Annotated in this window: 47 protein-coding genes and 2 pseudogenes (1 of these 49 running past the window's edge); 39 read left to right on the top strand and 10 right to left on the bottom strand. The window is 70.3% G+C overall.

Annotation, left to right across the window (positions count from 1 at the left end; translation table 11 throughout):
• From IF67_RS45345 to IF67_RS0132590, 3 genes and pseudogenes are all read left to right on the top strand, one after another.
• Positions 1-238: pseudogene (locus IF67_RS45345) on the top strand (ABC transporter ATP-binding protein); the annotation flags it as partial.
• On the top strand, positions 198-1,061 hold the full coding sequence (locus IF67_RS0132585; protein ID WP_030991825.1) for an ABC transporter permease: 864 nt from the start codon (positions 198-200) through the stop codon (positions 1,059-1,061). The pseudogene IF67_RS45345 and the gene IF67_RS0132585, both read left to right, overlap by 41 nt.
• A 482-nt stretch (positions 1,062-1,543) precedes the next feature.
• Entirely contained in the window at positions 1,544-2,932 is a 1,389-nt protein-coding gene (locus IF67_RS0132590; RefSeq protein ID WP_234341476.1) for a DUF2079 domain-containing protein, read from the top strand.
• A 71-nt stretch (positions 2,933-3,003) separates the two neighbouring features.
• Here IF67_RS0132590 and IF67_RS0132595 read toward each other — a convergent pair whose 3' ends face one another.
• Complete coding sequence (locus tag IF67_RS0132595) at positions 3,004-3,231, bottom strand: hypothetical protein (RefSeq protein ID WP_030991828.1); 228 nt, start codon at positions 3,229-3,231, stop codon at positions 3,004-3,006.
• Between the two features lie 306 nt (positions 3,232-3,537).
• On the opposite strand from IF67_RS0132595, the gene IF67_RS0132600 reads away from it, so the two are divergent.
• From IF67_RS0132600 to IF67_RS0132630, 7 genes are all read left to right on the top strand, one after another.
• Positions 3,538-3,915: a hypothetical protein gene (locus tag IF67_RS0132600; protein WP_030991829.1), complete on the top strand. Its 378-nt coding sequence runs from the start codon at positions 3,538-3,540 to the stop codon at positions 3,913-3,915.
• 887 nt (positions 3,916-4,802) lie between these two features.
• Positions 4,803-5,570, top strand: coding sequence for an iron-containing redox enzyme family protein (locus IF67_RS0132605; protein WP_030991831.1), 768 nt, complete (start codon positions 4,803-4,805; stop codon positions 5,568-5,570).
• A 24-nt stretch (positions 5,571-5,594) separates the two neighbouring features.
• Positions 5,595-6,875: a pyridoxal phosphate-dependent aminotransferase gene (locus IF67_RS0132610; protein WP_030991832.1), complete on the top strand. Its 1,281-nt coding sequence runs from the start codon at positions 5,595-5,597 to the stop codon at positions 6,873-6,875.
• A gap of 13 nt (positions 6,876-6,888) precedes the next feature.
• A complete protein-coding gene (locus IF67_RS0132615) occupies positions 6,889-8,667 on the top strand; it encodes an FAD/NAD(P)-binding protein (RefSeq protein ID WP_078889769.1) in 1,779 nt (592 codons plus the stop codon).
• A gap of 3 nt (positions 8,668-8,670) precedes the next feature.
• Entirely contained in the window at positions 8,671-9,198 is a 528-nt protein-coding gene (locus IF67_RS0132620) for a cupin domain-containing protein (RefSeq protein ID WP_030991834.1), read from the top strand.
• The gene (locus IF67_RS0132625) at positions 9,195-9,965 is read left to right on the top strand and encodes a sulfite exporter TauE/SafE family protein (RefSeq protein WP_199812816.1); all 771 of its coding nucleotides are present in this window, start codon (positions 9,195-9,197) and stop codon (positions 9,963-9,965) included. The genes IF67_RS0132620 and IF67_RS0132625 overlap by 4 nt, the downstream gene beginning before the upstream one ends.
• Before the next feature lie 32 nt (positions 9,966-9,997).
• Entirely contained in the window at positions 9,998-10,585 is a 588-nt protein-coding gene (locus IF67_RS0132630) for an O-methyltransferase (protein WP_030991837.1), read from the top strand.
• A gap of 101 nt (positions 10,586-10,686) precedes the next feature.
• Here IF67_RS0132630 and IF67_RS0132635 read toward each other — a convergent pair whose 3' ends face one another.
• Complete coding sequence (locus IF67_RS0132635; RefSeq protein WP_030991838.1) at positions 10,687-11,844, bottom strand: magnesium and cobalt transport protein CorA; 1,158 nt, start codon at positions 11,842-11,844, stop codon at positions 10,687-10,689.
• Positions 11,845-12,065: 221 nt separating this feature from the next.
• On the opposite strand from IF67_RS0132635, the gene IF67_RS0132640 reads away from it, so the two are divergent.
• The 10 genes from IF67_RS0132640 (at position 12,066) to IF67_RS0132685 (ending at position 25,296) form a co-directional block, all read left to right on the top strand.
• The gene (locus IF67_RS0132640) at positions 12,066-12,455 is read left to right on the top strand and encodes a cell division protein SepF (protein WP_030991839.1); all 390 of its coding nucleotides are present in this window, start codon (positions 12,066-12,068) and stop codon (positions 12,453-12,455) included.
• 55 nt (positions 12,456-12,510) lie between these two features.
• Complete coding sequence (locus IF67_RS0132645) at positions 12,511-14,007, top strand: hypothetical protein (RefSeq protein WP_030991840.1); 1,497 nt, start codon at positions 12,511-12,513, stop codon at positions 14,005-14,007.
• Positions 14,004-14,363, top strand: coding sequence for a nucleotide pyrophosphohydrolase (locus IF67_RS0132650; protein WP_030991842.1), 360 nt, complete (start codon positions 14,004-14,006; stop codon positions 14,361-14,363). The genes IF67_RS0132645 and IF67_RS0132650 overlap by 4 nt, the downstream gene beginning before the upstream one ends.
• Before the next feature lie 348 nt (positions 14,364-14,711).
• Entirely contained in the window at positions 14,712-15,167 is a 456-nt protein-coding gene (locus IF67_RS0132655) for a DUF6099 family protein (RefSeq protein ID WP_030991844.1), read from the top strand.
• 240 nt (positions 15,168-15,407) lie between these two features.
• On the top strand, positions 15,408-16,331 hold the full coding sequence (locus IF67_RS0132660; protein ID WP_030991846.1) for an LLM class F420-dependent oxidoreductase: 924 nt from the start codon (positions 15,408-15,410) through the stop codon (positions 16,329-16,331).
• 115 nt (positions 16,332-16,446) lie between these two features.
• Entirely contained in the window at positions 16,447-18,153 is a 1,707-nt protein-coding gene (locus tag IF67_RS0132665; protein ID WP_078889770.1) for a 3' terminal RNA ribose 2'-O-methyltransferase Hen1, read from the top strand.
• Positions 18,150-21,017, top strand: coding sequence for a polynucleotide kinase-phosphatase (locus IF67_RS0132670; RefSeq protein ID WP_030991848.1), 2,868 nt, complete (start codon positions 18,150-18,152; stop codon positions 21,015-21,017). The genes IF67_RS0132665 and IF67_RS0132670 overlap by 4 nt, the downstream gene beginning before the upstream one ends.
• Positions 21,018-21,120: 103 nt before the next feature.
• Positions 21,121-22,356, top strand: a complete 1,236-nt coding sequence (locus tag IF67_RS0132675; protein WP_030991849.1) for an arginine deiminase — start codon at positions 21,121-21,123, stop codon at positions 22,354-22,356.
• 171 nt (positions 22,357-22,527) lie between these two features.
• Positions 22,528-23,532, top strand: coding sequence for an ornithine carbamoyltransferase (argF, locus tag IF67_RS0132680; protein WP_030991850.1), 1,005 nt, complete (start codon positions 22,528-22,530; stop codon positions 23,530-23,532).
• Positions 23,533-23,754: 222 nt separating this feature from the next.
• Positions 23,755-25,296: an amino acid permease gene (locus IF67_RS0132685; RefSeq protein WP_051818841.1), complete on the top strand. Its 1,542-nt coding sequence runs from the start codon at positions 23,755-23,757 to the stop codon at positions 25,294-25,296.
• Here IF67_RS0132685 and IF67_RS43350 read toward each other — a convergent pair.
• Positions 25,259-25,375 (bottom strand): annotated as a pseudogene (locus IF67_RS43350) (ATP-binding protein); the annotation flags it as partial. The gene IF67_RS0132685 and the pseudogene IF67_RS43350 overlap by 38 nt on opposite strands.
• Positions 25,376-26,510: 1,135 nt before the next feature.
• Between IF67_RS43350 and IF67_RS0132695 the strand changes: the two are divergent.
• Together IF67_RS0132695 and IF67_RS0132700 are read left to right on the top strand one after the other, a co-directional pair.
• Positions 26,511-27,338 (top strand): enoyl-CoA hydratase family protein, encoded by an 828-nt coding sequence (locus tag IF67_RS0132695; protein WP_030076824.1) that lies wholly within the window; start codon positions 26,511-26,513, stop codon positions 27,336-27,338.
• 2 nt (positions 27,339-27,340) lie between these two features.
• On the top strand, positions 27,341-29,668 hold the full coding sequence (locus IF67_RS0132700; protein WP_030991855.1) for a bifunctional salicylyl-CoA 5-hydroxylase/oxidoreductase: 2,328 nt from the start codon (positions 27,341-27,343) through the stop codon (positions 29,666-29,668).
• A 189-nt stretch (positions 29,669-29,857) separates the two neighbouring features.
• Here IF67_RS0132700 and IF67_RS0132705 read toward each other — a convergent pair whose 3' ends face one another.
• Positions 29,858-30,829, bottom strand: coding sequence for a ScbA/BarX family gamma-butyrolactone biosynthesis protein (locus IF67_RS0132705; RefSeq protein WP_030991856.1), 972 nt, complete (start codon positions 30,827-30,829; stop codon positions 29,858-29,860).
• A 148-nt stretch (positions 30,830-30,977) separates the two neighbouring features.
• Positions 30,978-31,574 (bottom strand): ScbR family autoregulator-binding transcription factor, encoded by a 597-nt coding sequence (locus IF67_RS0132710; protein ID WP_234341478.1) that lies wholly within the window; start codon positions 31,572-31,574, stop codon positions 30,978-30,980.
• A gap of 226 nt (positions 31,575-31,800) precedes the next feature.
• Here IF67_RS0132710 and IF67_RS0132715 point away from each other — a divergent pair, with 226 nt between their 5' ends.
• Positions 31,801-32,829, top strand: coding sequence for an MDR family NADP-dependent oxidoreductase (locus IF67_RS0132715; RefSeq protein WP_030991858.1), 1,029 nt, complete (start codon positions 31,801-31,803; stop codon positions 32,827-32,829).
• Positions 32,830-32,882: 53 nt separating this feature from the next.
• Here IF67_RS0132715 and IF67_RS0132720 read toward each other — a convergent pair whose 3' ends face one another.
• On the bottom strand, positions 32,883-33,518 hold the full coding sequence (locus IF67_RS0132720) for a TetR/AcrR family transcriptional regulator (RefSeq protein ID WP_030991866.1): 636 nt from the start codon (positions 33,516-33,518) through the stop codon (positions 32,883-32,885).
• Positions 33,519-33,970: 452 nt separating this feature from the next.
• Between IF67_RS0132720 and IF67_RS0132725 the strand changes: the two genes are divergently transcribed.
• Positions 33,971-34,735, top strand: a complete 765-nt coding sequence (locus tag IF67_RS0132725) for an HAD family hydrolase (RefSeq protein WP_051818845.1) — start codon at positions 33,971-33,973, stop codon at positions 34,733-34,735.
• Between the two features lie 16 nt (positions 34,736-34,751).
• Here IF67_RS0132725 and IF67_RS0132730 read toward each other — a convergent pair whose 3' ends face one another.
• Positions 34,752-35,603 carry a PaaX family transcriptional regulator C-terminal domain-containing protein gene (locus IF67_RS0132730; RefSeq protein ID WP_030991878.1) on the bottom strand — a complete coding sequence of 284 codons (852 nt, stop codon included), beginning with the start codon at positions 35,601-35,603 and terminating at the stop codon, positions 34,752-34,754.
• A 4-nt stretch (positions 35,604-35,607) separates the two neighbouring features.
• Positions 35,608-37,215: an AMP-binding protein gene (locus IF67_RS0132735; protein WP_030991880.1), complete on the bottom strand. Its 1,608-nt coding sequence runs from the start codon at positions 37,213-37,215 to the stop codon at positions 35,608-35,610.
• Between the two features lie 256 nt (positions 37,216-37,471).
• Here IF67_RS0132735 and IF67_RS0132740 point away from each other — a divergent pair, with 256 nt between their 5' ends.
• Positions 37,472-38,605 (top strand): acyl-CoA dehydrogenase family protein, encoded by a 1,134-nt coding sequence (locus IF67_RS0132740; protein ID WP_030991882.1) that lies wholly within the window; start codon positions 37,472-37,474, stop codon positions 38,603-38,605.
• Between the two features lie 31 nt (positions 38,606-38,636).
• Here the strand turns inward: IF67_RS0132740 and IF67_RS0132745 are convergent, their stop codons facing one another.
• The gene (locus IF67_RS0132745) at positions 38,637-39,134 is read right to left on the bottom strand and encodes a hypothetical protein (protein WP_030991883.1); all 498 of its coding nucleotides are present in this window, start codon (positions 39,132-39,134) and stop codon (positions 38,637-38,639) included.
• Between the two features lie 221 nt (positions 39,135-39,355).
• Between IF67_RS0132745 and IF67_RS0132750 the strand changes: the two genes are divergently transcribed.
• The 7 genes from IF67_RS0132750 to IF67_RS0132775 all read left to right on the top strand — a co-directional run bounded on the left by IF67_RS0132750 (position 39,356) and on the right by IF67_RS0132775 (position 45,817).
• On the top strand, positions 39,356-40,156 hold the full coding sequence (locus tag IF67_RS0132750) for a VOC family protein (protein ID WP_030991890.1): 801 nt from the start codon (positions 39,356-39,358) through the stop codon (positions 40,154-40,156).
• 170 nt (positions 40,157-40,326) lie between these two features.
• Positions 40,327-40,734, top strand: a complete 408-nt coding sequence (locus IF67_RS0132755) for a hypothetical protein (protein ID WP_030991892.1) — start codon at positions 40,327-40,329, stop codon at positions 40,732-40,734.
• A 4-nt stretch (positions 40,735-40,738) separates the two neighbouring features.
• Positions 40,739-42,367 (top strand): caspase, EACC1-associated type, encoded by a 1,629-nt coding sequence (locus tag IF67_RS0132760; protein WP_030991895.1) that lies wholly within the window; start codon positions 40,739-40,741, stop codon positions 42,365-42,367.
• Between the two features lie 81 nt (positions 42,368-42,448).
• Complete coding sequence (locus tag IF67_RS45355; protein ID WP_234341479.1) at positions 42,449-42,727, top strand: hypothetical protein; 279 nt, start codon at positions 42,449-42,451, stop codon at positions 42,725-42,727.
• Between the two features lie 6 nt (positions 42,728-42,733).
• Positions 42,734-42,958 (top strand): response regulator transcription factor, encoded by a 225-nt coding sequence (locus IF67_RS45360; RefSeq protein ID WP_234341480.1) that lies wholly within the window; start codon positions 42,734-42,736, stop codon positions 42,956-42,958.
• A gap of 76 nt (positions 42,959-43,034) precedes the next feature.
• The gene (locus IF67_RS0132770) at positions 43,035-43,697 is read left to right on the top strand and encodes a DUF4255 domain-containing protein (protein WP_030991897.1); all 663 of its coding nucleotides are present in this window, start codon (positions 43,035-43,037) and stop codon (positions 43,695-43,697) included.
• Between the two features lie 65 nt (positions 43,698-43,762).
• Entirely contained in the window at positions 43,763-45,817 is a 2,055-nt protein-coding gene (locus IF67_RS0132775; RefSeq protein ID WP_051818865.1) for an AAA family ATPase, read from the top strand.
• Positions 45,818-46,028: 211 nt separating this feature from the next.
• Here the strand turns inward: IF67_RS0132775 and IF67_RS0132780 are convergent, their stop codons facing one another.
• Positions 46,029-47,393 carry a hypothetical protein gene (locus IF67_RS0132780; protein ID WP_158713199.1) on the bottom strand — a complete coding sequence of 455 codons (1,365 nt, stop codon included), beginning with the start codon at positions 47,391-47,393 and terminating at the stop codon, positions 46,029-46,031.
• 543 nt (positions 47,394-47,936) lie between these two features.
• On the opposite strand from IF67_RS0132780, the gene IF67_RS45365 reads away from it, so the two are divergent.
• The 7 genes from IF67_RS45365 to IF67_RS0132825 all read left to right on the top strand — a co-directional run.
• On the top strand, positions 47,937-49,997 hold the full coding sequence (locus IF67_RS45365) for a DUF4157 domain-containing protein (RefSeq protein ID WP_051818849.1): 2,061 nt from the start codon (positions 47,937-47,939) through the stop codon (positions 49,995-49,997).
• A gap of 77 nt (positions 49,998-50,074) precedes the next feature.
• Complete coding sequence (locus IF67_RS0132790) at positions 50,075-51,652, top strand: phage tail sheath subtilisin-like domain-containing protein (RefSeq protein WP_030991907.1); 1,578 nt, start codon at positions 50,075-50,077, stop codon at positions 51,650-51,652.
• Between the two features lie 104 nt (positions 51,653-51,756).
• Entirely contained in the window at positions 51,757-52,200 is a 444-nt protein-coding gene (locus tag IF67_RS0132795; protein WP_018087540.1) for a phage tail protein, read from the top strand.
• A 71-nt stretch (positions 52,201-52,271) separates the two neighbouring features.
• Entirely contained in the window at positions 52,272-52,685 is a 414-nt protein-coding gene (locus IF67_RS0132800; protein WP_107050340.1) for a hypothetical protein, read from the top strand.
• Positions 52,682-52,840, top strand: a complete 159-nt coding sequence (locus IF67_RS44455) for a DUF6760 family protein (RefSeq protein WP_199812817.1) — start codon at positions 52,682-52,684, stop codon at positions 52,838-52,840. Before IF67_RS0132800 ends, IF67_RS44455 begins: the two co-directional genes overlap by 4 nt.
• A 3,704-nt stretch (positions 52,841-56,544) precedes the next feature.
• Complete coding sequence (locus IF67_RS0132820) at positions 56,545-56,982, top strand: phage tail protein (protein ID WP_030991913.1); 438 nt, start codon at positions 56,545-56,547, stop codon at positions 56,980-56,982.
• Position 56,983: 1 nt separating this feature from the next.
• Positions 56,984-57,671: the 5' portion of a LysM peptidoglycan-binding domain-containing protein gene (locus tag IF67_RS0132825; protein ID WP_234341481.1), read on the top strand. It continues 107 nt past the right edge of the window; the window shows 688 of its 795 coding nt (coding positions 1-688); the start codon lies at positions 56,984-56,986; its stop codon lies off the right edge, out of view.

A 57,671-nucleotide genomic window follows, 5' to 3' on the forward strand; every position in this document is an offset into this window, starting at 1 on the left:
CCCGCCCCCGGCCCCCGGCACCTCAGCCACCCCCACCCCCGAACAGGCTGCCGCCCCCTCATCGGCCTCCTCCCTCTCCACCTCCTCCTCTCCCTCATCGGCCCCATCGCCCTCGTCCGACGCCGTGCCGACGCTGGAGGACGTTTTCCGGGACGTCGCGGGCAGCGGCCTGGACGAGCAGTCAGGAGACTTCCGCGATGTCCGAAGTACCCGCCGCACCGCAAACCGAGTCGGCTGACCCGGCCACCGGCCCCGGCCGGCTGGACCTGCTGCTGGTTCCGCCGCGCGCCCGCACCGGCTGGCGGGTGCTGCCCGCCAGAGTCGTCGCGATGTGCGTGGTCGAACTGCAAAAGCTGCGCCACGACCGGACCGAGCTCTACACCCGCGCCGTCCAGCCCGCCCTGTGGCTCCTGGTCTTCGGCGAGACCTTCACCCGTATCAAGGCCATCCCGACCGGCGGCACCCCGTACATCGACTATCTGGCGCCCGGCATCATCGCCCAGTCGGCCATGTTCATCGCGATCTTCTACGGCATCATGATCATCTGGGAACGGGACGCCGGCATCCTCACCAAGCTGCTCGTCACGCCGACTCCGCGCTCCGCCCTGATCACCGGCAAGGCCTTCGCCTCCGGGGTGAAAGCGCTGATCCAGGCCGTCGTGGTGATCGTCATCGCCGCGCTGCTCGGCGTGGCCATGACCTGGAACCCGCTACGGCTGCTCGGTGTCGGCGTCGCCGTGATCCTCGGCTCGGCCTTCTTCTCCTGTCTGTCCATGACGATCGCCGGGATCGTGCTCACCCGCGACCGCCTGATGGGCATCGGCCAGGCCATCACCATGCCGCTCTTCTTCGCCTCCAACGCGCTCTACCCGGTGGCGATCATGCCCGGCTGGCTCCAGACGGTCAGCAGGATCAACCCCCTGAGCTACCAGGTCGATGCCCTCCGCGGCCTTCTCCTGGGCACCCACGCCCATCTGGCCATGGACTTCACCGTCCTGGCGGTGGCCGCCGCACTGGGCATCGTCGCGGCCTCCTCACTCCTGGGCCGCCTCGCCCGCTGACACCACGTCACCCCGGACGCGGCACACCACCCCCGTTCTGACTACGCACGGATAAGCGCGCACTGTCGTCGTCTCTGGGAACTCGCCTTCCAGGAACTCACCTTCCAGGACCCGGCGTTACACTCACGCGGGATGTGTTCCTGCGGTCGTATCGCCGTCCGGACAGGCAGAGGCGGGAGTGAATTCTGCCGCTATCCGGCCCGTATCCGGCCCGAAGTCACGGAAGGCCGTCGGAAGGTCTGTCTGCCCGGCCGCCTTCCGTCTCTCCGCCGGAGCAGTACAGCGTATTGATTTTTCCGAGTCACGAGTCGATGACGGTTGGTGCGAAAGTGGAAACGGTGGAGCGGATACGGGGAACGTGGTTCAACCGAATACCCTCGGACCGCCACGTATCGGATTTTGGTGCCGCGTTCAGGAAGCGCCTGCCTGGCCCACGAGCCATGGGCTGGACCCTGACCGCGGTATTTTTTGTGGTGTACACCGTGGTGTCCGTTCTTCGGAACGACCGCATGCTCAACGCCGGGTACGACCTGGGAATATTCGAGCAGGCGATCCGTGCCTATGCGCACGGCCAGGCTCCGATCGTGGAGCTCAAGGGCCCGGGTTTCCATCTTCTCGGAGACCACTTCCACCCCATCCTGGCGCTCATCGCCCCCGTTTACCGAATCCTCCCCAGTGCCGTCACGCTGCTCGTGGTGCAGGCCGCGCTGATGGCGCTGGCCTGTTTCCCGCTCACCCGCTGGGCGCACCGGGCTGTCGGACCGCTCACCGGCCTGGCGGTGGGCTGCGGTCTGGGCGCTTCGTGGGGCCTCGCCGCGGGAGTTACCAAGGACTTCCATGAAATCTGTTTCGCGGTACCGCTACTCGCTTTCAGCGTCACCGCGCTCGGTCAGCGGCGCTGGTGGGCGGCGACCGCCTGGGCGCTCCCGCTGCTTTTGGTGAAAGAGGACCTCGGGCTCACCCTTGCCGCAATCGGTGGCTATATCGCCTGGCAGGGACTACGCGAACGGCGTCAACACCCCACGGCGCGGCGAAGATTCCCGGTCCTGCTCGGCATCGTGGTCGCTCTCCTCGGCGTGTTGGGCACGGCGGTGGAGATTCTCGTTCTGCTGCCCGCCATGAATCCCCGCGGTGGCTTCGACTACTGGCATCAAATGCCGGGTGAGGCATCGCCGTCCGGCAGCCTCGCCGGCCTCGCCTCCGCCGGGTTGCACCTGCTCTGGCCGCCGATGAAATGGCTGCTGCTGTTCATGCTGGCCGCACCCACCGCATTCTTCGGCCTGCGTTCCCCGCTGACGCTGCTGTGCGTGCCCACCCTCGCGTGGCGGCTGCTGGCCGGCAACGAGCACTACTGGCAGCCGAATTTCCATTACAACGCGATCCTGATGCCGATCGTATTCGCCGGGCTCATCGATGTGCTCCACCGACGGCCGGATGTGGCGCCGCCCCGTAGACGCCGAAAGATCCTGGCGTTCTCCGCCGCCTTCACCGCGGTCACGGCCGCGGTCTATCCGCTCCACGACCTGGTCCTCCCGTCGGCCTGGCGGACCCCGGCCCACGTCCGCACGGCGGAGCGCCTGCTGGCCCGTATTCCCGACGGGGACACCGTCGCCTCCTCGAACCGGCTGGCCCCGATGCTGACCGGACGTGCCACCGTCAGCCTGGTCTGTTTCGGCACCGGCCCCGACCCCGCCGCACCGACCGCCCTCCCCGCCGATCCGCCGCGCTGGGTGGTCTCGGACCGCCACGATCCGACCGTCAAAACCCCCTGCCCGGTGGACCGGACCCACCGCATGCTGCGTCTCTACCGCGCCCACGGATACGTCCAGGTCGCCGAGGAGGACGGCATCACCCTTCTGCGCAGGCCGTAACGTCCGCGCCGGCTCTTTCCTGGTCGCTACGGGCACGCCCGGCCGGCGCGGCGGGCCGCCGGAAACCGCCCTCACCCACGCTTCTTGACCCAGGCAACCAGCGCCGCGAACCCCAGACACAGACCGACGACCGCCTTCGCCGCCAGCCTTGCCGACAGCCACCCGAACCCGGGGGTCCACCAGCCGACCCACCAGGCCACGCTCAACACCAGGACACCGGCCAGCAGTACACCGCACACGAACAGCCCGGCCCGGACGGCCTGACGGCTACGCCACTCGTTCTTCTCCCCCTCGCTCATGCGCCCGACTGTATGGGGGTCGTCACCGCATCCACGCTGCTCATGGAGCACGCGGCGACAACCTGCCAACGTGCCGTCCAGCCCCCTGATGGGGCGACGTCCCCTTAGGGGCACTGCCGCCTGGCGACCACCCGGTTACCACAGGCCCAGTCTCTTCGGCTCCCGATTTCGGTCCAGACCGAATAGATGGTGCGGTCCCGGCATCCCGGGCAAACTGCCTGACGCGACGGCGGTACAGCCCCTCGCGCCGCATACGGCCGGGGTCTGCACGGCACGTCACGCCACCGGATCACTAGGGGGAACACCATGCGAAAGTTCACCAAGGCCGCCGCCGCTCTGGCGCTTGCTGCCGGCGCCCTGACCACGGTCAGCGCCACCAGCGCCAACGCGGCCCAGGCCGCGGGCAGTCTGCACGGCTGCCCGTCCGGCGCCGTCTGCGTCTACCCGCAGAACGCCGGCTGGAACGGCGACCGCCCGTCGCTCGCCTTCTACAGCTACGGCGCCCACAACCTCAACAACCAGGTCGGGCAGCACTACGTCCTGAACAACCAGACCGGGGGCGCGACGGCTCGCACCTGCACGGGCTACAACGGCACGGGGGACTGCCAGGGCTACCTCCAGCCCGGCTACTACGTGGACAAGAACCTGACGCCGATCAACTCGATCCTCCTCGTCCGGCCGTAGTAACAGCCGGACACCGCACTACGGTCACTCGGGCCGGCCCCTGTCAGGGGTCCGGCCCGAGCGGCGTTTCACCTGCGGGGAAGCCGCCCCGACGCCGATGGGAGGGAAGCGAGGGTCGGGAAGGTGCGGTCCCGCTGGGGCTCTCACGGTGCGAACGCCGTACCCCCAACCGAGAGCTGATCTCTCGGGTCCGGACTGCCTACTTCAAGCCGACTATGACTTCCGGTCATGCAGGACCGGTGACCCACGGAGTTCGCCGTCATGTCATGACCCTGTACCCGGCGCTCCGGGGTCTCAGAGGGCGGTTCTTCCCGGGGCAGCACTGCCCCAGCCGCCACTGCCGCACCATCGGGGTCATCCGTTAACCCCGGACCGACGTTCCCGGCCGAGTGACTAAACCGTGACCATGGGTAGTGTTCCGGCTCTCGACAAGTGGCCGGTAAAGACTGTCCCCGAATCAACCTTTAGGCAATCATGGAGCACGACCGAACGCCGGGGTGGTCATCGTGGCTCACCTGGAGAGTGGCTATACGTTCAGCGATGCATCTGCCTTCATCGGGGGAGAGGCCTGTAGGTTTCTTCGGTCCTGTCCGATTCCGGGTCTCATCCTTTTCTCGACGCAGTGCGGTGCGCGGGGAGAGTGAGTGACCTTCTCTCGGCCGCGGGTTGAGAACAGCTTCCCGTGGGCCCGAACGATTCTCGTCGTACGAGGTGGATGATTCGCGGGAGAGCTCTCGCATTTTTCGGCAGGGCCGCCACGATGGCTCGTGAATAGTGATCAAGCGCAATCGAAGGCGTCGTAAGGCATCTATCCAGTGGATCGGTGCGTCAATTTTGACCATCTTATTGACCACGATCCACACCTGTGTGAACTGGGGTGAAGCAAGATGACGACAATCACGGCAACTGCACTTCACGATCAAGTCGCGTCGCTCATGGACGAGCTGGACCGGCACCCGGTCTACGACAACGAGTACTTCACGTTCCTGAAGAACTCGCCATGGAACAGCGCCACCTACGACTTCCACCGGGCGAACTTCTTCCAGCGCACCGAGGGCACGGTCAAGGGCATCGCCCACGTGTGCGCCCAGGCGGCAGCCAACGACGATCGGGACACGCTCGTCCTGTTCTCCTTCATCCTCAACGAGGAGGCCGGGAACGGCGAGGCCGCCCATTGCCATGAGGTGTTGATGGAAAACGCCCACAACTTACATGGCAAGGCCGAGTTCGGCCTGGCGCCGTTACTCGTGAAGGACGCGCGCAACAGCGACCTGGTCATCCCGGAGACGTTCGCCTACCGCGAGCGCACCCGGGAGCTGCTGGGGGCCAACTACCACCGCATGCTGGGCGTCGCGATGGCCCTGGAGTCCCACGCCGACAGGATGCTACAGGTCTGCCGTACGGCGTTCCGCAACAGCAACAACAAGCAGCCGGAATCCGAGTTCGTCAACAACGTCGAGATCTACTTCAACGTCCACGTCGGCGATGAGGGCGTCGAGGAACGCCATGCCGCCGACGCGAAGAAGTGCGTCCAGAACAACTGCCGCACCGACGCCGACGTCGCCGAGATCGCGTACGGCGCGAGCGAGACGCTGAAGATACAACAGGAAATGTGGAACGCGATGCACAAGGCCGTCCGCGAGTTGAATTCCTAGCGGGGAGAGGTGACTCGGCCGACCGTGCAGAAGAATCGTGGCATATCCGATGCCGTTCTGAGCATTCCAGAATCGGTGACTCACGGAACCGCGGCGAAGATCGTCGCGCTCAACAAGGTGCTCCCCGAGGACGACCAGATCATCGACCTCAGCATTGGCGCGCTGGACACGCCGACCGATCCCCGGATCGACCGAGGTGTGACCGAGTTCGTGGAGAAGCAGTCCGGCACGATTCATGCCTTTGCGCCCATCAAAGGGTTTCCGTTCCTGTTGGAGTCCGTGGCCGCGCGAGTGGCTCGCCTCCACGGAATTGCGTATGACCCGGACCGTGAAATCATGGTCACGCCGGGCGGTGTGAAGGGTTCGATTTCGGTAATCTTCCATGCCTTGCTGAACCCGGGCGATGAAGTCGTGATCCCCGTGCCCAACTGGCCGCACTACTCGGACATGGTGCGGCTGCACGAAGCCATCCCGAAGACCGTCCTGGTCACGGCGCAGGACGGCCTTACGGCGCCGGCTCTTGAGGGTGCGCTCTCGGAGCGAACCAAGATTGTCGTGCTCGGCGACTGCATCAACCCGACGGGTAAGGTCTATTCGACCGAGGAATTGTCGGCGCTGGCCGAGGTCGTCGCCCGGCACAATGCGCGGCGCGAGTCACGCGGCGAGAGCCCGGTCTACGTCCTGTTCGACTCTCCCTACGAGGCCCATATCGTGGGGGCCCGCGCCAAGACATTTGCCGCCCTCGACGTTCCGCTCGCCGACGGCAGCCGCTGCTCCATGCGGCCGTGGACGCTGTCAGTGACCGGACCGGGCAAGACGTACGGCATGCACGGCGATCGGATCGGTTACCTCTGCGGTCCGCCGGACATCGTGGACGCGGCGGCGCGCGCACAGGTCAACCTCACCTCGTTCGCGTCCACTTACGGGCAGATCGCGACGCACGTCGCCTTGCAGCCGGAAATGGATGAGGTGGCGGCCGCCAGGGCGAAGGCCGCACGCACCAATCTCCAGACCATGCTGCGCGAGCTCGAAGCCGTCCCCTCGTTGAAGATCAGCCCTGCCCAAGGGGGCTACTTCCTCTTCGTCGACTTTTCGAGCTACGCCGACGCCTACCAGAAGCAGGGCTACAGCAAGGCCGATCAGTTTCTGCTGGACGAGGCGAAGGTCGCCACGATCTGTGGCAGCCATTTCGCGGAGGGCCACTTCCTGGATCACCTCGTGCGGATCAACTGCGGCCGGACGGGTGCGCTCGTGAGCAAGGCCGGCATACGTATCAGGCGCGCCCTCACACGCTTGGAGTCCTGACCTGAATGCCAAGATGAGGGGAAGCGTCACCTACTGCATCATCGGCACAGGTTTCGCAGGCACCTGCGCGTTGTGGCATGTGGTGCAACGACTCACGGATCCGCGCCGTAGGCCCTCGCTCTCCCCCTCGGCTGTCACGATCGTCACGGTGGAGCGGGGGCCGGTGAACGGGCCGGGATATCCCTACGCGAAAGACAACGTCCAGCTTGCGCATCGGTGCAACAACGAGGCGAGCACGATGGGGATCCATGGCAATGATTTCGTCGACTGGCTGGCCGAGAGCAAACCATGGCTCATCAGGGATCATCCGGAGCTCGTCCTGGAGACCCACCCCGGAATCGATCTCGGCGAATGGCGGCCCGACAACGGCGAGTTCTATCCGCGTGCGTTGTTCGGCCGGTACCTCGAAAAGCGGTTCCAGGAGGCCGTCGAGCGGGCTCGTGCGCATGGCATCGACACTCAGCAGTACGTGCGCCACGAGGCCGTCGACGGCTGCGCAACGGAGCAGGGTTTCGCCCTCTCCCTCCGTAGCCTCGATACCGACCACGAGTTCACCGTGGACGGGATCGACCGCGTCCTGCTGAGCACCGGGCACTGGCAGTCCAAGGCGACCGACCCGCTTTCCGGAGAGAGCGGATACCTCACGTCGCCCTATCCACCGGACACGGTGAAAGCCGCCGTCGCCGAACGCATCCGGTCGCGACGCGCACGCGGCGAGCGGCCCCGTGTGTTCGTTCAGGGGATGGGCCCGAGCGGCATCGACGCAATCATGACCTTGTGCGGTGACGGCCGGTTCACGTACACCGACGACGGTCACATCGCGTCGTACCAGCCGGCGGCGCAGGCCGGCGAAGAGCCGTTGCACATCGTCGCCGGATCGCGCTGCGGGTTCTTCTCTCCCGTTCGGGGTCCGCTCGCACCGTACGAGCCGCACCATCTCACGGAGGAGCGCCTCGCGGAGATCCGGCGCGATCACCAAGGGCATCTGAAGATCGAGCGCATTCTGGAGCTCTTGGACAAGGACCTGCGCCGGGCAACTGCGGGGGCAGTGGGCTGGAACGACATCAAAAACCCCCGCTATCACTCCGCCAAGGAAAAACTCGCGAGCGATCTCCGGGACTCGTACACCGGAAACCTCGTCTACACCATTGCCCTGAAAGCGCGGAGGATGCGCTTCTACAACCAGCTCGAACCGTCTGACAAGGCTACGTACGACCGTCTGCTCGACACCCACTTCATTCGGACGGCCGTGCCGATGCCCTCTGCAAACGCGGAAAAGCTCCTCGCTTTGATGGACGCCGGAATATTGACGACCGTCAAGCAGGGCTATGACGCGCCGCACACAGCAGTGGGGCAGGACGGTGATTTCCGGATCACCTACCGGACCGACGACGGCGGACAGTCGACCCTGCGGGCAGACTGCGTGATCCGTGCCAGCGGGCAGGACTTCAGCATGGAGAACCATCCGTCACCGTTGGTGCAGAACCTTCTGCGGCGAGGCGAGATCGTCCCGCACGAGGAAGGGGGATATGTCACGGGCGGCATCGCGCTCGACGCCCACGGCGGGTATCGGGTGATGAGGCGGACGGGCGGCGGGTGCGTTCCGTCGCCGTATCTCACCTCCTACGGCTCGCCCGTCAGGTTCTGGCAGCACGAACACAATTTTGCCGGCGCATTCGTCGAGGCGGCCGAGCGGGTTGCCGACGAGTGGCTCGACGTCGCGGCATCCGTCACCGCACGATCCGCCGCCGTCGACGGCCCCGGGTTGGTCACCAGCGAGACAGGGAGCTGAACAATGGAGATGAAAGAGTTCCATTATCAGGACGGCCTGCGGGTCAGCCTGTTCAATCTCGATCACAAGGCTGTCCCCTATCACTTCCATAATGAAGTGTCCGACATGATGTATTGCTCACGTGGTCAGATCACGATCGAGCTGCCCGATACGGACGAGGTATTCACCGTCCATCCGGATCAGGTGTTCCAGGTTCCCCATCCGAGCAAGCACAGGTTCGTCAACGGCGCACCTGTCGGAACGCCCTCACGTTATGTCCTCCTACAGATCGGCGATTTCGACATCAACTTCGTCCCGGCCGCCAAGGACATTGCGGGGCAGTTCGCCGAGCGCACCGCGACGCAGGTCACGGGCGGTGCCGTCTATATCCAGGATCGAAAGAGCGACATCATCAAACTCGCCGATCACTTCGAACAGGAGAAGCCCGAGGTCCTGGACTCGGAGGAGCAGGCTGACGTCGTGGCGGCACTGCGGTGCTTCGCCTCCCGTGGGTTGGAGACCGCGCACCCGCGGAGTGGCCGTAACTCTTGACCGACACGGCCCTGCTCTCCTTCGACGTGGCCACCGTCACGTTGATTGTTCTGACGTTCTTCGCGGGTGGGTTGATCAAGGGTTTGACCGGGCTCGGCCTGCCGCCCGTCGTCCTCGGGATTCTCGCCGCGACGGTCGGGATCCACCCCGCGAAGGCGCTGATTCTCATTCCGACGTTTCTGACCAACGTGCTTCAGGCGTCGCGCGGTGGTCACGGCCGGGAAGCCGTTCGGCTCACGTGGCCGTTTCTCCTGGCGGCCACGCTCTTTACCGTCTCGGGTGCGTTCACCCTGAGCTACTTCCGGGCAGACGTGATGTCCGCCTTGCTCGGCCTGGGGCTCGCGGTGTACGGCTTGCTCGGGCTGTTCAAGCTCCGGGTGAATATCAGAGACAGATGGTGGCACCACCCCGCGGGTGTGGTCTTCGGAGCCACCAACGGCTTCCTCACCGGAATGACCGGCTCGTCAGCCGTCCCAGGAGTCTTCTACCTGCAATCCATAGGGCTTCTGCGCGACCAACTGGTGCAGAGCATGGGGATCCTCTTCACGCTCTCCACCGTTGGCCTGGCATGGTCGCTGCGGACGCAAGACCTGCTCAGCATGAATCTCGGCGTCATGTCGGCCGCCGCCTTGGCCCCGGCATTTCTCGGGATGTCGGTCGGCAACCGGATTCGCCGGAGGATCTCCGAGGAAAAGTTCCGCACAGTACTGTGTGTCGCCCTGTTGCTCCTCGGCCTGTACGTCGCGGTACAGAGTCTGGTCGGCTGATGAGGCTTCATGAAGCAAGGAGAGGACCAACCATGGATCAGGGTCTCGTCGAACTGCTGGGTGAGCTGGCGGAATTCGGCAGTACCAACGACGCGGCGACGGACGACCGAAGCCGGAAGATGCTGAACATCACGCACGACACCGGCGTGTTCCTCGCATTGCTTGTCAAGGCATCCAAGGCCAGGAAGGTGCTGGAGATCGGGACGTCGAACGGCTACTCGACGTTGTGGCTCGCCGACGCCGTGGGCGAGGACGGCTCGGTCACCACCATCGAACAGGCGCCTCACAAGCGCGCGATGGCTGAGCAGAACTTTCAGCGTGCCGGGCTCGGTCCCCGCATTCGGCAGATCGAGGACGAGGCCGGCCGATTCATCGCGACGTGCGAAGCGGGCGAGTACGACTTCATTTTTCTGGACAGCGATCGCGGACAGTACGCCGACTGGTGGCCCTCGCTACAGCGGATCCTCGCGGACGGCCACCTGCTCGTGGTCGACAACGCGATCTCCCACGCCCACCAGATGGAGGACTTCAACCGGCTGGTCGTGGCCTCGGACGGCTACCTCAGCTCCCTTTCCCCGATCGGCAAAGGCGAGCTGGTGATCCTGAAGGAGGACGCGTAACGGGCCTTGGTACAGGAATTTCTCCCCAGCGTCTGGGGCAGTCGTGAGCCTCTCGCGCGCGCCCTTCGCCGTGCCTCGCACGAGGCGCTCTCAACGGCCGCTCAGAGCCAGCCCCGCCGCTTGAAGATGAGGTACAGACTGGTGCACACAATCGCCATCAGGACGATGGCGAAGGGGTACCCGAGCACCCAGTGCAACTCCGGCATGCTGTCGAAGTTCATGCCGTAGATGGTCCCCACCAGGGTGGGCGCGAACAGGATCGCCGCCCAGGAGGAGATCTTCTTGATCTCCTCGTTCTGTTCGAAGCCCGCCTCGGCCAGGGCCCGCATTTCGGCGTTCTGCTGTTGGTTCACCAGCGTCGCGTTGACGGCGAGGATGTCATGGAGCGCCTGCCGGAAGCCGTCCACCCGGTCCGTGGTGTGCAGTACGTGGTCGGCCACATCGCGCAGATAGCGGCGGAGCTCCTCGTCGATGGCGTACTTCTCGAAGCCCGCGGTCAGGCTCTCCAGCATGCCGTTCAGCGGGCGGGTGGCGCGCTGGAACTCCACGACCTCGCGGGAGAGTTCGTAGATGCGGCGGGAGACCCGGGGGTCACCGCCGAACACCTCGGTCTCGATCTCGTCGATGTCGTTCTGGACGCCGGCGACGACCGGCTCATAGCCGTCGACGACGGCGTCGAGGATGGCGTAGAGGACGGCTTCGGGGCCGCGCTTGAGGAGTTCGGGGGTGTTCTCCATGCGCCTGCGTACGGCCGTCAGGTCGGGGGCGCCGCCGTGCCGCACGGTGATCACGAAGTCGCGGCCGACGAAGACATGCAGCTCGCCGAAGTCGACCTCCTCAGGGTCGTCGAGATAGCGCGCGGCGCGCAGGACGACGAAGAGAGTGCCGCCGTAGCGCTCCAGCTTGGGTCGCTGATGGGCCTCCAGGGCGTCCTCGACGGCGAGCGGATGGAGGTCGAACTCCGAGGCGAGCGTGAGCAGTTCGTCGCGGCTGGGGCGGTGCAGGCCGATCCAGGCGAGGGTGCCGGAGGTGGCGCGCTGCTGCCGGAAGGCCTCGGCGAGCGTGTCATGGGTGCTGACGCGGCGTCCGTCGCGGTAGAGGACGGCGTTGATGACGCTGCTGGTGGTTTCGGCCGGTGGCTCCGCCGTGGCGGAGTCCTCCGTGACCTCGGCGGGCGGGGGCCCGGCGGGCCGCTTCTTGGCGGGCTTGCGCAGGCCGCGCAGACCACGCGGCCGCCGGCCGGGAGGCTCAGAGCCCACGACAGCACCAACCTCCGTCAACAGGGGGAATGAACAGGCACACAGAATCTCGACGGAGGATATCTGCCGCGGATGTCGGAACAGGTCAGCGGCCATGGTGCAGGATGGAACGGGGCGTGGCGCGGCGTGTGTCGCGTCCGCCGAGCTTTGTATGTTTATCTCTAGAATTGTGCGATGCAGATACCGCAGACAGCCAGCGCTCTCCCGGGTGAGGTGATTCGGTGAACGGCCCCGATGCCACCGACGAGCAGTGGGAAGGGCTGGCCGAGGTCGTCCCGCTCCGCGGCAGCAGTGAATGGCCTTCCTGGCCCGACCACCGTGCCCTCCCCGAGGAGGAGCCGGCACAGGAGGCGCGGAGATTCATCGTCATCCGCGTCCAGACCTTCGCGGACGCCCGTGAGGTCGCCGAGTACTTGATGGCGCAGATCCCGGTCCTGCTGGACCTCAGCAGTGCCGACGGGGATGTCGCCAAGCGCATCCTGGACTTCTCCAGCGGAGTCGTCTTCGGACTCGGCAGCGGGATGCACCGCGTCGACACCAATGTCTTCCTGCTGGCGCCGGCCGGCACCGAGGTGGCGGAAGAGGCGGTCGGAACTGTCCCCCGTTCGTAGGAAGAGCTGTTAGGCGTAACGGTTCTCCGGGTGGGGCGCTGCATAGCGTCCCTGCATGAATTCCGACAGTGTGCGACCGGCGGTCACGGAGTTACGGCTGTCCGCCTTCAAGTCCCATCGCGGCGTCACCCTGCCGCTCACGCCGCTCACCCTGCTGAGTGGCGGGAGCGGAAGCGGCAAGTCCAGTGCGCTTCAGGCGTACGAGATTCTCGCCAGGCTCGGCAGCGGGGAGGCGCTCGCACGGGCAGTGGGTGAGGTGGCGGGCAGCCCGACGGCCTGTGTGCCGGCCGGGGCGCGTCCTGACGAACAGGGGCGCCGCGGTTTCCGTATCGGGTGCACGGTCGACGGCCCGGCCGGTCCCGTCAGCCTCGATCTCGCCGTACAGGCCGAGCCGGAACTGCGCATCGTCGGTGAGCGGTTGACCGGCGGCGGCGAGACCCTGCTGACCACCGCGCTCACCGACCCCACCCGCCCCGCGGTCCAGGCCGCCTGGCATACCGCGGGCGCGACTCCGGTAACCCGCGCCCCGCTGCCCGACGGCCGGCTCGGCACGTCTTTGCTGCCGTTGCGCGTCGCGGGCAAGACGGCGGGGCAGCGGCTGGTGCTGGCCGCGGCGGAACAGGTCGTCGTCGCGCTGCGGTCGGCCTTCGTGTGCGACCCGAGGCCGGAGGTCATGCGCGGAGCGAGGACGGGCGGCATGGGTGCCGCGGCTGGTGAGGGTGGCGGAAGTGGTACGGACGGTGGGGGTGGTGCGGGGCGTGCTGCCGGGGTTCGTGGGAACGCCCGAGGAGGGGGCTCGGGGGCCAGGGGCGGGAAACCGGTGAGCGGCCCGGGGAAAACGGGAGGGTCCGGCGGGGCGTGGGCGGCAGGAGGAGCTGCCGGTGCCTGGGGTGCGGGGCGCAAGGGGAGCGGAGGCGCCGGCGGGGCGGGCGGCTGGGGCCGTGAGGCGGGGGAGCAGCGCGACGAGGGGCGCTTGCGGTCGGCCTGCGACAATCTGCCCGCGGTGCTGCACCGTACGAGCCGGGAGTGCGCCCGGCGGCATGCGGTGCTGGTCGCGTCCGTACGGGAGGCATGTGCCGGCCCCGTCGAGGGGCTGCGTGCGGTGCCGCGGCAGCCCGGCGAGCCGGGAGAAGGGGCCGCCGCCGGTCCTGGGGTGGTGGGACGCGGTGGTCCGGCAGGTCCGCAGGCCGGGTCGGGGGCAGTGGGTGCGGCGGGTGTGCGAGCCGTCCTTGACCGCGGCGAACTGGGGGAGCTGCCCGTCGAGCAGCTCGGCGATGGTGAGCTGCGGTTCGTCGCGCTGGCGCTGGTACTGCTCACCGGGCCGGGCGTGCTGGCCATGGATCCGGTCGGGGAGGTGCCGTCGGCCCATCAGCAGATGACGGTGATGGCGGACGGGATGGACCGCTGTATGGACCGCAGGCAGGCGCGTGAGCTGGTGTCGCTGGCCGTACGGATGGCCGAGCGCGGGCATGTGCGGCTGCTGGGGACGGTGCGTGACCCCGCGGTCGCCGAGGGGCTGCCCGGCGTACAGGTGCTACACCTGGAGGCATGAGTGAGGACCTTCATGCGCTACAGCGACGCCTGGCCGAGTTCGCGGCCGCGCGGGACTGGCAGCAGTACCACACGCCCAAGAACCTGGCCGCGGCGCTCAGCGTCGAGGCCGCTGAACTCGTCGAGATCTTCCAGTGGTTGACGCCGGAGGAGTCGGCGAAGGTGATGTCCGACCCGCGGAAGGCCGGCCGGGTCGAGGACGAGGTCGCGGACGTACTGGCGTATCTGCTTCAGTTCTGCGAGGCGCTGGGGCTCGACGCGTTGGCGGCGCTCGCCGCGAAGATCGAGCGCAATGAGTCGCGATTCCCGGCGGTCCGCTCGGCGCGGCCCGACCGGCCGCGGGAGGGTGAGGAGTAGGGGCGAGGGGACGTAGCGGCGGGCGGGGGCCGGCGGGGCGGGGGCGTCGGCCTCCGCCCCGGCGCTCTTTCGGCCGTGCCTATCGGTCGCCGGCGTTTCCTGGGTGCCCCCTTCGGGCGTTTCGCGTGACTTGTGCAGGGGGTGTGACGGGTGGGGGTGCTGTGGCGCGAGGGGATGGAGCGGGGGTGCGGGCGCGCTTTGTCACTCTATGGAGTAATGGATCTTTCCACATCGCCTTGCTTGTCCACAGAATTGCGAATTCCCCTGGCTTTTTTGGGTGTTCGCCCTCACTCTGGGTAGTGGAAAGAGTGCAGGGTGCATGCGAATGATGAGGGAAGGAGGGAGCGGATGGACGCGGTGCGGATCATTGCAGCCAGTCGGCGCGGTCTGGCGGAGGCGCACACAGTGCAGGGAGTGCTCGTCGAGGCATGGCAGGCGCAGGCTTTGGCGGAGGCGGTCGGCAGCCATCTCGCGATATTCGGGCCGTACGAAGTGCGGTCCAGAGCGCGCGGGTTGGGCGACGCGGGCGGGCGGTTCAGCGGGGGACTGCTGTGCCCGGCATCGGTCACCGGCGGGCTGCGGGCGGCGCAGCTGTCTGAAGTATGCGATGCCAAAGAGGCGTTAACCGGCCTGTGCCGGCTGCTGCGAGAAGTGTGCGAAGCGCTGGTGGGCGTGGTGCTGCTCGCCGACGAGGAGGGGATGTACTGGACCTGCGTGGAGGCGATGGACACGGTCGACGAATCGAGAGATCGCGTGGCCGGAATATTGGAGAGGCTGGAGGTGCGCGACCGGAATCCTGCCTGAAGTAAAGAGAACACCGACTCGACTGCCTTCGCGCGGCAGGTATGCGCTTGGCAGTGCCTCACCGACCGCGGGCCGGGGACGTGCACGCCCACACCCCACACCCACACCCCCGCGTCAGGCCACGCCACGCCCCCACGCGCGCTCCCCCGATCCGATCTGACCGCGACCCGGCCCGATCCGACCCAGTGCATCGATGTGCCTCTGACGATTGGTTCGCCGTTCGGCGTGCAGGATGGAGGTATGGAGCTACGCATCTTCACCGAGCCCCAGCAAGGGGCTTCCTACGACACCCTTCTGAAGGTCGCCAAAGCTACCGAGGACCTCGGCTTCGACGCTTTCTTCCGCTCGGACCACTATCTCCGTATGGGCAATGTCGACGGGCTGCCCGGTCCGACGGATGCCTGGATCACGCTGGCGGGCCTGGCCCGTGAAACCAAGCGCATCCGTCTCGGGACGCTCATGACGGCAGGCACCTTCCGGCTGCCGGGTGTGCTGGCCATCCAGGTGGCGCAGGTCGATCAGATGTCCGGCGGCCGGGTGGAACTCGGCCTCGGCGCGGGGTGGTTCGAGGAGGAGCACAAGGCATACGGCATTCCGTTCCCCAAGGAGAAGTTCGCGCGGCTGGAAGAGCAGCTGGCGATCGTCACCGGCCTGTGGGCCACCGAGGCAGGAAGGGAGTTCAGTTACGACGGGACCTACTACCGGCTGGAGCGTTCGCCCGCGCTGCCCAAGCCCGCCCAGGGCAAGGTGCCGGTGCTGATCGGCGGACACGGCGCGACGCGTACACCGCGGCTGGCGGCTCAGTACGCCGATGAGTTCAACATCCCCTTCGCCTCGCTCGAAGACAGTGAGCGCCAGTTCGGACGGGTGCGGGCGGCCGCTCAAGCCGCCGGGCGGAAGGGCGATGAGCTGGTGTACTCCAACGCCCTCGTGGCCTGTGTCGGCAGGGACGATGCCGAGGTGGCGCGACGGGCCGCGGCCATAGGGCGCCACGTGGACGAACTCAAGGCCAACGGCCTGGCGGGCTCGCCCGCCGAGGTCGTTGACAAGATCGGACGGTACGCCGCCATCGGTGCGTCCCGCGTCTACCTCCAGATGCTGGACCTGGATGATCTGGACCACCTCGAGCTGATCTCGGCGCAGGTGCAGTCGCAGCTGGGCTGACGTCCGAGCTGACGGCCGTCCGGGCTGATGTCCTGACGTCCGTCCGAGCTGACGACCGGCGGCGCTGTCGGAAAACCGGTGGGGACAGAGGCGTACTCCCGCAATACTCGGACGCGTGTTCCTGACGATAACCACCACCGGCAGCGCCGACCGTCCCGCGACCGACCTCGGATTCCTGCTGCACAAGCACCCTGACAAGGCGCAGCAGTTCTCGACGTCGCACGGCACCGCACACGTCCTGTACCCCGAGGCTGACGCGCAACGGTGTACGGCGGCACTGCTGTTGGAGGTCGATCCCATTGCTCTGGTGCGCCGGAGCCGTGGGAAGGGCCGTGGCGGCGCTCCGGATTCGGCGCTGGGCCAGTATGTGAACGACCGGCCGTACGCGGCGTCCTCGCTGCTGGCGGTGGCGCTGCGAAGCGTCTTCGCGAGCGCGATGAAGGGGCAGTGCACGGCACGGCCCGAGCTGGTGGCGCAGACGCTGCCGTTGCGCATCGAGGTGCCGGTGCTGCCGGCCCGGGGCGGCTCGGCGCTGGTGCGCAAACTCTTCGAGCCGCTGGGCTGGAGGGTGCAGGCCGAGCCACTGCCGCTGGACGAGACGTTCCCGGAGTGGGGCGACTCGCGCTACGTACGGCTCGTACTGGAAGGGGAGTGCAGGCTCGCCGAAGCGCTGCGGCATCTGTATGTGCTGCTGCCGGTGCTCGACGACGCCAAGCACTACTGGGTCGCCCCGGATGAGGTCGACAAGCTGCTGCGGGCCGGCGAGGGCTGGCTGGAGAGCCACCCGGAGCAGCGGGTGATCGTCGGCCGCTACCTTGCGCGGCGGTGGTCGCTCACGCGCCAGGCCATGGAGCGGCTGGAACTGGAGCGGCTGGCCGAGTCGGATGACGTGGCCGCAGAGGAGATCGACAACGCGGTGGACGAGGAGGCGGACACCGAGGAGAAGCCGGTGCCGCTCGCCGTCCGGCGGCGCGAGGCGATCCTCGCGGTGCTGCGCTCGGCCGAGGCGGCGCGGGTGCTCGACCTGGGCTGCGGACAGGGTCAGTTGGTCGGTGCGCTGCTCGAGGAAGGGCAGTTCACCGAGATCGTCGGGGTGGACGTGTCGATGCGGGCGCTGCACGAGGCGCGGCGCCGGCTGCGGCTGGAGCGGATGCCCGAGCGGCAGTCGGAACGGGTACGGCTCGTACAGGGGTCGCTGGCGTACACCGACAGCAGGTTGAAGGGGTATGACGCGGCGGTGCTCAGTGAGGTCGTCGAGCATGTGGATCCGGCGAGGCTGCCGGCGCTGGAGTATGCGGTGTTCGGGTCGGCCAGACCGCGGACGGTCGTGGTGACGACGCCGAACGTCGAGTACAACGTGCGCTGGGAGTCGTTGCCGGCCGGCCGGGTACGGCATGCGGACCATCGCTTCGAGTGGACACGCGGGGAGTTCCGGCAGTGGGCGCGGGAGGTCGCCGCGCGGCACGGCTACGAGGTGAGCTTCGGCCCGGTGGGCCCGGACGACCCCGAGGTCGGCCCGCCCACCCAGCTCGCACACTTCCGTATGGCCGGTGAGGACGGCGGCAGCCGCCGTGCAAGCGGCCGTAGCCGTGAAGACAGCGGCAGTCGTGAAGACAGCGGTAGCTGCGAGGGTGGCGATAGCCGTGAAGGCAGCCGCAGTCGTGAAGACAGCGATAGTCCTGAAGACAGCCGCAGTCCTGAAGACGGCGGCAGTCGTGAAAACGGCCGGAGCTGGGCCGACAGCAGTAGCGAAGACAGCGCCGGCAGCGCCGGCTGCGGAGGCAGCGGTGCTTCGACGACCGGGAAGGAGGCCGCGGCATGACGGAGGACGGCCGTACGGAGTACGGAGACGAGAACCAGCACACGCACGAGGACCGGCAGGGGAGCAGGACCCAGCGGGCGCGCGAGCCTGAGCCGCAGCCCCGGTCCGAGCCCGCGCGGCGCACGCTCGCCGTGCCCGACTTCTCGCTCGTGGTGCTGATCGGAGCCACCGGTTCCGGCAAATCCACCTTCGCAGCCCGGCACTTCCGGCCGACCGAGGTTCTCTCCTCCGATTTCTGCCGGGGGCTGGTCAGCGACGACGAGAACGATCAGAGCGCCAGCGGCGATGCGTTCGAGGTGCTGCACTTCGTCGCGGGCAAGCGGCTGGCCGCGGGGCGGCTGACGGTCGTGGACGCCACCAATGTGCAGTCCGAGGCGCGCGCCCAGCTGGTGCGGCTGGCCCGGGAGCACGACGTGCTCCCCGTGGCGGTCGTCCTGGACGTCCCCGAGCAGGTCTGCGCCGCACGCAATGCGGCGCGCGCCGACCGGGCCGGGCTGCCACGCCGGGTCATCCAGCGCCACCAGCGTGAACTGCGCCGTTCCCTGCGCCACTTGGAGCGCGAGGGCTTCCGCAAGGTGCACATCCTGCGGGGCCAGGAGGAGGTGGAGTCCGCCGAGGTCGTCACGGAGCGGCGGTTCAACGATCTGCGTCATCTGACCGGCCCGTTCGACATCATCGGCGACATCCACGGCTGCCGTTCCGAGCTGGAGACCCTGCTCGGCAGGCTGGGCTATGAGCTCGCGCGCGACGCACTCGGCCGGGCCGTGGACGCCGCGCACCCCGAGGGCCGTACGGCAGTCTTCGTCGGCGACCTCGTCGACCGCGGGCCGGACAGCCCCGGGGTGCTGCGTCTGGTGATGGGCATGGTGGGAGCAGGGCATGCGCTGTGTGTGCCGGGCAACCACGAGAACAAGCTCGGCCGCTACCTCAAGGGCCGCAAGGTCCAGCACACCCATGGGCTCGCCGAGACCATCGAGCAGCTGGACAAGGAGGATGCCGGCTTCCGGACCGAGGTGGGGGAGTTCATCCACGGGCTGGTCAGCCACTACGTCCTGGACGGTGGCGGTCTCGTGGTGTGCCACGCGGGACTGCCGGAGAAGTATCACGGCCGGACGTCGGGCCGGGTGCGCTCGTTCGCGCTGTACGGCGACACGACCGGCGAGACCGACGAGTTCGGGCTGCCGGTGCGCTACCCATGGGCGGAGGACTACCGTGGCCGCGCCGCCGTCGTCTACGGCCACACCCCCACCCCGCGCGCCGGCTGGCTCAACAACACCCTCTGCCTGGACACCGGCTGTGTCTTCGGTGGCGCGATGACCGCACTGCGCTGGCCGGAGCGCGAAATGGTGGACGTACCGGCGGAGCGGGTCTGGTACGAGCCCACGAAACCACTCGCGACAGAGGCGCCCGGCGGGGCCGACGGCCGTCCGCTCGATCTGAACGATGTGGCGGGGCGGCGGAGCGTGGAGACCCGGTACATGGGCCGGCTCGCGGTCAAGGAGGAGAATGCAGCGGCCGCGCTGGAGGTGATGAGCCGCTTTGCGATCGACCCGCGGCTGCTGCCGTACCTCCCGCCGACGATGGCGCCGTGCGCGACCTCGGCGGAGGAGGGCTACCTGGAGCATCCCGCGGAGGCGTTCGCCGGGTACCGGGCGGACGGTGTGCGGGAAGTGGTCTGCGAGGAGAAGCACATGGGGTCGCGGGCGGTGGTCCTGGTGTGCCGCGACGAGGCGGTGGCCGAGGAGCTCTCCCCTCGCCCTGAAGGCAGGGGAGGTATCCCCGCCGGGCTGCCGAAGGGGGTGTCGGGCGCCCTGTACACGCGTACCGGCCGGCCGTTCTTCGACGACCCGGAGACGACCGAGCGCATTCTGCGACGGGTGCGGGACTGCGCCGAGGAGGCCGGTCTGTGGGCGGAGCTGGAGACCGACTGGCTGCTGCTGGACGCCGAGTTGATGCCGTGGTCGCTGAAGGCGACCGGTCTGCTGCGCAAGCAGTACGCGGCCGTGGGCGCGGCGTCCGGGGCGGTGTTCCCGGGCGTGCTCGGCGCGCTGGAGGCGGCGGCCGCCCGAGGGGTCGAGGTGTCGCCGCTGCTCACCCGGCAGCGGGGCCGGGCCGCGGACGCCGCCGCGTTCACGGAGGCGTACCGACGCTACTGCTGGCGCGTCGGGACGGATCCGGCGGACGGCGCCGACGCGTCGGGTGTGTCGGATGCCGAGGCGGGACCGGACGCACCGAACGCCTCACCGGCGTCCGGCGGATCGGACCGGTTTGCCGGGCTCGGTGAGCTGGACGGTGTCCGGCTCGCGCCGTTCCAGATCCTCGCGGTGCAGGGCCGCAGCCTTGCCGGGCTGGCGCACACCGACCAGCTGGCCCTGATCGACCGTCTCATCGCGGCCGAGGCCGGGGTGGCGGCCCGGGACGGAGCGGGGGCCGAGGGCGCGGACCGGCCCGGGCTGCTCGCCACGACCCGGCGGATCATCGTCGACACCGAGGACGAGGCGTCGGTCGCGGCCGGTGTCGCCTGGTGGCTGGACCTGACCGCGGACGGGGGCGAGGGCATGGTGGTCAAGCCCGTGCAGGCGCTGATACGGCAGGGTGACGGACGACTTGTCCAGCCCGGCGTCAAGTGCCGTGGCCGTGAGTACCTGCGGATCATCTACGGGCCCGAGTACACCCGCCCGGAGAACCTCAGGCGTCTGCGCGTACGTCATCTCGGCCACAAGCGCTCACTGGCCCTGCGTGAGTACGCGCTCGGCCTGGAGGCGCTCGACCGGCTGGCGGACGGCGAACCGCTGTGGCGGGTGCATGAGGCGGTCTTCGCGGTGCTCGCGCTGGAGTCGGAGCCGGTGGACCCACGGCTGTAGACGGGGTGATGGCGGCGAGGGGGAGGGGGCGGGGTACCGCCGCTCCCGGCCCGACATCCCCCGACTCCCTCCGCCGAGCCGTCAGAACGGCCAAGATGGGTGGATGGGATTCCAAGTCGACTCCGAGGCCGGGCGGCTGCGCCGGGTCATCCTGCACCGCCCCGATCTGGAGCTGAAGCGGCTCACGCCCTCGAACAAGGACGCCTTGCTCTTCGACGACGTGCTGTGGGTGCGCCGGGCGCGGGCCGAGCACGACGGGTTCGCGGATGTGCTCCGCGACCGGGGTGTGGAGGTGCACCTCTTCGGGGATCTGCTGGCCGAGAGCCTCCAGATCCCCGAGGCGCGGACGCTGGTCCTGGACCGGGTCTTCGACGAGAAGGAATACGGGCCGCTGGCGACCGACCATCTGCGGGCGGCCTTCGACGAGCTGCCGGTGCCGGAGCTGGTCGAGGCGCTGGTCGGCGGCATGACCAAGCGAGAGTTCCTGGAACGTCATGCCGAGCCGACCTCGGTCCGCTTCCATGTGATGGATCTCGACGACTTCCTGCTGGGCCCGCTGCCCAACCACCTTTTCACCCGCGATACCTCCGCCTGGGTCTACGACGGGGTCTCGATCAACTCGATGCGCTGGCCGGCCCGGCAGCGCGAGACCGTGCACTATGAGGCGATCTACCGCCACCATCCGCTCTTCCGTGACCAGGACTTCCATGTCTGGTCGGAGGGGCAGGCCGACTTCCCCTCGACCATCGAGGGCGGCGACGTCCTGGTGATGGGCAGTGGCGCGGTACTGATCGGCATGAGCGAGCGGACCACTCCGCAGGCCGTGGAGCTGCTGGCGCGGGGGCTGTTCGCGGCGGGGTCCGCGCGCACGATCGTGGCGCTCGACATGCCCAAGCGCCGGGCGTTCATGCATCTCGACACCGTCATGACCATGATCGACGGGGATACCTTCACCCAGTACGAGGGGCTGGGGATGCTCCGCTCGTACACCATCGAGCCGGGCTCGGGCGACCAGGACCTCAAGGTCACCGATCATCCGCCGGAGCATATGCACCGGGCCATAGCGGCCGCGCTGGGCCTGTCCGACATCCGGGTGCTGACCGCGACCCAGGATGTGCACTCCGCCGAGCGTGAGCAGTGGGACGACGGCTGCAATGTGCTGGCGGTGGAGCCGGGCGTGGTCGTGGCCTACGAGCGCAATGTCACCACGAACACCTTTCTGCGCAAGCGCGGCATCGAGGTGATCACGATTCCGGGGAGCGAGCTGGGCCGCGGGCGCGGCGGGCCGCGCTGTATGAGCTGTCCGGTGGCGAGGGACGCGGTGCCCGGGGCAGCCTGAGCGTGCACCCGGATCCGTTGGTGGAGCGTGACGCCGATCCGTGACGCTGTAGTGGTGCAGGAGGAGGTGCCGGCCCGTGCAGAGCCGACGGCCTCGCATAGAGATGCATTGGTGCGTATACACTTCCAGGATTCGAGTCCGTCCCGACTGCCGCGAACCAGGAGCCCACCCATGGCGATAGACCTCACGGGCCGCCACTTCCTCAAGGAGCTGGACTTCAGCGCCGAGGAATTCCGCCGACTGATCGACCTGGCGGCCGAGCTGAAAGCGGCCAAGCGCGCCGGTACCGAGGTCCCTCGCCTCCAGGGTCGGAACATCGCCCTGATCTTCGAGAAGACCTCGACCCGGACCCGCTGCTCCTTCGAGGTCGCGGCCGCGGACCAGGGCGCCTCGACCACCTACCTGGACCCGTCCGGCTCGCAGATCGGGCACAAGGAGTCGGTCAAGGACACCGCCCGGGTCCTCGGCCGGATGTTCGACGGCATCGAATTCCGTGGCAGCCGGCAGTCCGACGTCGAGGAGCTCGCGGCCCACGCCGGAGTGCCCGTCTTCAACGGGCTGACCGACGACTGGCATCCGACCCAGATGCTCGCCGACGTGCTGACCATGGTCGAGCACGGCCAGGGACGCCCCCTGGCCGAGACCGCCTTCGCCTACCTCGGCGACGCCCGCAACAACATGGGCAACTCCTACCTCGTCACCGGCGCCCTGCTCGGCATGGACGTACGGATCGTCGCGCCGAAGCAGCTGTGGCCCGAGGAGGCGGTCGTCGCCCGGGCGCGGGAACTCGCCGGGACCAGCGGCGCCCGCATCACGCTCACCGAGGACGTCGCCGAGGGTGTGCGCGGCGCGGACTTCGTGACGACCGACGTCTGGGTCTCCATGGGCGAGCCCAAGGAGGTGTGGGACGAGCGGATCGCGCTGCTCGCCCCGTACGCGGTGACGATGGACGTGCTGCGCGTCACCGGGAAGCCGGAGGTGAAGTTCCTGCACTGCCTGCCCGCGTACCACGACCTCGGCACCGCGGTCGGCCGGGAGATCCACGCCCGGCACGGGCTGTCGTCCCTGGAGGTCACCGACGAGGTCTTCGAGTCCGCGCACTCCGTCGTCTTCGACGAGGCGGAGAACCGGATGCACACCATCAAGGCGGTGCTGGTCGCGACGCTCGCCCGGTAAGGACGGCGGCCACAGGCCGGCGGGGCTACGGGCCGACCGGCCCGTGCGCACACCGTCGGAAACATCACACTGCATAGCCATCCGGACATTTGGTCGATCATGCAGGTCAAGCGGTTACCATCGAACCGCTCGCGGGGCCCGGACCCATCGGTCCGGGCCCCGCTCCGTGTGTGGGCCCACCCCTTGCCCCACGCATCGCACCACCAGAGAGAGAACCACCCCATGCGCCTGTCCGTGTCCCGCCACCGCACCAAGGAGGCGCGGCCCGCCGCACCTCTTGCAGGTCCGTCCGGGCTGCGCATCAAGTCCCCCGATGTCCTGGTCGCCGAATCGGGCGCGGACCTCGAAGGCAACGGCCTCCGGCGCAGCATGGGGCTCTTCCAGCTCGTCTGCTTCGGCATCGGCGCCATCGTCGGCACCGGCATCTTCGTCGGCCTCTCCGACACCGTCGCCGAGGCCGGCCCCGCCGTCCTCGTCTCCTTCGTGCTGGCGGCCATCACCTGCGTGTTCACCGCCTTCTCCTTCGCGGAACTGGGCGGCGCGATACCGGTGTCCGGCAGCTCGTACTCCTACGCCTACGCCACCCTCGGCGAGCGCACCGCCTTCCTCGTCGGCTGGTGCCTGCTGCTCGAATACGGCATCTCGGTCTCGGCGGTCGCCGTCGGCTGGGGCCAGTACCTCAACGAACTGCTCGGCAGCCTGACCGGCTGGCAGCTGCCCGCCGCGCTCTCCGCCCCGCCCGGTGACGGCGGCATCGTCAACATCCCGGCCGTGGTCGTGATGCTGCTCGCCGCCCTGCTGCTCGTCCGCGGCATCCGGGAGAGCGCCCGCGCGACGGCCGCGATGGCCGTACTGAAGCTCGCGGTCCTGGTCCTGTTCTGTGCGATCGGCCTCAGCGCCTTCCGGGCCGGCAACCTCTCGCCGTTCGCCCCGGAGAGCGTCGCCGGCATCACCTCCGGCGCCTCGGTCGCGTTCTTCTCGTACATCGGCTTCGACGCCATCACCACGGCCGGCGAGGAGGTCAGGAATCCGCGCCGCAACATCCCCATTGCGATCATGGTCTGCATCGGTCTGGTCACCGTCCTGTACTGCCTGGTCGCCCTGTCCGCCATCGGCGCGCTCTCCTCCGACCAGGTCGCCGGCCGCCCCGCTGCGCTGTCGCTGATCGTCAACTCCGTCACCCACTCGACGCTCGGCGGCGGAGTGATCGCGTTCGGTGCCGTCGTCGCCATCGCCTCGGTCGTCCTCGCGGTCATGTACGGCCAGACCCGCATCCTGATGTCGATGTCGCGGGACGGCCTGATCCCGCGGATCTTCGAGCGGATCTCACCCCGCACCTCCACCCCCGTCGCCAACACCTGGATCGTCACGGCCGTCTTCGCCGTGCCGGCCGCGGTCGTCCCGCTCGACGCGGTGATGAACCTGTCGACCATCGGGACGCTGGCGGTCATGGTCGCGGTCAACCTCAGCGTGATGGTGCTCCGCCGCACCCGCCCCGAGCTGCCGCGCCGCTTCCGCGTCCCGCTCTTCCCTGCCAGCCCGGTCCTCGGTATCGCCTTCTGCCTCTATCTGATGTACGGGACGGGCCCGGCGACCTGGCTCCAGTTCGCCGGGTTCCTGGTGGTGGGCGCGCTGGTCTACACGTGCTACGGGCGCCGCCGCTCGCGGCTCGGGTCCGCCCCGCAACAGCCCGCGGACGAGACCGGCGAGGCCGCCGCCGTCGTCGTCAGTGCCGGCGTGGACGCTCCCGTTCGGGGAGCGTGAACCAGACGGCCTTGCCGCGCGGTGTGGGGCGGCATCCGGAAGCGGAGCTGAGGGACCGGACCAGCAGCAGGCCACGGCCGTCGCGTCCCTGCTCAGGGCAGCTCGGGGTGGTGCCGTCGATGCGGTGGGTGTCGTGGGTGCGGTCGGTTTTGGTGTCCGTGCCTGCGTCTGCGTCGGCGTCCATGTCGGCGTCGGCGTCCGCGTCCATGTCCGCGTCCGCGTCGGTGTCTGCGTAGCCCTCGGCGTCGCCGGTCGCGTCGTGGCCCTCGCCGCTCTGTCCGGCAGGGGCAATGCCGTCCGTGCCCTCGCCGCGTCCGGCCGGCCCCTCGCCCTCCGTACGCTGCATCGGGAGGTGGCCGTCGCCGGTGGGGTGGCCGTCCCGCTCGGGGTACTCGTCCGGCGTGGAGTGCCCGTCCGTCGCACGCCGACCGTCCGCCGTGTCGTGACCCGCCGCAGTGTCGTGACCGTCCGCCATGCCGTAACCGTCCGCCGCTCGGCACGGTGCGGAGTCGGACGGTGCCCCCACCAGCACAGGAACGTCCAGGTCCGCCGGGGGCAGCGGGCTGCCGAGCCCCTGGACGAGCGCCGGATCGCCGTCGTGCACCTCGATCCGGCAGCCGCTCGGCCGCAGCTCCACCACCAGCTCGATGGGGTCGGTGTCGCGGGTGTGCCGGAGGGCATTGGTGACCAGCTCGGCGGTCAGCAGCTGTGCGGTGGTGCGGTCGGCCGTGGCCCGGATGTCCTGCATGGCGGTTCTGACCATCGCGCGGGCGATGGGGACCGCGGTCGCGCCACGCGGCAGCGAGATGCGCCAGATCGAGGGCGCGGGCGGTTCCAGCATGCGCTGAGCGTTCCGTTCGCAAAAGGCCGGGTCGGGTACGTCCACGGTAGGAAGCGCGGGGGTGGACGGAGCAGGGGCGAGCGACCGCGAAGCGCATGACCTAAGTCATACGGCGGCCGGGACCTTGGTCCGGCCGCGCCCCGCACGCCCCGCGGTCACTCCCCACCCGCCGGCTCCGCACCCTCCCACCGCCGCCGCCCGGTCCTTCCCTCCTCTTCCGCCCCCTCCCGCCCCCTCCCACGCCGCGCCGCTATCGCGTCCTCGTGACGGCAGTCATGAACCAGTGATAACTTCGACAGGGCGCAAGGCAAAAGGCACAAGGCATCCGGAAGAGCATCCACCGGCCGGTCGGCCAAAGGGGGCAGGCAGCCCGATGAGCCCGTTCGCAGGATCAGCCCGCAGCACAGACGCCTGGAAACACATCCGCGTGACCAGGAAGGACGGGATCGCCACCGTCACCCTGGCGCGCCCGGACAAGCTCAATGCGCTCACCTTCGAGGCCTACGCCGACCTCCGTGACCTGCTCGCGGAGCTGTCCAGGGAGCGTTCCGTACGTGCCCTGGTGCTCGCGGGGGAGGGGCGCGGATTCTGCTCCGGCGGCGATGTCGAGGAGATCATCGGCGCCACTCTGGGGATGGACACCGCGCAGCTGCTGGACTTCAACCGGATGACCGGCCAGGTCGTACGGGCGGTGCGGGAGTGCCCGTTCCCGGTGATCGCGGCCGTGCACGGCGTCGCGGCCGGAGCGGGCGCGGTGCTCGCGCTGGCCGCCGACTTCCGCGTCGCCGACCCGTCCGCCCGGTTCGCCTTCCTCTTCACCAAGGTCGGCCTCTCCGGGGGTGACATGGGCGCGGCCTATCTGCTGCCCCGCGTCATCGGCCTCGGTCACGCCACCCGGCTGCTGATGCTCGGCGACGCGGTCCGGGCGCCGGAGGCCGAACGGCTCGGGCTGATCAGCGAGCTGGCCGACGAGGGGCGGGCCGACGAGGCGGCCGCGGCGCTCGCCCGGAGGCTCGCCGAGGGGCCCGCGCTGGCGCACGCCCAGACCAAGGCGCTGCTCACCGCCGAGCTCGACATGCCGCTGGCCGCCGCCGTGGAGATGGACGCCGCCACCCAGGCGCTGCTGATGAACAGCGCCGACTACGAAGAATTCCATGCCGCCTTCACGGAGAAGCGGACGCCCAAGTGGCAGGGGAAATAGCCATGCGGGTCGCCGTTATCGGTGGTGGTCCGGGCGGCCTGTACGCCGCTGTGCTGCTCAAACGCCTCGATCCCACCCGAGAGATCACCGTCTGGGAGCGCAACGCGCCCGACGACACCTTCGGCTTCGGCGTCGTGCTCTCCGACGAGACCCTCGGCGGCATCGAGCACGCCGACCCGGAGGTCTACCGCGCCCTCCAGGCGGAGTTCGTCCGCTGGGACGACATCGACATCGTGCACCGCGGCCGCACCCTGACCTCCGGCGGGCACGGCTTCGCGGCGCTCGGGCGGCGCCGGCTGCTGGCCGTACTGCACCAGCGCTGCCGCGACCTCGGCATCGCACTGCGGTTCCGTACCGAGGCCCCGCCCGCCGCCGAACTGGCGCGCTCGTACGACCTGGTGATCGCCGCCGACGGGGTGCACAGCGCGACCCGCACCGCGCATGCCGACGCATTCCGCCCACGGCTGACCACTCATCGCTGCCGCTACATCTGGCTCGCCGCCGACTTCGCCCTCGACGCCTTCCGCTTCGAGATCGCCGAGACCGAGCACGGCGTCGTACAGCTCCACGCCTACCCCTTCGCCGGCCCGTCGCCCGATTCGCGTCCCGCGGCGCCGCCCTCCGAGCCGGCGGGCACCCTCGGCGCCAGCACGGTCATCGTCGAGATGCGCGAGGAGGTCTGGCGGGCGGCCGGTCTCGACCGCTGCGATGAGCGCGAGTCGGCGGAGTGGTGCGCCAAGGTCTTCACGGACGCTCTGCGCGGCCGGTCCCTGCGCTCCAACAACTCCAGCTGGATCGCCTTCCGTACGGTCGTCAACGACCGCTGGTCGCACGGCAATACGGTGCTGCTCGGCGATGCCGCGCACACCGCGCACTTCTCCATCGGCTCCGGCACCAAGCTCGCCGTCGAGGACGCCCTGGCGCTGGCGGCCTGCCTTCAGGAGCGGCCCGACACCGCCAGTGCCCTGGCCGCGTACGAGGAGGAGCGCCGCCCGGTCGTCGCCTCCACCCAGCGCGCCGCCCGCGCCAGCCTCGCCTGGTTCGAGGAGCTGGCCACCTATCTCGACCAGCCGCCACACCAGTTCGCCTTCAACCTCCTCACCCGCAGCCGCCGGGTCACCCACGACAACCTCCGGCTGCGCGACCCCGGATTCGTCGCGGCCGTCGAGGCCGAGGCGGGCCCCCCGCCCGCCACGCCTCCCATGTTCACGCCGTTCCGGCTGGGCGGGCTGACGCTGCGCAACCGCGTCGTGGTCTCCCCGATGGACATGTACTCCGCCGCCGACGGCGACGGCACCCCCGGCGACTTCCACCTCGTCCACCTCGGTGCCCGCGCGCTGGGCGGCGCCGGACTGGTGATGACGGAGATGGTGTGCGTCAGCCCCGAGGGCCGGATCACACCGGGCTGTACGGGGCTGTATGCGCCGGAACACGAGACGGCCTGGCGCCGGGTCACCGACTTCGTCCACACCTCCGCACCCGGCACCGCCATCGGCGTCCAGCTCGGGCACTCCGGCCGCAAGGGCTCGACCCGGCTCATGTGGGAGGGCATCGACCAGCCGCTGCCGGACGGCAACTGGCCGGTCGTGGCGCCGTCCGCGCTGCCCTACCGCCCCGGCGTCAACCAGGTCCCGCACGCGCTGGACGAACCCGAGCTCGCCACCGTACGCGAGCAGTTCGTCCGCTCCGCCGAGTCCGCCGCCCGGGCCGGCTTCGACCTTCTCGAACTCCACTGCGCCCACGGCTATCTGCTCTCCGGATTCCTCTCGCCGCTCACCAACCACCGCACCGATGGCTACGGCGGCGACCTCACCGGCCGGCTGCGTTTCCCGCTGGAGGTCTTCGACGCGGTCCGCGCCGTCTGGCCGGCCGGGCGCCCGATGACGGTCCGTATCTCCGCGACCGACTGGGCGGACGGCGGCACCACCGCCGACGACGCGGTGGCGATCGCACGGGCCTTCGCCGCGCACGGCGCCGACGCCATCGACGTCTCCACCGGACAGGTCGTCACCGACGAACGCCCCGACTACGGCCGCTCGTACCAGACCCCGTTCGCCGACCGTATCCGCAACGCCCTGGGTGTGCCGGTCATCGCGGTCGGCGCCATCTCCTCCTGGGACGACGTCAACTCCCTGGTGCTGGCCGGGCGCGCGGACCTGTGCGCGCTGGCCAGACCGCATCTGTACGACCCGCACTGGACGCTGCACGCCGCGGCGGAGCAGGGTTACGCCGGGCCGGGCGCCCCCTGGCCGCTGCCCTATCAGGCGGGCAGCCGTACCCCGCCGACCGGTCGCACCGACGCGCCGAAGCCCCGCCTCACGCTGCGGTGACGGGGGAGGCACGGGCAGCGGGGCGGGGCCGTTCCAGGGCCGGCCCGGCAGAGTGCGGAGCGGGACGGCGAGAGGGGCCGGCGGGGAGCCGGGCGGGCCGGCGAGCGGGACCCTCGGGCAACCGGCGGTCCGGGGACGCGGCCGGTCAGGGAGCCGGCGGTCCGGCGAGGGGGCCGGTCATGGCATCGGTCAGGGCGTCGGTACGCAGGCGATCTGCGCCGAGATCACCGGATTGCCGTGCTGTTCCACGGTGACCTCGACCTGCCGGCGGTCGTCGGTGCGGCCGGTGGTCCGCGCCTGCACCCAGGAAGGCGCGTCGAGTTCGGCGTACCGTTCGAAGGAGCAGTCGATCGACGCGGGCACGGTGAAGCCGGGCGTTGCCGCCTGCGCGGCCTGCCGGGCGGCCTCGATCATCAGCATGCCGGGCGTGTGGTCCACGGGGTGGTCGAAGAGCACCGGGTGCGAGGTGTCCACCCGCAGCTGCCAGCGGTCGGGGCGGTCGGTGGGGGAGAGCACCACATCGCGGTCGCGTTCCCGGGCGACCTGCTGCGGGGCGACGGCCTGCGGCACCGGCAGCTTCCGGGAGTTGGCGAGCGCCACATCGCTGTATTCGCCGCGCAGCCGACGGTAGACGGCCGGGCTGTGGCAGGAGTAGACAAGCGTCGCGGAGGCGAGGTCGGCGCCGTCGCACACGATCCGGAACTCCTGCCGGACGCTGGCCAGCCGTTTGCCGCGGTGGACCATGTCGTGGTCGGTCACGTGCAGTTCGACCGCGGCCGGTGCCTCCGCGGTGCGCAGCGCCCGCGGTGCGAGGTCGTAGCGGACCCGCTGCCAGATGATCGGGTGGTCGAGCGGCACATGGTGCCCGACATGGCTCAGTAATATCCCGGCCTGCCGGATGCTCTCGATGATCAACACCGGGTCGTGCAGGCCGTGGACCGGACCGTAGAAGCTGTGGGCGCGCGGCCATTGGGCGCTGACCACCCAGCCGTCGTCCGTGCGTCGCCAGTTGGTGAGGAAAACCTCGGAGAGGGCGGTGCGGTGGACATACTCGCGCGGCACGGTCGTGGTGAGCTCCGACGGTCGGTTTCCGTCGCCGAACCGGCCTTCGATCTCGTGACACTGATCGCGCAAGTACGGCGTGAGCGTGGCGCTGGCCATAGGTGTTCCTTTCTGCTGTGCAGGCTCTCCGAGCCCTGACGGGCTGAGCCTTGGTGACGGCCCCGTGGCAATTAAGATACGGACCATGTGGTTTGTTTTTCAGCCCTACGGCGGGGGCCGTAGCTCCGTCAGGGCGGTGGGGAAGGCGTCAGACCGAGATCTTCACGCAGCGGCCGTGCGGGTCCAGATGCCCCAGCGCGCCGGGTGCGGCCAGTCCCGGAAGGGTGTGCTTCCACAGGGCCGTGACGCGCTCCGGGAGATCGGCGCGGTTGGTCGCGGCCCGCGAGAACAACTGCACCCCCATGTAGGCGGCGACGAAGAACTCGGCCGCCCGGTCGGGAGCCACACCCGGCAGGAGTTCCCCGTTGTCCCGGGCCTCGGTGAACATCGTGGTGATGATGTCGGTCCAGGCCTGGTAGGGCACGAGCGGGTCCTCGCTGAAGGTCGTCTCGACCGCGATACGGGTGCCGGCCTGGAGTAATGGGTCGCTGCGCAGGGCCAGCGCCACCTGGTGCGTGAAGTCGATGGCGTCCTGGAGCCGGGACTCGCTGACTTGCGGTAGGAACGGATCGGTCTGTTCCGTTATGACCGCGCGGGCCAGTGCGTCCTTGGACGTGAAGTGGAAGTACACCGCTCCCTTGGTGACCCCCGCGCGCTGGATGATCTCGGCCATCGTGGCGGCCTGGTACCCGCGGGTGCCGATGACATGAGCCGCTGCTTCGAGGACGGCACGTCGGGTGCGCACTGCGCGTTCCTGCTTGACCACCGATCATCCTCCGTATGCTCTCTTGGAGTTGTTGTGCCTGAGTGCGACCCGCCGCCCGTGGCCGCGCAGTCTATTTCCGCATCATAAAGAAGCCAACCATGCGGTATTGAATCTGCGCACGGGCGGGTGGGGGTCCGAGGGGCATGACCCGGCGTCACGAACCGGTGCGACGCCGTCGAGTGTCACGAGCGCGAGGAGCAGTCCGATGTCCCCCACCGTCGTCCCCGCCATACCCGCCGTACACCGCGAGGTCCGGCTGGCCGACCGGGTCGAAGGCGACCTGGCGCCCCATCACTTCACCCTCGCCGAGGTCCCGGTGCCGAAGCCGGGACCGGGGCAGGTGCTGGTGCGCACCCGGGTGATGGCGGTGACCGCGGCGACGCGGACGCAGATGGCCGGAATGCCGCTGCCGATGGGCTCATTTGTGCCGGGTGAGGCACTGTGGGGCTCCGCGGTCGGTGAGGTGGTCGCGGCGCCTGACGACGGCTTCACGCCCGGCGAACTGGTACAACACTCCTGCGGATGGCGGGAGTTCGCGGCTGTCGACGCGTCGCGGGTACGGCGGCTCGACCCGGACGCACTGCCGTCCCCCGCCGCGCATCTGTCGCAGGGCGCGACGACCTGGGGAGCGCTGCGCCGGGCCGCGGAGGTACGGCCGGGGGACACCGTGTTCGTCACCGGCGCGGCGGGCGGTGTGGGCAGCCTGGCCGGGCAGCTGGCGCGGCGCCTGGGTGCCCGCCGGGTCGTCGGCAGCACCGGCTCGGAGCGCAAGGCCGCCCTGCTGCGCGCCGAGTTGGGGTACGACGACACGATCGTGCGCGGCGCCGGGCCGATCGAACGGCAGCTGCGCCGGGCGGCGCCGGAGGGCATCGACGTGCTGCTGGACACCGTGGGCGGTGAGCAGCTCACGGCGGCGCTTTCGCTGGCCCGCCCCGACGCGCGGTTCGCGCTGGTCGGTGCGCTCTCCAGCCAGCTGGGCGGGGGCGGTGGCGTCGCCGCCCCGGTGGAGCTGGACGCGGGGCTGATCATCATGCGCCGGGTGGCGCTGCGCGGCTTCGGGCTGCATGCGCATCCGGATCTGCCGCAGGAGTGGACCAAGGAGTTCGGCCAGGGGCTGCGGGAGGGCTCCCTGGTCTTCCCGCATGCCCTTCTGAAGGGGATCGAGCAGGCGCCGCGGGCGCTGTGCGAACTGGTGCAGGGGCGTCATATCGGCGCGGTGCTGGTCGAGTTGTGAGGCCGAGGCCGAGGCCGGGGCCGGGGAGCCCGGCCGGGCGGGGCGGTGCAGGGTCAGCCGGCCGCAGGGATCTGCGTCGGCGCCGGGATGCCGGCGGCCGGGAAGCGGTCCGGCGCGGCCGGCAGCAGCGCCCACAGGCCGACGATGGACTCCCTGTCCCACCACGCCCCGTCCTCGCTGCCCAGATGCAGCAGGCCCACCACGAGTGAGGTCAACAGCTGGGCCGTGCGCCGCGGTTCGGTGTCCGACGCATGCGGTCCGGCCGGTCCGCCGGTCCCGCAGGTGACCGCCTTGTCGAGGAAGAGCGCGTACCAGCGCTGTTCCAGGGCGTAGATGCCGAGCCCCGGCGCGGTCTCCGGCCGCAGCCGCAGTCCGGCGCGCAGTACGGCGTCCGACTCCACCCGGCCGAACAGCTCGACGGTGAAGTCCCGTACGGCGGTGGGCAGTGGCTCCGGGGAGCGGGTGAAGCCGTCCTCGATCTCCTGGAGGGTCGCGAGTGCGGCATCCCGCACCGCGAGCGTGAGGTCGTCCTTGGACGTGAAGTGGAAGTAGAGCGCCCCTTTGCTCAGCCGGGCCCGCCGGCTGATCTCGACCATACCCGCGGCGGGTACCCCCTTCTCCAGGAAGGTCTCTGCGGCCGAGCGGATGAGTGCCTGGCGGCTCTGGATGGCGCGATGCTGGGTGGGCACGGTGTCCGTCCCGTCTCTAGTACGGCTGCGAGCTCAGTGCAGTCTACATAGAAAACCAACCATGCGGTTCTGTATGCTCCCCAGGAATGTCCGGAACTTGGGCGCCCTGGCGCGAAGACGACGAGCTGTCGCCGGTTCGGATGCGCGGCGGCTTTCGGGGGCGGTCTGACCCCAGTTTGGCCGGTGGGCGAAGGGTTGTCGACCCATCAGGAACAGTATGGGTCCATTGACAAACAGCGCAGGCGGTTTTTAAATCTCCAAAGGCGGTAAACGGGACGCCCCCTTCCGTTGCAGCCGCCTTGACGGTCGCGTACCGCCGTTGGACAGCGGTGCGCCATGGCGAGACCGCCTCTGCCTTCACCAGTCCTCGACCGCAGGCCGCCCAACCAGCCGAGCCAGCAACGTCACCCGAGCCCCTGCACCCCCATAGGAATCCGGAAAGGTCTCCAGCCATGCGCGTAGCAACGGAAGTCGGCGAACGTCCCGCAAGAGGCGTACGGAGCGCCGGCGGCGAGACGATCAGGGCCGCCGTCTTCGATCTGGACGGCACCCTTGCCAACACCCTGCCCCCGATCAGCAAACTGCTGGTCAAGGTGGCCTCGGAGCAGGGTTGTTCGGTGACCGCCCGGCAGGCGGCCTCCGCCATCGGCAAACCGCCCGGCCCCGCCTTCGGCCGGCTGCTGGGCAAGCCCGAGGACGACGGCCGGGTGCAGGCGGCCATCTCCCGCTACCGCGAGCTGTTCGCCTATGAAGTCCTGTGCCAGGGACCGCAGCTGCTCTTTCCCGGGGTGACCGCGGGGCTTTCCGCGCTGCGCGCCCACGGCGTCGAGCTGGCCGTCGCCACGTCCAAGACCACCCGCAGCGCCGAGGCGCTGCTCGACGTCATGGGCATCCGCGACCTGGTCGGCCCGGTGATCGGCCAGGACATGGTCCGGCGCGGCAAACCGCACCCGGAGATGGTGTTGCGGGCGGCCGGGCGGCTCGGTGTCGCGGCCTGGCAGAGCGCGTATGTGGGGGACACCGTGGGGGACATGAGGATGGCGGTCACCGCGCGCATGGAGCCGGTCGCGGTGACCTACGGCGTCGGCACGTTCGGTGAGCTCGCCGCGGTCGCCGGTACCCGGATGTGCAGCTCTTTCAAGGACGTGGTCTCCGTGATCGCCGCCGCCAGGCCGCGGTCGGGCGTCGGGGTGGGGGCCCAGCAGCGCCGCCGCTGAGACGGCGGGGCCGTTGTCAGGCTCCGGTTGTCGCCTCGTGCGCGTAAAGGGCCCCGGCGGCCTGGAGTTTGGCGTGCAGCCGGCCGAACACGTCCGCCGCGTGGCCCCCCGGCCAGTCCTCCGGCAGGAGGGGAGAGGGCAGTCCGGGATCCGCGTAGGGCAGCTGGCGCCAGGCGTCCAGGGCCAGCAGATAGTCGCGGTAGGCCGCCTCGGGGGGTACCGAGCGGCGCCGCGACCACCGCCGGAGCACCGGCTCCTGCTCGTCGAGGAAGGCGCGGTGCCGCGCGGCGATGGCGTCCAGGTCCCACCAGCGGGCCACCGCGTCCGCGGTGGGGGCGAACCCGGCGTGCTCACCGGTGAACAGATCGACGTACGGGGCCAGCTCCAGGCGCTCCAGGGTGTGCCGGGTCTCCTCGTAGAGCTGTGCGGGGGCGATCCACACGCCCGGCGCCGCGGTTCCGAAACCGAGCCGCGCCAGCCGGGAGCGCAGCAGATGCCGCTTGTGCCGCTCCTCCTCGGGGACGGAGAAGACGGCCAGCACCCAGCCGTCGGACAGCCGCGCGGCCGGCCGGCCGAAAATCCTGCGGTCGCCGTCCTCCAGCAGCTGGCGGGCCGCGTCGGACAGTCCGTACGCGGCTGCCCCGGTGGCCGTGCGGGCGGGGACCAGCAGCCCGCGCCGCTTGAGCCGGGAGACGGCGGAGCGCACCGACGGCGGGTCCACCCCGAGTGCACCGAGCAGCCGGATCAGGGCGGCGACCGGCACCGGAGCGGCCGTGCCGTCCGGGGAGCCGGGCCCGCCCCGCCCGTAGGCGCCGTAGAACGTGACGATCAGGGACCGTGGGGTGCGCTGCGTTTGCTGGTCGTTCACCGGGTCACTCTAGAGGGGGTCTCCGCAGCCGGAAGCGCTGGAGCTTTCCGGTCGGGGTGCGGGGCAGCGAGGTGTGGAAGACGATCTCGCGCGGGCATTTGTAGGGGGCGATCCGGGTCTTGGTGAAGGCGCGGAGTGCGGCGACGGTGTCTTCCCCCTGGGGGACGCCGGACCGCAGCACGACATGGGCCACGACCACCTGCCCGCGGTCCTCGTCCGCCCGCCCGACCACCGCCGCCTCGGTCACATCGGGGTGCCGCAGCAGGGCGTCCTCCACCTCGGGGCCCGCAATGTTGTAGCCCGCCGAGATGATCATGTCGTCCGCGCGGGCCACATAGCGGAAGTAGCCGTCCGGTTCGCGGACGTACGTGTCGCCGGTGAGATTCCAGCCGTCCCGTACGTACGCCGTCTGGCGGGCGTCCGCGAGATAGCGGCAGCCGGTCGGCCCGCGCACGGCCAGCAGGCCCGGTTCGCCGTCCGGCAGCGGGGTGCCGTCCGCGTCGACCACCCGCGCCTGGAAGCCCGGGACCGGCAGCCCCGTCGTACCGGGCCGGACCGCCTCGTCGGCGGCCGCGATGAAGATGTGCAGCAGCTCCGTCGCACCGATGCCGTTGATGATCCGCAGGCCGGTCGCCTCGTGCCAGGCCTGCCAGGTCGCGGCGGGCAGATTCTCACCGGCCGACACACACCGGCGCAGCGAGGAGACATCGTGCCCGGTGAGCTTGGGCAGCATCGCGCGATAGGCGGTCGGCGCGGTGAACAGCACCGAGATCCGGTGTGCCGCGATATCGCCGAGGAGCCGCTCCGGCCCGCCCCAGTCGGCGAGCAGGGCCGAGGCACCGGCCCGCAGCGGGAAGATGACCAGCCCGCCGAGACCGAAGGTGAAGCCCAACGGCGGGCTGCCGGCGAACACGTCGTCCGGCTCCGGGCGCAGCACCTGCGCCGAGAAGGTGTCCGCGATGGCGAGCACATCGCGATGGAAGTGCATACAGCCCTTGGGGCGGCCGGTGGTGCCGGAGGTGAAGGCGATCAGGGCGACATCGTCGGCGGAGGTGGCCACGGCCGGGTAGAGCGCCCCGCCGGGCCGGGCGAGCTGCCGCAGATCGTCCGGCCCGTCCCCGCCGAAGGTGGTGATCCGCAGCCCCGGGATCTCGGCCTTGGCGAGATCGTCGACGGAGCGGACATCGCACAGCGCGTACCGCACCTGTGCGATCTCCGCGATCGTGGCGAGTTCCTCGGGGCGTTGCGCGGCCAGCACGGTCACCGCCACCGCCCCGGCCTTCATCACGGCGAGCCAGCAGGCGGCCAGCCAGGGCGTGGTGGGTCCGCGCAGCAGGACGCGGTTGCCCGGCAGCACCCCCAGCGGGCCGGTGAGCGCATGGGCGATCGCATCGACCTGCGCCCGCAGCTGTCCGTACGTCCAGACCGGCCCGTTCGCGTCACGGACCGCGGGCCGGTCGGCGCCGAGCCGCGCGATGGTGCCGTCGAGCAGCTCGGCGCCGCAGTTCAGCCGGTCGGGATAGCCCAGATCGGTGAGGTGCGGCCACTGGTCGTGGGGCGGCAGCCGGTCGCGCGCGAAGGTGTCGGTGTGGGCCGAGGACCGTAGCTCCATGGCGTATGCCCCCTCGGGCGTGTCTTACGGATCATGGTGGGCCCGCGGGGCCCCAGGGGCCCGGCCGGGTGGCCGGCAAGCGGCCGGGGGAGGGATGAGGGACGGTGGAGGCCGGTGCGGTGACCGGTCGGGGATTGCTCGGTTGGCTGCTCGTTCTGCGGTGCGAGTACTGCCGTTCGGATCCGTCGTCAGCGTAACGTGTTCGTGACGGCAGTCAACAGACCGCGATAGAGGACCGCTACCAGGGAGCCGCCTCGTGACCGTATTCGCGCTGGGACCGGACGAGCAGGAGTGGTGCGCCGAACTGCGCGCGCTGACGGCCGAGCGGCTGAGCCCGCTGGCGGAGAAGGGGGAGGAGGGCCGGGTCAACCGCCCCCTGGTCGCCGCCCTCGGCGAACTGGGCCTGCTGCGCCGCCTGTTCCCCGCCGACGGCGCCCTGCGCGCCCTGGACCTGTGTCTGCTGCGGGAATCCCTGGCTCAGGTGTGCACGGAGGCGGAGACCGCACTGGCGCTCCAGGGGCTGGGGACCTACCCCGTCGTGCTGTCAGGGACCGAGGCCCAGCGCGCCCGATGGCTGCCGGAGGTGGCCGCCGGCCGCGCGGTCGCGTCGTTCGCGCTGAGCGAGCCGGGCGCGGGCTCGGACGCCGCCGCGCTGTCCCTCGCGGCCGAGCCGGACGGCCCGGACGGCTGGCGGCTCAGCGGCGAGAAGTGCTGGATCTCCAACGCCCCCGAGGCCGACTTCGCCACCGTCTTCGCGCGTACGGGGGGCGGGGCGGGTGCGCGCGGCGTCACCGCCTTCCTCGTCCCCGCCGACCGGCCGGGCCTGACCGGCGCGCACCTGGACATGCTCAGCCCGCACCCGATCGGCACACTGGTCTATGACGGTACGCCCGTGACCAGGGCGGATGTGCTGGGAGAGGTGGACGGAGGGTTCGCCGTCGCGATGGCGACCCTGAATCTCTTCCGGCCGAGCGTGGGTGCCTTCGCGGTCGGCATGGCGCAGGCCGCGCTGGATGCCGCACTGACACATGCGGGCGCGCGCACCGCGTTCGGCGGCCCGCTCAAGGACCTTCAGTCCGTCGGCCATCAGCTCGCCGAGATGGCCACCCGGGTCGAGTCCGCCCGCCTCCTGGTGTACGCGGCGGCATCCGCGTACGACACCGGGGCCCCGGACATCGCCCGCCGCTCGGCCATGGCCAAGCTGCTGGCGACCGAGACCGCCCAGTACGTCGTCGATGCCGCCGTCCAGATCCACGGCGCCCGCGCGCTACGCCGCGGCCACCTCCTGGAACACCTCTACCGTGAGGTCCGCGCACCGCGCATCTACGAGGGCGCCACGGAGGTGCAGCGCTCGATCATCGCCAAGGAGCTGTACCGCGGACGGCCCTGAACTCCCCTGCGGAGCAGGGCCGTCGCCCGTCTCAGCTGTTGTCCTTCCAGACCTGGCCCAGCTTGCACTTGCCGGACTTGGGCCCCTGCCCGTTGGGGCTCTTGAGGAAGGTGCCGGACGCCGTGACGGGCCGGGTGGAGCCGGCGGTGACCGCGGCGACGGAAATCTGCGCGGAGCCGAAGGCGGCGCCGGCCTCGTCGGTGAACTGCACGGTGCCGTTGTAGTGCGCCGAGCCCTGCGAGTTGTGGTTGGTCACGCTCAGCTTGGCGCTCAGCGTGCCGGCCGCGCTGTCGACCTGGCAGTCGGTGATGCGGATGTCCGACTCGGGCGGCGTGGTGGAACCGGCGGTCGGCGAGCCGACGGTGCTGCCGCTGCTGGTGGTGCTCCCGGAGCTGCTGTATCCGCCGCTGGAACTGCTGCTGGAGCTGTGGCTGCTGCCGCAGCCCCCGCCGTGCGAGTGCCGCGCGCCGGTCAGCGCGACGACCACCAGTGCGCAGGCGGCAACAGCCCGAACATGGCGAAACTTCATCTTGTTTTCTCCCCCGTGGTGGCGGCCGCCCCCGTGGACGCCCGCTGTGTACGCGCACCCATACCCATACGCGCAGCCGATTGACGATGCGCTCGCCGGTGGTACTTGACGAGCGCGCGTCAGGCTAGCAAGACCGGGAACAGACGCCGAATCCTGACCGACGGGCGGTTGTCAGTGCCGGATGGCAGGCTGAATTCAGAGGATCCGCGAAGGGAAGCGCCATGATCACTACTGACTTCGTCCCCGGCTCCCCGTGCTGGCTCGATCTCGGCGCTCCCGATGTCGAGGTCGCCTCGGCCTTCTACCGGGCCGTGTTCGGCTGGCGGTCCGAACCGTACGGCGACCAGGGAGCGGGCGGATATACGCTCTTCCGGCTCGACGGCAAGGCCGTCGGCGCGGTCGGCCCGCTGCCCGAGGAGGGCGCGCGCTCCGCCTGGACGATCTACTTCCACACCCCCGACGCGGAGGCCACGGCCAAGGCGGTGGAGCGGGCCGGCGGCTCGGTCCGCTCCGCGCCGTCCCCGGTCGGTGCGGACGACGGCCGCTTCGCCCGGCTCGCGGACCCGCAGGGCGCGGAGTTCTCCGTCTGGCAGCCGGAGCGCTACCCGGGCTTCGAGGCCGTGGACGTCCCCGGAACCCTGTGCTGGACGGAGCTTTACACCACCGATGCGGCCGCCGCCCAGACCTTTTACCGGACGGTCTTCGGCTGGAGCGCCCAGGACATGGCGCTCCCCGGCGGTGGCGGCACCTACACCCTCCTCACCCCCGCGGACCGCGGTGAGGAGCGGATGCACGGCGGCCTCATGGAAGTCCCGGCGAACCTGCTCGGACCCGGCGGGAAGCCTTACTGGCACCCGGTGTTCGCCTCCAAGGACTGCGATGCCACCGTCGGCCTGGCGACGGGCAACGGCGGCACGCTGTCCATGGGCCCGGAGACCGCCGAGGGCGTCGGCCGCCTGGCCGTTTGCAGCGACCCGTCCGGCGCGGAGTTCGTGGTGCTGACCCCGCAGGAGATGCTGTGACCACGCCGCCCTCGATGCGCCGGCGACCGGCCGCCCGGGACGGTGCCATCCACCGCCCCGCCGGCCCGATACCGCCCGGATATGGGTGCGAAGTAGCTCCTCCCTGCTCCCGGCCCCTTTGTCGCACCCCCCGCATACACTGACTGCTCCGAGTCTGAACAGGGGGCGGGATGAACACCGGTGTCAGCAGGCTGACCCTCGTTCTGACAGGTGCGTCGGACACCGATGCGGACGAACTCCAGTCACTCGGGGAGCAGTTGCGCCGCGCTCTGCTGGAACTCGACGTCGAGGACGTGCAGTTGGCCCGACAGGGCGCCGCCGCCCCCGAGGGCGCCAAACCCGGCGAGGTCATCGCGGTGGGAGCGCTCGTCGTCACCACTGTCCCGCTGCTCGTCCGTCAGGTGCTCCAGCTGGTCGACACCTGGCTGCGCAACCGCCCGCTCCGCAGTGTCACGGTGGAAATCGACGGGGACACCATCGAGTTGCGGAATGCCTCCGCCGAAGACCAGCGGCGTCTGATCGACGCGTTCGTGAGCACGAGGTCCCCGCAGGCCGGAACCCCGCAGGCCGGGGAGTGAGCCGGTGCCGGGTTTCCCCGCCGGCCGCAGGGATGCACTGCTGATCGCCACCGGCATGTACGAGAGCCCGGCTCTGAAACCGCTGCGCTCGCCCCGCCAGGACTGCGAGGGCCTGGCCGCGGTCCTCCGTGATCCGGGCATCGGAGACTTCCAGGTCCAGCAGCTCGTGGACGCCAAGTCGTACGAGGTCAAGCGCGCGCTGGAGCAGTTCTTCCGCAACCGCGGGCGCGAGGATCTGCTGCTGCTCCATCTGTCGTGCCACGGCATCAAGGACGATGAGGGCCACCTGTACTTCGCCACACAGGACACCGACAAGGACTTACCGGCTTCCACCGCCGTCCCGGCCGCCTTCCTGCACGACCAGATGGCACGCTGCCGCGCCCGCACCATCGTCGTGCTGCTGGACTGCTGCTACAGCGGCGGGTTCCTCCCCGGCGCGAAGGGCGACGACTACGTGCAGGTGAAGGAGGAGCTGGCCGGCCACGGCCGCGCCATCCTCACCGCGACCAACCGCACCGAATACGCCTGGGAGGGCGACCATCTGGAGGCCTCGGCGCCGCAGCCCTCCCGCTTCACCGGTGCCCTGATCGAGGGCCTGCGCAGCGGCGATGCGGACACCGATCACGACGGCCGGATCACGGTCACCGAGCTGTACGACTACGTCTACGAGTATCTGCACCACAGCGGCGCGCGGCAGCGTCCCCGGATGTGGGCCGACCTGGAGTACCGGGTCACCCTCGCCAGAACCGCCGCGAGCCGGCCCGCCGCGAGCCGAACCGCCGCGGCCGGGGCCCCGCCGGCCGCGGAGAGCGAGAGCACGTCCGGGAACTCCCGTGCCGCAGAAGGAGGGCAGACTCCGCCCCCGGCTCCAGGCCTCTTCGCCCGGCTGAAGGACGCGTTCAACGGCGTCGACGGCGACGTCCCGTCCCCTCCGCCGCACGGACAGCTCGCCCGTCGCGGCCAGGACGCCTTGCTCAGGGTGGAGTTCCCGCTGACCGAGACGGCGCTGGGCACGCTCAGGGACATCCAGGTCGACACCGCGGTGGGCTGCGACCGGTGCCAGGGGGCAGGTGCCGTCGCCGGCACACCGGTCCACCCGTGCGGTCATTGCAACGGCATCGGGACATCCGGCCCGGAGCCGGGGCGTGACACCTCCGTCCCGTGTCGTGCCTGTCACGGGAGCGGAGTGCACATTCCGTCCCCGTGCCACGCATGCACGGGCGACGGGCGGGTGCGCGTCACCCGGACCCTCACCCTCAAGGTCCCGGGAGGCGTCGACCACGGCACCCGCATCCAGCTCGCCGGCGAAGGCGAGGTGGGCCCAGGAGGCGGCCCGCCCGGGGACCTGTACATCGAGGTCGTCGAACTCCCGCATCCAAAGCTCGAGCGCCGGGGCGACGACCTGCACCTCACCCGGCGCATCCCGGGATCGCTCGCGCGCGGCGGCGGCACGGTCGCGGTGACCACGCTCGACGGCTCGAAGTCCGTCCGCATCCCCGCGGGCCTGCGCTCCGGGCAGACTCTGCGGCTGGTCGGGCACGGTGCGATGCACCTGCGGGGCGGCGGCCGCGGAGATCTGCTGCTCCATCTCGACGTGGACAAGGACGACGGACGGGCCGGCCCCGGCCGGTGAGGGAGGCCCGGCCGAAGGGAGGGCCGGCGGACGTCAGATGTAGGGGGAAGGGGGAAGGACGGCTGGGCGACGGTCGGGGCCGTGGCCGTCACACTCGTCGACCGGTTCGATGAGCTCGCTGCGGCAGAGCTGCGGCGCCTGGTACGCGGTGACGACCAGCAGGTGGTGCTGATCGCCCCGGATCTGCGCGAGCCGGAGCTGATGACCGTCGTAGAGTACGGCGTACGGGCCACTCTCTGGCGCCACCAGGCCACCCCGCGGCGGCTGTTGAGGGTGGTGCAGAGCGTGGCGCGCGGTGCGGGCCACCTGCCGCCGGACCTGATCAGCAGGCTGCGCACGCAGGTGGGGCGGCTCCGGTGATCCGCGGTGACCTCCGCCTCCGTCGCGGTGGTGCCGACGATGGGCATGGCGCCGCGCGAGGCCGATGTGCTGCGGCTCATCGCCGAGGGGCTGGACACCCGGCAGATATCGGAGAAGCTCGCCTACTCCGAACGGACCGTCAAGAACGCTCTGCATGCCCTGATGACGCGGCTGCACCTGCGCAACCGCGCGCACGCCGTCGCCTACGCACTACGAGAGGGAGACATCTGATGAGCACCGAGGCAGATGCGGCAGCAGGAATGAAAGCGGGCGTCGCGCCCCCGCACCCCTGGGCGGGGGAGCGGGCATGATCCATGAGGTCGATGAGGCATTGCGGCGTGTGCTGCGGGCAGGGGCGCTGCCCGATGGTGCGGGGGATGTCGCGTTCGAGGCACCGAACCGCGACTGGGCGGCGCGGCGCAACACCCCGACGCTCAACGCCTATCTCTACGACATACGCGAGAACGTGGCCCGCCGCGAGCGCGGGGCGATCGCGGAGCGGGACGCGGCCGGCAAGGTGGTGCGCAGACGCCAGCCGCCGCGCTGGTTCCGGCTGTCCTACCTGGTCACGGCGTGGACCAGTCGCCCGGAGGACGAGCACCGGCTGCTGTCGGCCGGGCTGGGCTGTCTGCTCGCGCACGAGACCCTGCCGCCGTCGGCGCTGACGGACGCGCTCCGGGCACTGGAGGCGAACATCCCGCTCACGGTCGCGGTGCCACCTCCTGAGTCCCGCTCGATCGCCGACATCTGGTCCGCGCTCGGCGGCGAACTCAAGCCGTCGCTGGATGTGGTGATCACCGTGCCCTTCCCGGTCACGCCCTCGTACGAGGTGGCACCCCCGGTCACGGAGGGCGCGGCGGTGGTCGTCCGGGGCGTGGACGGCCCGCCGGACGACTCCCGGCTCCGCATGCGCCGGTCGGCTCCGGACGCTGCGCCGCACGGGTCGGGCCCCCGTGAGGGGGAGCGGTGAGCGGCACGACGGTGAGTGACGGTGCGGCGGTGGGGGGTGGTGCCGTGGTGAGTGAGGGCACGGCGGTGAGTGATGGTGTGGCGGTGCCCGCGGACGTGAGTGGTGCGCTGCTCGGGCGGTTGGCGGCGCTGCGGGAGCGGGTGGCCGGACTTGTCGAGCGGCGCAGCGCCGGCGACCCCACGGCCTCGGACCCGCTGCGCGGGCTGTATGTGACCCCGGAGACGGCCCGACGGCTGGCCGCGCAGCCTGCGGCGGTCGGTACGGGTGAGGCGCAGGAGGACGCGGCGGGTACTGGGGAGGCGGAGCGGGGGACAGCGGATCGGTCCGGGGCGCTCGTGCGGCGGTTCGGGCTGTCCGCCTTGGACCTGCGGATCCTCCTGGCCGCCCTCGCGCCCGATGTGGACCGGGGCTTCGAGCCGCTCTACGGCTACCTCAACGACGATGTGGGGCGCCGCCGCGCCACCGTCGCCCTGTCACTGGAGCTCGCGGGCACCGGCCCGTACGAGCCCTCGGCGCGCGCCCGTTTCCATCCCGCCGCGCCGCTGCTGTCCGGTGGGCTCCTCGTCGTCGAGGACCAGGACCGGCCGCTGCCCGGCCGCGCGCTGCGGGTGCCGGAGCGGGTGGTCGCCCATCTGCTGGGTGACGACGATCTTGATCCCGAACTGTGGGGCGGCGGCGTGGAGTTGCTGCCGCCCGGGGAGGGGGCCGGGGAGCTCACGGACGGTGCCGGCGACGCGCGGGCCTTCTTCGGGCGGCTGGCCGCCCTCGCGGGCGAGCGGCCCCTCGCCGTACATCTGCGGGAGCGCCGGCCCGGTACCGCCGCCGGGCCGGTGACCGACGTGCTGCGGGGCGCCGGCCTGCCCGTGCTGCGGTACCGGCCGGACGGAAGCCAGGGCGATGGTGCGGGGCCGGCGGCCGCGCTGGTGCGTGAGGCGCGGCTGCGGCGGGCGGCGATCGTCGTGGGGCCGCTGCCGGAGCGGCCCGGAGCGCTCGTACGGGCGCTGGCGGGCCGGGGGGTGCCGGTGGTGTTCTGCGGGGGTGAGTCGTACGACCCCGAGTGGGCCCCCGACGCGGGGCTGCTCGCGCTGGACGCGCCGGACGGCGGGGTGGCGGCGGCCGAGGTGTGGCGCGGTGAACTCGGTGCCGTGGACGATGACGTCGATCTCGGCGCGGCCGTGGCGCCGTACCGGCTGGGCGCCGGGCAGATCCGCCGGGCGGCCCGTGCGGCCACCGCCCTCGCCGCGTTCGACGGGACGCCGCTGACCGCGGCCCATGTCCAGCGCAGCGCGCGCCAGCAGTCCGCCCCGCTGCTGGACCGGCACGCCCGGCGCGTCCGGCCGGCCGTCGGCTTCGACGGGCTGGTCCTGCCGACCGAACCGCTGGCTCTGCTGCACGAACTGGTGCAGCGTGCCCGGCACCGGGACAAGGTGCTCGGTGAGTGGCGGCTGCGTACCGGCGGCGGGCGCGGCAGGGGCGTGGTGGCTCTGTTCGCCGGGGAGTCCGGCACCGGAAAGACGCTCTCCGCCGAGGTCGTGGCCGGTGAACTGGGTCTGGATCTGTATGTGGTGGAGCTGTCCGCGGTGGTGGACAAGTATGTGGGGGAGACGGAGAAGAACCTGGAGCGGATCTTCTCCGAGGCGGACCGCACGGACGCCTTGTTGCTCTTCGACGAGGCCGATGCCGTCTTCGGCAAGCGCTCGGAGGTCAAGAGCTCACACGACCGTTACGCGAACCTGGAGAGCGCGTACTTGCTACAGCGGCTGGAGGCGTTCGACGGGATCGCCGTTCTCACCACCAACCTGCGGGCCAATATCGACGATGCGTTCACCCGGCGGCTGGATCTGGTGGTCGACTTCCCGTTCCCGGACGCCGAGCAGCGGATCGCGCTGTGGCGTTCCTGTCTGACGGCCACGCCCTGTGCGGACAACCTCGGACTGGACGTCTGCGCGAAGGAGTTCGAGCTGTCGGGCGGGGCGATCCGGTCGGCCGCGGTGACCGCCGGATATCTCGCCGCGGGCCGTGGCGAGCCGGTGTCGGCCGAGGATGTACGGGCCGGAGCGCGACGCGAGTACCGCAAGATGGGGCGGCTGGTGCCGGACGCGTCGCCCTTGTGGGACTGAGCCACGGGGGAGGGAGCCGTCGGGGGACGGTGCCGCCCGGAGTGGTACGGCCGGGACGGCGCCGTCAACGGACGGAGCGGCCGGGGCCGGTACCGCCGAGGCAGGTGTCACTGCGGCCGGCGTCGCCGAGGCCGGTACCGCCGAGGCCGGACGGGAGAGCGCCCGTCCGGCCTCGGCGGCACCGACCGGTGCCGCACGCTCCGCCCGGCGCTCACGGCCCGTCGGAAAACATCCAGTCCTGCCGCTCGTTGGGCCCGTCGGTGCACTCCCAGGTGATCGCACCCTTGTCGTTCTGCATATCGGTGAGGCACTCGTTGTTGGCCGTGTTGACGATGCGGCTGCGGCCATCGGCAGCCTCGACCAGCCGCCACTTCTGGTTCGGGGGCAGTTTGCCCGACTCCAGGTTCTCCGGGGACGCGCCCTCGATCTGGACCTCGTTGGTGCCGACCTTCACGTCGACGACGCTGCCCGGGGCGCTGGCCGCCTCCAGGGCGACCGTGTTGTTCTCCGGGTAGTGATGGACGATCCACCACTGGTTGCGGCCGAACTCGTCGGCCGTCCACTTGGGGTTCTGGCCCACCTGTGTGCCGTTCTCCTGGCCACCCTGGTTGACCTGGAGGTACCAGCCGCCATTGGCGGCGTCACGGATGGTCTGTTCCTTCGGGCCCTCGTCCTGCCCCTCGTCGCCGCCCGCGGGCGCTTCCTCCTCCGGCTCCGCAGACTCCTCCGGAGCCGCGGGCTCGGACGGTTTCTCGGACGGCGCCGGGGGCGCCGGCTTCTTGGGGGGATCGATCGGGCGTCCGACCGGGCCGGGCTTCGCCTTCGCGCTGGTGGCCACCGTGGGCTGGGCCCTGAACCACAGCGCCGCGAACGCCAGCGCCGCCACCAGGAGCAGCGAGCACAGCACCATCACCCAGCGCGGCAGCACGGACAGCTGAAGGTAGGTGCCGCGCAGTTCGGTCGGCTCCGGCACGCCGGCCCGCAGCGCGGAGACGGCGAAGGGGTGCTTGTTGGTGCCGCCGACCCAACTTACCTTTCCGGGACGGATATTGAGCTGGGCGAAGGCGGCGCGTCCCGGGGCGACCTGCACCGAGCTCGGTTCGGCCTCGACGGTGAGGGCGTCCCCGTTCTCCCGGCCGGAGAGCGAGACCGTCAGCGGCTGGTTGCCGAGGTTGTCGACGGCGACCGCCGCTTTGGCGCGCCATCGGCCCTGCACCGTCAACGGGACCAGTTCACAACGGAGTTCCGTGAACGGCCCGACCGTGACCTGCCCCTCGACCACATCGCGGATCTCGGGGTGCTCGGCCGGCTCGACGCGGATGCCGAAGGGCGTCGGCCCGGCCACGGCGTCCGATGTCCGCGGGGGCGCAAAGGTGACCTGCGCGGTGCCCTCGGCCCCGGGATACAGCCGCAGCACATCCGGCTCCACCCGAGTCCATCCCGCGGCGTCGCCGGCCGGCCGCAGCCGGTACTCCTCGACGGTGTCGCCCGTGTTGCGGATGCGTAGCCGTACGCTCGCGACGGCACCCGGGTCGACGGTGATCGCAGCTGGTTCCAGTGAAGTCCACATACTCACCCGGGCAGTCAACCCGTCCGGCAGGCGCGGGTCAGTGTCCGCGAGGGCAGAGCGGGGGGCAGAGCTGGGTGTACTGATGGCCGGAGTGGGGGAGCGGCGACGGTCCGGCCGGTGCTCCCGTAGCAGCCGGGCGAGGCGCCGGTCCGCTCCCGCCCGGAGCGCTGCCCCGCATCGGCTCGGCCGTGCGGCGCCCTGTCCTCCACCGCGGCCCGGCATCGCCTCGGCCGCGTCGTGTGTCCGCCTCTGGATTCGGCCCGGCCGAATCCCGGCCGAACTCCGGCCGAATCCCGGCCACGCGGCGGGTGGTGTCCCCTTGCGCCCCTCGTGACCGAACGGGCAGCGCGTGCTGCCCCCGGCGGAGCCCGTTCGTCTCTACAGCCGGTCCGGCCCGTCCGCCAGGATCGAAAGCGTAGGAACGACAGCAGTGACCACGACAGCAGTGGCCAGCAAGTAACCAGCACTGATCAGCGCTGATTCAGAACAGAGCAGCACCGACCAGCACCGACCAGCGCTGGTCCGGCAGTGAGCGGGACGGGGGAATTCATGCGGGCACATGACCGGCGGCCGGAATCCGGACGCGACCGCGCGGGGACGGCGCCCGCCGCGCGTACGACGGTCCCGACCGCTCCCGAGGTGGCCCGCAGGCCGGCCGTGACCGGGGAGGCCGGACACCTCACCCCGGAGGCGGCCGCCGTGCTCCAACGGGCCGTGGGCAACGCGGCGTTCTCGGCCGCCCTGGCCGCCGACGAGCAGCACCGGCACGGTGCCGGCTGCGGTCACACCACACCGCCCGCCGTCCAGCGCTCGCCCGTCGAAGGCGTACTGTGCTCGCCCGGCCGTTCGCTCGACGACTCCGTACGGGCCGACATGGAGTCACGGCTCGGCGCCGACTTCTCCGATGTGCGCGTTCATACGGATGCCGCGGCCCATGAATCGGCCGAATCGGTCCACGCCCATGCGTACACGTCCGGCGCGCACATCGTCTTCCAGCGGGGACGGTACGACGGCTCCTCGGCGGCCGGCCGCCATATGCTCGCCCATGAGCTGACCCATGTCATCCAGCAGCGCACCGGGCCCGTGGCGGGGACGGACCGGGGCGACGGAACCAGGGTCTCCGACCCCTCCGACCGGTTCGAGCGGGAGGCGGAGGCGAATGCCTCGCGGGTGATGAGCGGGACCGCGCCCGTGCAGCGCAGCACGGAGCCGGGGCCGTCGAAGTCCGCCGGGTCCGCGGAACCCGCATCCCCAGTGGCCGGGCACGGCGCATACGTGCAAAGGGTGGAGGCGGCGGCGTCCCTCGCCGGGCAGCTGGCCGAGCCGTGCGCCGACATGGCCATCCAGCAGCGGATCGAGGCGTACGACGCGCTGACCGATCAGCGGCCGCAGCAACGGCTCGAATTGCTCGGCGAGATCGCTGAATTGCTGCACAAGCACAGCGACCGCGAGCAGCTGAAGCACATAGCGGGTGCCGTCGAGGGCGAGATGCACCGGCAGTCCACGCGGCTGGCCCGGCTGAGGCGCTACACCGCCGACGAGGACGGGCCGTACGAGCTGATGACCGACGAGGGGCTCCTGTGGGACGCCCCGGACTTCGAACACCGGACCAGCGCACTGGGCCGGACGGGACAGAGCTACTTCGCCGAACTCTCCAGCCGCAACCTGAGGTCCATGCAGTCGGAGAACCGGGACAGAGGGCAGAAGAAGAACTTCTTCTCGAAGGAGAAGAGCGAGCCCGCATGGATGGAGCCGGTGCGGCAAAAGCTGCGGCAGGCCCTGATGGGTGCCGAATTGCATCACTACACGCCGGCCTCCCGCGCACGCGCCATGCTCACGGACGGCGGCCTGCGGGCGAAGACACAGCTGGAGCTGGACACTCCGGGCTTTGAGCACAACACGTCGTCCTATGACGAGGCGGGGCTTGCCAATACCGGATTTGTCTTCTTCTTCATCGAATCACCGGGGGCGGTCCGTGGCACCCGCTTCGCCAAGGGCAGCGACGACGCCGACGCCCCCGCGTGTGTACATCTCCCCATCCAGCAGTCGGGTCTGCTCAGCAGCGGCTGGGTGATGCTCTCCGACTTCGCCCAGCGCGAATACCCCCAGATCTGGTCGGCCAAGGAGAACCGGGCCGACACCGACTCAAGCCTTCCGACGCGCGATCTCAAAGAGCCGGACAAATACACCGAGCGCGTCCGCAAGTTCGAACTGGGCGTCGGCGGCATCGAGGCGGAGGACATCATGGCCATGGCCGACCGCCCGGACGCCGAACGTGCGGCGGCCAGCATCGTCACACCGCAGGCCCGGGGCGATGGGGAGAGCGAGCAGAAGTACTACGGCGAAGGCGGGAAGGCCGTTGCGTACAAGGAGCGGCTCTTCCAGAACGTCCTGCACGGCCACGACATCATCCCCGGCCTGACCGAACGCGCCGTGATGGAGATCGCGCGCTTCGAGCAGACCAATCCGAAGCTGGCAGACAGCTTGCGGGGCATGAGCGGCGAGGCTCTGATGAATTACCTCCTCAAGCACTTGCTGCGGCCACAGGCCATGATGCCGAATTCGGTGCAGATCACCGAGGAGAACATCGCGTACAACGTCTCCACCTGATCGCGCACCCCGCCCCTCGAACTCTCCGATCTTGCCCGACCCCTCCTCCACCACACGCCTACTAGGAGAAAAGCACCATGCCGAATTACCTGTCCCCCGGCGTATATGTCGAGGAGGTCGCCAGCGGATCCCGTCCCATCGAGGGGGTGGGAACTTCCGTTGCGGCATTTGTCGGTCTGGCGCCCTCCGGTCCGCTGAACGAGCCGACACTGGTGACGAACTGGTCCCAGTATGTGGCGACCTTCGGCGAGTTCACGGACGGGTATTACCTGGCGCATTCCGTGTACGGATTCTTCAACAACGGCGGGTCGGCGGCGTACGTCGTGCGCGTCGGCGGCGCCACGGACGGCCCGCAGTCTTCCGCCGCCACGGAAGCGACGCCCAGGGCGCTGACCGCCGGGGAGCCGGTGGCGCTGGGCACCTTCAAGGTCGCGGCGATCGCGGCCGGTTCCACCGCCGGCGGCGCGCTCACCGTCGAAGTGCAGGACGCCGAGGGCGAGGGCGGCGCCGACCGGTTCAAGCTGGTCGTCAAGGACGGCGACAAGGTCGTCGAGAGCTTCGACGTCAGCGCGAAGAAGAGCGCCCGGAACTATGTCGTCGCACAGGTGAAGCAGCGGTCCAAGACGGTTGTTCTCGAAGAGGCGGTTTCGGCAGGGCAGTTGGCGAAGCCGGAGGCCCAGAGCGTCACGCTGGCCCCGCCCGCCCCGGCACCCGCCGCCCCCGCCACGCAGGGCACCGTCGAGCGGCTGGACTCCGGCCAGTTCATCGGTGACTCCGCCGACCGCACCGGATTTGGCGGCCTGGAGGCGCTCGACGAGGTCAACATGGTCGCCGTACCCGACCTGATGGCCGCCTACCAGCAGGGCTTCATCGACGAGGAGCAGGTCAAGGCCGTCCAGCTGGGGCTCGTCGCGCACTGCGAGCTGATGGGCGACCGGATGGCCGTCCTCGACCCGCCGCCCTCGCTGAATGCCCGTGACATCCGTAAGTGGCGCCAGGAGGTCGCCGGCTACGACTCCCGGTACGCCGCCCTCTACTACCCGTGGATCAAGGTCTTCGACCCGACCTCCGGCCAGTCGCGCATCGTGCCGCCGTCCGGCCACATGGCCGGCATCTGGGCCCGCAACGACTCCGAGCGGGGTGTCCACAAGGCGCCGGCCAATGAAGTCGTCCGTGGGGCGATCGATCTGGAATTGCAGATCACCCGCGGTGAGCAGGACCTGCTCAACCCGGTCGGCGTGAACTGCATTCGGGCATTCCCCGGACGCGGAATCCGGGTGTGGGGCGCGCGGACCCTGGCTTCCGATCCGGCGTGGCGGTACTTGAATGTCCGACGCTACTTCAACTACCTGGAGGAGTCGATCCTCATCGGGACGCAGTGGGTGGTGTTCGAGCCGAACGACGAGGCGCTGTGGGCCCGTATCCGGCGCAACATCTCGGCGTTCCTGGTCAATGAGTGGCGATCGGGAGCATTGTTCGGACAGCGTCCCGACGACGCGTTCTATGTGAAATGCGACGCGGAGACCAACCCCGTCGAGTCCGTCGACCTGGGCAGGGTCGTATGCGAGATCGGCATCGCACCGGTCAAGCCCGCCGAGTTCGTGGTCTTCCGGTTGGCGCAGTTCTCCGGGGGTGGCGGGGAGCTGGAGGAGTAGGAGAGGGGGCGGCCCGTCGGCCTCCGCAGTCGGGCTCCTTTCCCTCTCCTCTCCCTCCCCTCTCCCGCACTGACATTCTCTTACCGCAACAGGAGTGAACTCGCGTGTCTCTTCAGCCCGGTGATGCCCTCACCTCACACAATTTCGGCCTGCAGATCGACGGGGTGATGGTCGAATATCTGCAAGAGGTCAGCGGTCTGACCATGGAGCAGGACGTCATCGAATACCAGCAGGTCTCGGCGGACGGAAAGCCCGTCGTGAAGAAGATGCCCGGCACGAAGAAGGCCGGCGAGTGCACGGTGACCCGTGGTATGACGCAGAGTGGCGCGTTCAGTGAATGGATCAACAAGTCCATTGCGGGCGATATGGGTTCGGCCCGTAAGAACGCCACCATCATGATGATGGACTACCAGAACAACCCGGTGAAGCGCTACAACATGCGTAATGCCTGGTGCAGCAAGGTGGAGACCAGCGGGGTCAAGGCGGGCGACGCGGCCGCGCTGACCGAGCAGGTCACCATCGTCTTCGAAGAGCTGGTCATCGAATAATGCGGCGCGCAGGTCCGGGGACACAGGCGGCTCCCACGGCGAACATGGCGAATGCGGCGGGTGCGGCGAGCATGTCTGATACGGCGAGTGCGTCTCAGGCGGCCGTTCGAGAACCGCTGCGGACGGAGTTCGAGTTCGAGCTGCCGCGCGGATTCGTGGACGAGTCCGGAACGGTCCATCGCAATGGCGCGATGCGTTTGGCGACGGCACGCGACGAGTTGATTCCACTGCGGGATGTGCGCGTACGCGAGAACCCGGCATACCTGTCGGTCGTGCTGCTCGGCCGGGTCATCACCCGGCTCGGCACCCTCGGGTCCGTGCACGACGGCACGGTGGAAAACATGTTCGCTTCCGACCTGGCCTTTCTTCAGGACTTCTACCGGCAGATCAACGCCGAGGGACACACCCGCGCCGCCGTGGCCTGCCCGCACTGCGAGGAGTCCTTCGAGGTGGAGCTGGCCGGGAGCCGCCTGGGGGAATCGTGACGTACGCGGCTGATCGGATCGAGGAGGAAGTCGCCTATCTCGCCTACCACTTCCACTGGGGGCTGGACGACATTCTCGACCTCGAACACGCCGACCGGCGCGCGTACGTATCGCAGAGCGCGGCCCTGGTCGAGCGGGCCGAAGGGAAGCAGTGACGGGGGATGGCCTTGTTCAGGTGGCTACGGGGGCCGCGGGGCGCGCGGGGTGCGGAGCGTACGCACGAGCCTGCGGGCGGGACGGCGGTGGACGCTGCGGCGGGGAGTGGCGGAAGCCAGGGGAGTGGCGGGGGTGGTGGCTGGACCGCCGTGCCTCCCGTCCAGAGGGTCCTGGGGGCGCCCCGCACCGTCTCGGAGGCCGGCTTCGCCGCGTCGCTGAGCGCGCACCGCGATCCGTCCTTCGGAGGGGAACTGGGGCATGACGTACGTGCCTCGGCACCCGGCGGGATGCTTCGCGGAGTCCTCACCCCGCTTCCGGCAACCGGCGCGGGGACCCCTGCTCGCCTCGACCTGCCGGTTCTGCGACTGCCGGTCGTGGGGCGGAGCGGTGAGGAGGACGGGGCCGAGGTCGTGGCCGGGGCCGGAGCGTTCGGCGGGGCCGGCGGGGGCGGTGCGTTCCCCAGGGCCGGTGGGGGGCCGTCGGCCGGTCCGGTTCCGGTACGGCCTGCCAACGTGCAGCGTGCCTCGTCTGCCTCGTCTGCCTCGTCTGCCTCGTCTGGTTCAACTGGCTCGACTGGCTCGACTGCATCGACTGGCTCGTCTGGTGCATCGGCTTTGTCTGTGCCGTCCGTGTCGGAGGCAAGGTCGCGGGAGCCGCTCCGCCCTGCGCTGATGTCGGCGCCACCGGTGGCCGGCCCGCCGGTGCGTCGAGTGACGGCGGCGGGCGGGGCCCAGGTCGCCGCGGCGGGGCAGGTGTCCCCGGCGCCGGTCGCCGCGGAGGTGACGCCGGTTGCCGCAGAACCGGCGCCCCTGGCCGATGCTCGGCCCACAGCTGTCCCGGGCCCGGTCCCCCCTCCGGGACCCGGGACACCCGCCGCGCTATCAGGGAGGGTGACGGCGACACCGGCCCCCGTCGCCGTGCGCCCTGACACCCCCCAGCGGCCGGTACAGCGACGGGCGGCCGTGCGCCGGGTACGGCGGGCTACCCCCGAATCGGGAGTTGCTCCTGCGGCTGTCCCCGACGCGAGTGGCCCTCGCCGTGACCCCGATCCGGCAACCGCGTCGCCGAGCAAGCCAGGCGGTGGGGGCACGCAGGCGCAGGCGCCGACGTCTGCGCCCGTGCCGGTGGCCGAGTCTGCGTCGGCATCTACCTCTACCTCTACCTCTACCTCTACCTCTACCTCTGCGTCTGTGCCTCCGTCGGCATTCGAGCCTGTGGCAGCGTCCAGGCCGGTGTCGGCGTCCGCGCCTGTGGCCGCATCCCGGCCTGCGCCTGCGCCTGCGTCGGTGTCCGGGCCCGCGGCCGCTTCCGGGCCTGCGTCGGTGTACGGGCCCGCGGCCGCTTCCGGGCCTGCGTCAGCATCTGTGCCTACGGCCGCGCCCGCGCCCACGACGGCCGCCCCGTCCCAGCCCGTTTCCACGTCCGCGTCCACGTCCGTGCCCGCCGCCGGGCCGGGCGCGCACGAGGCCGGGGCCGAGCAGCCTCCGACGGGCCGCTCCGTGCAGCGCTCAGCGCCAACACGCAAGCCGACACTGGGGCTTGGGGCTCCGCTGTCGTCGTCCGGCAAGCCCGTCGAGCCGGGCAGGCCCGTGTCCGGCGATCCGGAAGCCGCCATGCTGAGCGAGGCACGGACGCGGGCGACGCCCCAGGGGAACGTCCCTGCCCCCACATCTCCCGCATCCCCCGCCCCGAGTGCTCACTCCGCCGGTGGTCCGATGCGCGCCGCGTCGGCGGAAGGCCATCCGGTGGTGCAACGGTCGGCGAGCGCCGATGTGCCCCCGGGTCGGATGCGCAGTGCCGAAGGGAACACCCCGCCCACAGCGCCTACCGGTCGCCGGCGCCCTCTGATCGGCGCACCGTTCGTACCCAATGAGCCGCCGCAAGGAGCGCCAGCGCCGACACCCGTCCAGCGCGCGCGTGTGTCGTCGGCCACGCCGCCGGGTGATGTGGTGCCCCCGCTCCCGTCTGCTGCCTCCGAGGCGAGGCGGAAGCCTGTCCAGCGTGCAAGCGCACCGTCGACCACGCCGCTGCCTGACGCGGTGCTCACTCCCGCTGTCGCCGAGGTGGGGCCGTCGGCCGTCCCGCGTGCGAGCGCACCGCCGGCCACGTCGCCGGGTGACGCGGTGCTCCCGTCGCCTGCATCCGAAGTGGGCCCGACTGTCTCCGGGGCGGGGCCCGCGCCCGTCCAGCGCGCGAGCGCTTCGCCGCTCAGGCAGCCGCGCGACGCCGCCCTTCCGTCCGCTCGCTCCGATGCCGGCCCCGCACCTGAGGGGCCGGCATCGGACACCCCCGTCCGGGCCGCCGTACAACGCGTCACCACACGTACCGCACCACCACCCGCACACGTGACGGCACCATCCGCACACGTGACACCGGACGTGCCTTCGCCGCAGGTGCCGGCCGGCATCGAAACGTCCCGGACTCCCGTACCGACGAGTGGGGCGACGAAAAGGAGCAGTGCTGCGTCTGCCGCGTCCGGCCCACAGCCGTTGCTGCGCAAGCCGGTTGAGGCCGACCGGCCCGAACCGGGGCGGTTGCCAGGTGTGCGGCGTGCCCCTCTCGCGACGGCTCGGGCGCTGGCCGTCCGGGGGCCCGCCCACGGGAGCAGCAAAGACGTCGGACACGGCGGAACGCCGGGGCCGGCGGTCGGAGCTCGTCGAGCCACGTCCGCTGTGCCACTACGTGCGCGGAACTCCAGCGCGCCTGTACGACCAGGGGATCCGACGCGGCAGCCACTGGCTCCCGGGCAACTCACTCATATGCAAACGGTTCAGAGGGCCTCCGCTGCCTCTACTGCCTCATGGCCCTCGGCTCCGGCCCCTGCCTCGGCCCCGGTCGTGCTGCCTGTCCCTGTGTCTGCCTCGGCTCTTGCACCTGCCTCGGCTCTTGCACCTGCCTCGGCTCTTGCGCCTGTCTCTGCTCCGGCGTCCGCCTCGACTCCGACCAGGACCCCCGCCACGGCCCTGGCCCCGGTGCCTGTCTCGGCCCCCGCCGTACAACGGCGCACCCCCACGCCATCCACGCCACCGGCGCCGCCGGTCGCGCCCTTGGCCGTGCCCACCTCGCTGCCCCCAGTCACGACCACCCGTACGCCCCGACCCGTGCAACGCACCGCCCACCCCACGACAAGCGCCCCCACAGGCACGTCGGCGAACACCTCGCCGGGATTCCTTCCAGGCCCCTCGGTGAAAACCGCCCCGCGCTCGCCCACGAGCACCACGGCGAACGCTGCTGCGAGCGTCTCCAGAGGCACCATGGCGAGCGCTTCGCCAAGCTTCCCCGCAGTCACCACGGCGAATGCCCCGGCAAGCACCTCCGTACCCATCCCCGCCCCCGTCCAGCGCGCACCTTCCACCCCACACCGGCCCCCCGCCTCCACCACACCTCCCTCAACCCCCACCCGAGCCCCAGCCCGAGCCCCAGCCCCAAGTCCGGCCCCAGCCCCACCCGCACCATCCACCCCCGCCGAGCTCGACGAGCTCGCCCGGCGCCTCGTGGCGCCGCTGTCGCGGTTGCTGCGGGCGGAGTTGCGCAGCGACCGGGAACGGATCGGCCGACTGCGGGACCGAGGCCGCTGAGCAGGCGGGCCGACCGCCGCCGCCACGGAACAGCCACCCGAGCCCACCCGACCCCAGCCCACCCTCTGCCAGCCCACTCCGCCCCTGCCAGCCCACTCCACCCTCCCACCCAAGAAAGCCACCCCATGCCCGCGCCCAAGGACCCCGGATCCACCGTCTTCTTCAAGCTGTCCATCGACGGGCAGGACCTCGGCCTGTTCAACGGCTGTGACGGGCTGGCCTCCGAGGTGGAGGTGGAGCAGCGGCAGGAGGGCGGCAACAACGGATTCGTCTGGCAGTTGCCCACCCGCGTGACGTACTCCACGATCCGTCTCACCCGCCCCCTCACCCCCGACACCTCCCGCGTGGCGGCCTGGATCTCCTCCATCGCCACCGGTATCCGCAGGCCCACCGCCCAGATCGCCGCCCTGCGCGCGGACGGTTCGATCGTTGCGCAGTGGGGGCTGGTCGAGGTGCTGCCCGTGCGATGGCAGGGGCCGAGTCTGGACCCGGCCAGCCCGGGTGTGGCGACCGAGACGCTGGAGATCGCACACCACGGATTCACCGACGCGGGAGGTGCCTGAGGTGGCTGCGCCGACCGGCGGGAAGGCGGGCGCGAGTCTCGTACGGGCCGCGCTCGCGATCCATCAGCCCCCCACCGACCTCGGCGGCTCCATCGGCGGACGCATCGGTGAGGTGGAGTTCCAGTTCAACCCGACCCAGTTGCAGCTCGGCCGGGAGGCGGAGTGGCACACCCAGGCCGCGGTCGCCTACACGCGCGGCGCACCGCCGAAGTTCACCGGCACCCGGCCCGCCACGCTCCAGCTGGAGGTGTTCCTGGACGCCTCCGGCACCCCGAACGCCGGGAAGGTGCAGAAGCAGGTGGAACTCCTGCTCTCCTGCTGCGAGGTGACACCCCAGAGCGTCAACTCCAAGCGTCCTTCGCCGCCTTGGGTCCGCTTCTCCTGGGGGGCGTTCAACACCGTTCAGTTCGTCGCGTATGTGACGAGCGTCAGCGCCACCTACACCCTGTTCAACCCCACCGGGGAGCCGATCCGCGCCACCTGCGCCCTGTCCCTCACCGAGGTGGCCATGCCCACCAAGGGGCAGAACCCCACCTCCGGCGCGCTCTCCGCCCGCCGAATCCACCGCACGGTCGCGGGCGACTCGCTCGCCTCGCTGGCCTGGCGGGAGTACGGGGACGCGACCCGCTGGCGGCTCATCGCGGAGGCGAACGAGATCGACGATCCGATGCGGCTGCGGCCGGGCACCG

The sequence above is a fragment of the Streptomyces sp. NRRL S-1813 genome, assembly GCF_000719605.1.
GTDB lineage: Bacteria > Actinomycetota > Actinomycetes > Streptomycetales > Streptomycetaceae > Streptomyces > Streptomyces decoyicus.

Bases quoted from the DNA above. Each gene is read 5' to 3' on its own strand.
- IF67_RS0132585 (WP_030991825.1), top strand. From the start codon at position 198: ATGTCCGAAGTACCCGCCGCACCGCAAACCGAGTCGGCTGACCCGGCC.
- IF67_RS0132595 (WP_030991828.1), bottom strand. From the start codon at position 3,231: ATGAGCGAGGGGGAGAAGAACGAGTGGCGTAGCCGTCAGGCCGTCCGG.
- IF67_RS0132600 (WP_030991829.1), top strand. From the start codon at position 3,538: ATGCGAAAGTTCACCAAGGCCGCCGCCGCTCTGGCGCTTGCTGCCGGC.
- IF67_RS0132605 (WP_030991831.1), top strand. From the start codon at position 4,803: ATGACGACAATCACGGCAACTGCACTTCACGATCAAGTCGCGTCGCTC.
- IF67_RS0132615 (WP_078889769.1), top strand. From the start codon at position 6,889: ATGAGGGGAAGCGTCACCTACTGCATCATCGGCACAGGTTTCGCAGGC.
- IF67_RS0132620 (WP_030991834.1), top strand. From the start codon at position 8,671: ATGGAGATGAAAGAGTTCCATTATCAGGACGGCCTGCGGGTCAGCCTG.
- IF67_RS0132630 (WP_030991837.1), top strand. From the start codon at position 9,998: ATGGATCAGGGTCTCGTCGAACTGCTGGGTGAGCTGGCGGAATTCGGC.
- IF67_RS0132645 (WP_030991840.1), top strand. From the start codon at position 12,511: ATGAATTCCGACAGTGTGCGACCGGCGGTCACGGAGTTACGGCTGTCC.
- IF67_RS0132650 (WP_030991842.1), top strand. From the start codon at position 14,004: ATGAGTGAGGACCTTCATGCGCTACAGCGACGCCTGGCCGAGTTCGCG.
- IF67_RS0132655 (WP_030991844.1), top strand. From the start codon at position 14,712: ATGGACGCGGTGCGGATCATTGCAGCCAGTCGGCGCGGTCTGGCGGAG.
- IF67_RS0132660 (WP_030991846.1), top strand. From the start codon at position 15,408: ATGGAGCTACGCATCTTCACCGAGCCCCAGCAAGGGGCTTCCTACGAC.
- IF67_RS0132670 (WP_030991848.1), top strand. From the start codon at position 18,150: ATGACGGAGGACGGCCGTACGGAGTACGGAGACGAGAACCAGCACACG.
- IF67_RS0132675 (WP_030991849.1), top strand. From the start codon at position 21,121: ATGGGATTCCAAGTCGACTCCGAGGCCGGGCGGCTGCGCCGGGTCATC.
- argF (WP_030991850.1), top strand. From the start codon at position 22,528: ATGGCGATAGACCTCACGGGCCGCCACTTCCTCAAGGAGCTGGACTTC.
- IF67_RS0132685 (WP_051818841.1), top strand. From the start codon at position 23,755: ATGCGCCTGTCCGTGTCCCGCCACCGCACCAAGGAGGCGCGGCCCGCC.
- IF67_RS0132695 (WP_030076824.1), top strand. From the start codon at position 26,511: ATGAGCCCGTTCGCAGGATCAGCCCGCAGCACAGACGCCTGGAAACAC.
- IF67_RS0132700 (WP_030991855.1), top strand. From the start codon at position 27,341: ATGCGGGTCGCCGTTATCGGTGGTGGTCCGGGCGGCCTGTACGCCGCT.
- IF67_RS0132705 (WP_030991856.1), bottom strand. From the start codon at position 30,829: ATGGCCAGCGCCACGCTCACGCCGTACTTGCGCGATCAGTGTCACGAG.
- IF67_RS0132715 (WP_030991858.1), top strand. From the start codon at position 31,801: ATGTCCCCCACCGTCGTCCCCGCCATACCCGCCGTACACCGCGAGGTC.
- IF67_RS0132725 (WP_051818845.1), top strand. From the start codon at position 33,971: ATGCGCGTAGCAACGGAAGTCGGCGAACGTCCCGCAAGAGGCGTACGG.
- IF67_RS0132735 (WP_030991880.1), bottom strand. From the start codon at position 37,215: ATGGAGCTACGGTCCTCGGCCCACACCGACACCTTCGCGCGCGACCGG.
- IF67_RS0132745 (WP_030991883.1), bottom strand. From the start codon at position 39,134: ATGAAGTTTCGCCATGTTCGGGCTGTTGCCGCCTGCGCACTGGTGGTC.
- IF67_RS0132750 (WP_030991890.1), top strand. From the start codon at position 39,356: ATGATCACTACTGACTTCGTCCCCGGCTCCCCGTGCTGGCTCGATCTC.
- IF67_RS0132755 (WP_030991892.1), top strand. From the start codon at position 40,327: ATGAACACCGGTGTCAGCAGGCTGACCCTCGTTCTGACAGGTGCGTCG.
- IF67_RS0132770 (WP_030991897.1), top strand. From the start codon at position 43,035: ATGATCCATGAGGTCGATGAGGCATTGCGGCGTGTGCTGCGGGCAGGG.
- IF67_RS45365 (WP_051818849.1), top strand. From the start codon at position 47,937: ATGCGGGCACATGACCGGCGGCCGGAATCCGGACGCGACCGCGCGGGG.
- IF67_RS0132790 (WP_030991907.1), top strand. From the start codon at position 50,075: ATGCCGAATTACCTGTCCCCCGGCGTATATGTCGAGGAGGTCGCCAGC.
- IF67_RS0132800 (WP_107050340.1), top strand. From the start codon at position 52,272: ATGTCTGATACGGCGAGTGCGTCTCAGGCGGCCGTTCGAGAACCGCTG.
- IF67_RS0132820 (WP_030991913.1), top strand. From the start codon at position 56,545: ATGCCCGCGCCCAAGGACCCCGGATCCACCGTCTTCTTCAAGCTGTCC.